A 57671-nucleotide genomic window follows, 5' to 3' on the forward strand; every position below is an offset into this window, starting at 1 on the left:
GGCCGACCTGATCCTGTCGGCCGGACGAACCGGCCCCGGCCCCGACGATGTGGCGGCGCCCGCCCTGGCCCGGGCCGGCAGCATCGGCCTGCACGGCATCGCCATGCGGCCGGGCGGCAGCGCCGGGCTGGGCGTCGTCGGCGCCGTGCCCATCCTGCTGCTGCCGGGGGAGCCGATGGCGGCGCTGGCGGCTTACGAACTGCTGGCCGGCCGCGCGGTGCGGCGTGCCGCCGGCTTGCCGGCCGACCTGCCCCATGCGACGGTCCGGGCGGTGACGGCGCGCAAGCTGGTGTCGGAAATCGGCTGCCTCGACCTGCACCGGGTCCGGTTGGACGGGGACGGCAGGGTGGAGCCGGTGGCCTCGCCCGGCTGGCCGGGACTGGCGGCGGCGGCGCGGGCCGACGGCTTCGTCCTGATCGGCGCGGACAGCGAAGGCGTGCCGGACGGCGTTCCCGTCACCATGTACAGGTTCGACTGAGAGGCGAGGACGTATCCCGCCGCTTTTATCCAGCAAGGGTTTGCCGCGTGCACAGTTCCGACCGCAGCCGCGAGGACATCCGCCGTTTCGTCGCCCAGGCCGCCCGCCAGGACCAGTTCCTGGAGGTGGTCAGCGGTGAGGAGGCGCGCGCCCGCTTCCACCGTCATCTCGACCTGTCGCCACGGGGGGAGGAGCGGGTGCCGCTGTCGGCAGCGTTGGGGCGCGTGCTGTCCGCCGACGTGACGGCCGATGTGGATGTCCCCGGTTTCGACCGCTCGGTGGTCGACGGCTTCGCGGTGCGCGCCGCCGATACCGTGGGTGCGGCGGAGGACCGGCCGGTCGCCCTGCGCCTGAACGACGAGGTTCTGGCCGCCGGCCATGCCCCCGAACTGACGGTGGAGCCCGGCACCGCCACGGTGATCGCCACCGGCGGCATGCTGCCACGCGGCGCCGACGCCGTGGTGATGGTGGAGACGACCGAGGCGGTCGAGCGGCCCGACGGCCTGTTCGTCACCCTGACCCGCCCGGCCACCCCTGGCGCCTTCGTCGCCGCCGCCGGCTCCGACATCGGCCGGGGCGAGGTGGTTCTGCGCAAGGGCCAGCTGCTGACCTCACGCGAGATCGGCGTGATCGCCGCCATCGGGCTCGGCGAGGTCGCGGTGGTGCGCCGGCCGCGCGTCGCCATTCTGTCCACTGGCGACGAGATCGTCGCACCCGGCCAGCCGATCCGCACCGGAGCGGTCTATGACAGCAACGGCGCCATCCTGGCCGCCGCCGTCGCCGAATTGGGCGGCGAGCCGGTGCCGCTGGGCATCGCCCCGGACGAGGACGAGGCGCTGGAGAGGCTGGTCGCCCGGGGGCTGGACTGCGATGCGCTGCTGCTGTCGGGCGGCACGTCGAAGGGGGCGGGCGACCGTTCCCACCGCATCGTGGCGCAGCTGTCGGACCCTGGCATCGTCGCCCATGGCGTGGCGCTGAAGCCGGGCAAGCCGCTGTGCCTCGCGGTGACCGGCGGCAAGCCGGTGGTGATCCTGCCGGGCTTCCCGACATCGGCCATGTTCACCTTCCACAGCTTCGTCGCCCCGGTGATCCGCGCCCTGGCCGGCCTGCCCCCGGCGCTGGCGGAGGAGGTGCCGGCCATCCTGCCCGTGCGGCTGGGGTCGGAGCGCGGGCGCACCGAATATGTCATGGTCTCACTGGTCCATAGCGCCGGTGCGGGTGCCAATGAGGGCGCAGGTGGGAGCGAACTGGCGGCCTACCCGCTGTCGAAGGGCTCGGGTGCGGTCACCGCCTTCAGCCACGCCGACGGCTTCCTCGCCATCGACGCCCAGGCCGAGGCGGTGGAAGCCGGCACGCCGGTGTCGGTCCAACTGCTCGGCCGTTCGCTGACGCCCGCCGACCTGATCGTCGTCGGCAGCCAGTGCATCGGCCTGAACGCCGTGCTCGGCCGCCTGATCGGCGATGGGATGACGGTCAAGGCGCTGAATGTCGGCTCGATGGGCGGGCTGGCGGCGGCACGGCGCGGGGAGTGCGACATCGCCCCCGTCCATCTGATGGACCCCGCCACCGGCACCTACAACACGCCGTTCCTGGCACCGGGTCTCGACCTCGTCACCGGCTACCGCCGCATGCAGGGCATCGTCTTCCGCCGCGGCGATCCGCGGTTCGAGGGGCGTACGGCGCAAGAGGCGGTTGCCGCGGTCGCCGGTCTGGCCGACTGCATCCTGATCAACCGCAATGCCGGCAGCGGCACCCGCATCCTGACCGACCGGCTGCTGGGGCCGGCGCGGCCGACCGGCTACTGGACGCAGGCCAAGTCGCACAACGCCGTCGCCGTCGCGGTGGCGCAGAACCGCGCCGACTGGGGTGTCGCCATCGAAACCGCGGCGACCCTCTATGGGCTGGGCTTCCTGCCGCTCCAGGAGGAGCATTACGACTTCGTCGTCCCCGCCGCCCGTCGCGACCGTCCGGCCGTCCGCCGCTTCGTCGAGGCGCTGGAGATGCCGGAGGTTGCCGAGGCCCTGTGCGCCATGGGGTTCATCAAATAGGGGCTGAAGAGAGGGTTTGGCCCAATCATCCGGCTAAACCGAACAAAATGCCGCAGGCCGGGTTTTTTCGTGATCCAACGGTCGGATGGTTGCGTACCGAAGGTCACGATGCGACATACAGCCCGGCGTGAAATGCCGCTCGATGCAGGGCAGAGTGCAGGATTGACGCAGAGGTCTTGAAAACGGGGCGGCTGCCGTGAATTCCGGGAATGGGTGCCATCCCCGGCTTGTGCGGAAGCCGATGTTCCCCTTGAATGGGACCATGCAGGACCAGCACATCCCCGCGGCCGACATGGCCCCCAGCCTGGAAGACCTGCTCGTTGCCGTAGGGCGCGAGCGGAACCGCCAGGCGTTCGGGGTTCTGTTCGGCCACTTCGCGCCACGGCTTAAAACCTATCTGCGCCGGTTGGGATGCGATTCCGGCGCGGCGGAAGAGCTTGTTCAGGAGGTCATGCTGTTGGTCTGGCGTCGTGCCGAAACCTACGATCCGATCCATGCCTCGGCCGGCACTTGGGTGTTCACCATCGCCCGCAACAAGCGGATCGATGTGTTGCGGCGCGAACAGCGGCCGGAGATCGACCCCGACGATCCCGCCCTGGTGCCCGAACCCGATGAGGCCGCCGACCGCCGGATCGAGGCGAAGGAGAGCAGCGGGCGCCTGCGCGCCGCGCTGAAGGATCTGCCGCCGGAACAGGCCGAGCTTCTGCGCATGGCTTATTTCGAGGACAAGCCGCACAGCGTCATTTCCGCGGAGCACGGCATCCCGCTCGGCACCGTCAAATCGCGCCTGCGTCTGGCGATGGAACGCCTGCGCCGGTCGCTGAAGGATGTCGGATGAGGCATTTCCGATGAACCGGCCGAGCCACCACCCCGGCGACACCCTGCTGATCGACTATGCCGGCGGCGCCCTGTGCGAGGGCGCGTCGCTGGCCGTCGCCACCCACATGGCCTTCTGCCCCGCCTGCCGCCACGCCGTGGCGGAGATGGAGGCGGTCGGCGGCGCCCTGCTGGAAGATCTGGACCCGGAACCGCTGTCCGACGGCTGCCTGGAAGCGCTGATGGCCCGCCTGGACCACGAGCGGCCGGCGCCATGCCGCCCGGCCGTTAAGCCGTCGGTGCAGCAGTCGCGCTATCCGGAACCCCTGTGCAGCTACCTGCGCGGACGGCTCGACCGCGAGGGGCGGCTGGGGGAGGGCGGCTGGCGGTTCCTCCAGCCGGGCATGCGCAGCATGGATCTGCTGTCCGGCCCGGACGGAACCACCAAGCTGATCCGCATGAAGGGCGGTGTCGGCGTGCCGGTGCACACCCATGGCGGCATCGAGCTGACCGTTGTGCTGGAGGGCGGCTTCTCCGACGAGTTCGGCGCCTTCCTGCCCGGCGACATCGCCGTCGGCGACCCGTCGCTGATCCACCGGCCGGTGTCGGACCCGGAAGGCTGCCTGTGCCTCGCCACCACCATCGGCGGTCTGCGGATGACCGGACCGCTGGGGCGGTTGTTCAACCGGTTCGTGAAGCGGTTCTGAAGGAGTGCGGGCTGCGATGCCCTCTCCCTAATCCTGTCCCGCTTGGCGGGAGGTGGGAGAGGGCATTCGCAGCCGGCCCTTTACGCTGCGACCGCCACACGCCCGTCGCGGGCGCGCATCAGCAGCCAGACCACCGAGACGCCCAGCAGCTTCGACGCGAAGCTGGCGGCCCAGACGGTCGGATCCCAGACGTCCAGCATGCCGAAGAAGATGGCGGTGTCGACCGGCACCGACAGGGCGGCGCTGATCCACAGCCGGTCGCGGAGCGGGCGGCGGGTGACGGTGAAGACCGCCCAGTCGATCATCTCCGACACGGCGAAGGCGACGACGCTGGCGGTGGCGACGAAGGGGTCGGTCAGCAGATAGGACAGCACGGTGCCGCTGAGCATGGCGGCGAGCGCCCAGTGGCCGAAGCGCACCTGAACCATGTCGCGCAGGATGAAGATCAGGCCGGCCCAGCAGGACCAGGCCAGATCCAGGTGCGGAAACAGGCTGAAGGCGAAGTTGATGGCAAGAATGCTGCCGATATAGGCGGCGAGCCAGAGCATGGCGATGATCCTCCGAGAGCGGACCCGCGGCAATACGGGCGCTGATGACCGGAGCCGGCCCCGCGTGAATGCGAGCGCCCCGAAACCGCTCTAGCTAACAGAACATCGCCATGCTGGGAAGGTGCCGCGTGGCCCTTGCACCGCCGGTACTTACACCGGCTTCGCGTCGCCCTTCATCAGGGCGTAGGTGTAGCTGTCCACCAGCGCCTCCATCGAGGCTTCGATGATGTTGGTGGACACCCCCAGCGTCGACCATTCGGTTCCGTCGGTGCGGGCGCTGCGGATCAGGACGCGCGGCATGGCGCCGGTGCCCTCCTTGGCGGCCAGGATGCGCACCCGGTAGTCGGACAGGCTGACCTTGGCGAGCGCCGGATAGGCGGGCTCGAGCGCCTTGCGCATGGCGACGTCCAGCGCATGCACCGGGCCGTTGCCGTCGGCAACCTCCATCCGCACGGCGTCGCCGACGCGCACGCGAACCACCGCTTCCGATTCCACCACCAGCTTGCCGACCGCGTTGTAGCGGCGCTCGTCGGTGACGTGGAAGCGCAGCAGTTCGAAGAAGCGCGGCACCTCGCCCAGCTCGCGCCGGACCAGCAGCTCGAAGCTGGCCTCCGCCGTGTCGTAGGCGTAGCCGTCGCTGTCGCGCTGCTTCACCAGATCGAGCAGGCCGGCAAGGCGCCCGTCCTTCGCATCCACCGCCATGCCGATGTCGCGCAGCCGCACGATCAGGTTGGAGCGGCCGGCCTGGTCGGACATGACGATCTGGCGGCGGTTGCCGACGGCCTCGGGCGCCACATGCTCGTAGGAGGACGGGTCCTTCTCCACCGCCGAGACATGCAGCCCGCCCTTGTGTGCGAAGGCGCTGGCGCCGACATACGGGGCGTGGCGGTTGGGCGCGCGGTTCAGCCGGTCGTCGAAGGCGCGGCTCAGCTGGGTCAGGAGAGGCAGATCCTCGCGGCGGATGCCGGTCTCGTAGCCCATCTTCAGCATCAGCGTCGGGATCAGCGAGACGAGATTGGCGTTGCCGCAGCGCTCGCCCAGCCCGTTGATGGTGCCCTGGATCATCCGCGCGCCGGCCCGCACCGCCGCCAGCGAGTTGGCGACCGCGTTCTCGGTGTCGTTGTGGCAGTGGATGCCGAGCCGGTCGCCGGGGATGCCGTGCGTCTCCACCACTTCGCGGACGATGGCGTCGACCTCGTGCGGCAGCGTGCCGCCGTTGGTGTCGCACAGCACGATCCAGCGCGCGCCGGCCTCGAACGCCGCCCTGATGCAGGACACGGCATAGGCCGGGTTGCGCTTGTAGCCGTCGAAGAAATGCTCCGCGTCGAACAGCGCCTCGCCCTTGGCGGCGTGCAGGGCTGCGATGCTGTCGCGGATGAGGTCGAGGTTTTCCTCGCGCGGGATGTTCAGCGCGACGTCGACGTGGAAGTCCCAGCTCTTGCCGACCATGCACACCGCCTTGGCGCGCGACTGGGCCAGCGCCGTCAGCTGCGGGTCGTTGGCGGCACTGCGGCCGGGGCGGCGGGTCATGCCGAAGGCGGTGAAGGTGGCGCGTGCCAGTTCCGGCGCCTCGGCAAAGAACTGGTCGTCGGTCGGGTTGGCGCCCGGCCAGCCGCCTTCGACATAGTCGATGCCCAGCCGGTCGAGATCCTTGGCAATCGCGATCTTGTCGGCGACCGAGAAATCGACATCCTGGGTCTGCGCCCCGTCACGCAGCGTGGTGTCGTAGAGATAGATGCGCTCGCCCGTCATCGCCGCCTGACCTGTGAAGATGTCCTGTTTAGACAAAAGAGCCGGCAGTGCTTTGCCACCCTGCGGAAAGCCGGGAGAATGGACGATGCGGCGCGTATCCTCAACCGTTTTGAGAAGAAACTTGCGGAAAGCGGGGCTTTGCCGCAACGGAGGGAATGGCAAGCCGGAGATCAGCGACCGGAGGGCGGAGCACCGCGCTCCACCCCCGGCCACCCGCCGGGATCAGCGGGCGAACAGACGGTAAAGAGCGGAATGGTCCAGCGCGCCGTCGCCCTGGTCCACCAGCATCTCGAACAGTTCCAGCGACAGGCCGAGCGTCGGCAGGTCGATGCCGGACTGCTGCGCCAGCTCCTCCGCTTGCCGCAGATCCTTCACCTGGGTGGTGACGCGGCCGCCGGGCGTGAAGTCGCCGCTGACCATGCGGCCGCCATGCAGGTCGAGGATGCGGGATTCGGCGAAGCCGCCGCGGATGGCGTCGCGCACCTTGGCCGGGTCGGCGCCGGCCGCCCGGGCGAGCGCCAGCGCCTCGGCCACCGCGCCGATGGTCAGGGCGACGATGACCTGATTGGCCGACTTGGCGATCTGGCCGGCGCCGCTGTCCCCGACATGGGTGATGCGGCGGCCCATCGCCTGCAACACCGGCAGGGCACGGGCGAAGGCAGCCTCTGACCCGCCGGCCATGATGGTGAGGATGGCGCCCTCCGCCGCCACGGTCCCGCCGGAGACCGGCGCGTCGAGCCATTCCGCCCCGACGGCGGCGACGCGCTGGGCCAGCGCGCGGGTGGCGGCGACGGCGGTGGTGCCCATGTCGATCACCAGATGGCCGGGGCGCAGGACCGGCAGCAGAGCCTCGGCCACTGTCTCCACCGCATTGGTGTCGGTCAGCATCAGGATGACGATCCCCGCCTGTCCGGCAACGGCGGCCGGGCCGGTGGCGGCGATCATCCCCTCCGCCGCCAGTTCGGCGACCGGGCCGGGGCTGCGGCTGCTCACCACCAGTTCCGCGCCGGCACGGGCGAGCGCTCTGGCCATCGGCTTGCCCATCAGGCCAAGCCCGATGACGCCGACGCGCTGGCCGGCGAGATCGGGGCGGATGGTTTCTTCGGTCATGTCGAGGCTTTCACTGTACGTGGATCAGGGTCACAGGCGCATGTGGCGGGCGCGGGCGCCGCGCTCGATGGCGGCGGCGCACAGCCGGTCGACCCCGAGCCGGTGGCGGATCAGCTCCAGCATGCGCAGTTCCTCCTGCGATGCCTTGGGGTCGGCGGCGGCGATGTCGCAGGCCACCGCATAGGCGGTCTCGCGCAGCTTGGACGGCAGCGCCTGCTCGATGATGGTCAGCACGGTGTCCAGCCCGTCATTGTCGGACAGCATGGCGGTGCATTCGCGGGTGGCGGCCATCACCTGATCGCCGCTGTAGTCCTTGAAGATCGGCAGATAGCGCACATTCTCGCCGATGGCTTCCAGTTCAAGGTCGGTCATGTCGCCGTCGCAGGCGGACACCAGGACCATGACGTAGATGAGTGCGCTGTGGTGGTCGATCATGGAATCGGTCGGCTTTCTCATGGGGCGGTCTCCCTTGGGGAGTGGTCGCGTGTAAGGTCGGCAATCTCGAACGCCGCTTCCGCGGCGTCAAGCATGGCGTCCGACGCCGCCTTCGCGGCGTCGTTTGAGTTCGACGCCGCTTCCGCGGCGTCAAGGGTGCCATGCCGGGAGTGGAGGGGTCGGCCGCTCGACGCGACGGTTGGCGTTGCCTATTGTCGCGCACCATGAACGTCGTCCTCAATGTCGCATTTCCCGTATTCGCCATCATCCTGGCCGGCTTCCTGTCCGGGAAGTCGAAGCTGCTCGGCGCCGCCTCGTCGGAGGCGCTGAACAAGTTCGTCTATTGGATGGCGCTGCCGCCGGTGCTGTTCCTGGGCACGGCACGGCGGTCGATCCCGGAGATCTTCAACGGTCCGTTCATCGGCGCCTTCCTGGGGTCGATGCTGCTGGTCTATGCGCTGGGTGCTGTGATCGGCCGCCTCGTCTACCGCGAGCGCACGCAGATCCAATGCATGCAGGGGCTGAACTCGGCCTTCTCCAACACCGGCTACATGGGCATTCCGCTGTTCCTGGCCGCCTTCGGGCCGGACCGTCTCGCCCCCACCATCCTGGCGACCGTCATCATGAGCGCCATCATGGTCGGCATCGCCGTGATCTGGATGGAGTTCGCCAACAGCCAGGGCAGTGGGCTGGGCAAGGCCCTGCGCGATGTCGGCCGGGCGCTGGCGAAGAACCCGCTGATCCTGTCCACCGCCGCCGGCCTCGCCTGGTCGGCGCTGCTGCCCGGCGTGGCGGTGCCCAAGCCGATCGCGACATTCTGCGAGTTGATGGGCTCCCCCGCCGGCCCCTGCGCGCTGTTCGCCATCGGCCTGTTCCTGGCCTCGCAACGCCTGACCGCCGGGCTGGCGGAGGCGGGCTGGATCAGCGCCCTGAAGCTGCTGGTCCACCCGGCGCTGGCCTGGGTGCTGACGCAGACGCTGTTCCCGATGGACCCGTTCTGGACCGGCAGCGCGGTGATCCTGGCGGCATTGCCGACCGGCGCCCTGACCTTTGTGGTGGCAAGCCAGTACCAGACCTATGTGGAGCGCACCTCCTCCGCAATCCTGGTGTCGACGGTGCTGAGTGTGGTGACGCTGTCTGCATTGCTGGCGGTGTATGCGCCGGCGGGATGATCGGCATCCGGACTTGAGTTGGCGATGTAATCTTATAGAGATTGCCGTTGTTCGCGGCTCGGTCCATTTATCTTTCGAACATTTTCTTACCGATTCTTTAAGGCATTCTTTACCCTGTGAACTTAGGTGAGTCTGGAATTGCTTTCGTCATGTCGGTCGAAGTCGACAGGGAAGCCGCTCTTTTCAGGGGTCAGCTGGGGTGTCGCTGTGAAACTTATCGAGAATCTCCGGATCGGCACGAAAATCTATGCGGTGGTGGCGCTTCTCAGCGTCATCACGCTGGGGCTGTCGATCTACATGAGCGACCGGATCGGTGAGATCGATGATCGCTACACCAAGCTGGTCGATGGAGATGTGACGTTTTCGCTGAAGCTGGAACGCATGCGTGGCGACCTCGCCAACCTCGGCCGTCAGGCCAACAACGTGCTGCTGCTTCAGGATCCTTCCGGACTTCCGGCTCTGGTCAAGGCGATGGACGACATCCAGGCGGCCATCGTCGAATCGAGCACGGTGATGAACCGTCTGGTCAGGCCCGAGAACAAGGACAAGCTGGCCCGGATCGTGGAACTGACGGCAATGGTGAAGTCCTCGCTGCCCAAGCTTTTCGCGGCGAAGGAGAAGGGCGATCACGCCGGGGCTGCCGCCATCTATGGAAAGGAAGGGCGCCCCCAGGTGGTGGAGGCCTTCAACATGGCGGCAAAGCTGTCGGATGAGGTGTCGGCCGGAGTGTACCGTTCGTCCGACGATCTGACCGTCAAGACCAACCAGACGGTGTTCAACTCCCTGTCGATTGCGGTCGCGCTGCTTGTCATCGGTGCCATCGGGTCCGTGCTGCTGGTCGTCTATGGCATTCGCCGTCCGATTGCGGCCCTGAATGCGGCGATGGTGCGTCTGGCGACCGGGGACACCACGACGGAGGTGGGTGGGGCCGGCCGTGGCGACGAGGTCGGCGAAATGGCGCGGACGGTGGAGGTGTTCAAGGAGAGCATGATCCGAACGCGCCAGCTGGAACAGGACGCCAAGGACGCCCAGGTCCAGGCGGCCGCGGAAAAGCGCCGGGGAACGCTGGACATGGCCCGGTCCTTCGAGGAGCGGGTCGGCTCCATCGTCGATGCGGTCGGCAGTTCCGCGACCGAGTTGCAGGCCACCTCGTCGCAGCTGGCCGCCGCCGTCGAAGAGGTCGGCGCCCAGTGCACCGCCGTCGCCGCCGCGTCGGAGCAGGCGAGCGCCAATGTGCAGACGGTCGCCGCCGCGTCGGAGGAACTGTCCGCCTCGATCGGCGAGCTGTCCGACCGGGTGGGGCGTGCCGCCGACCGCTCCCGCATGGCCGCTGAAGGGGCTGGCGAGGCCCAGCGCCAGCTCGATCTGCTGTCCGCCTCCATCGATCAGGTCGATCAGATCGTGGCGTCGATCAATGCGGTGGCCAGCCAGACCAATCTGCTGGCGTTGAACGCGACCATCGAAGCGGCCCGTGCCGGCGAGGCCGGCAAAGGCTTTGCCGTCGTCGCCAGCGAGGTGAAGAACCTTGCCAACCAGACCCACGCGATGACCGAGCAGATCACCAACCAGATCGGCGCGGTCAAGGCGGCGTCGGGCCGGACGGTCGGCGCCATGCGCAGCATCATCGGTCAGGTGGAGGAGATCAGCAATTCCACTGCCGACATGGCGCAATCGGTGAACCAGCAGAGCGGCGCCACGTCCGAAATCAGCCGCAACGCCCAGCAGGCCGCGGTCGGCACGACCGAGGTTTCGCGCAACGTCCTGGGAATTCAGCAGGCGGAGAACGAGACGGGGGCGGCCACCAACAACGTCAAGCATGCGTCGGACGATCTCGCCCGGCAGGCTGCGATGCTGAAGCAGGCGATGGACAGCTTCCTCAGCGAGCTGCGCGCCGCCTGACAGGCCACGGAACGGGAGGTGGTGAGGCGCCGGACCGGCCTCACCAGCCGCGCAGGAACTCCGCCGTCTCCTCCACCGCTTGTTTCAGTCCGACCCGCCGCATTTCCACGCCTTCGGGGAAGGCGCCGCCAAGCCGGCTCGGCATCATCGGGTCGAGCAGGACGAAGACCCCGGTGTCGTCGGCGCGGCGGACCAGCCGGCCGAAGGCCTGCTTCAGGCGCAGCCGGGTGATCATGTCCTCGTAGCGCCGGCGGCCGAAGGCCTCGCGCCGCGCGCGGTGCAGGATGTCCGGACGCGGCCACGGCACGCGGTCGAAGACGATCAGGCGCAAGCTGCGCCCCGGCACGTCCACCCCGTCGCGCACCGCGTCGGTGCCGAGCAGGCAGGCGTGCTCCTCGTTGCGGAAGATGTCGATCAGGGTCGAGACATCCAGCGGATCGACATGCTGGGCATAGAGCGGGATGTTCGCCTGATCCAGCGGCTCGGCGATGCGGTCGCGCACGGCGCGCAGCCGGCTGATCGCGGTGAACAGGCCGAGCCCGCCGCCGCCCGCCGCCATGAACAGCGATCTGTAGGCCGCCGAAACCTGCCCCAAATCGTCCTTGCGCACGTCGTTGACGACGAAGACGCGGGTGCGGTTCGGATAGTCGAAGGGGGAGGGGACCTGCGCCCGGATCGCTGGGGCCGGCAGGTGGCTGGCGCCGCAACGGTCCTCCGCGGCGCGCCAGTCCTGGCCGATGTCGCCGGTGCCGTCGGTCAGCGTGGCAGAGGTCACCACCAGCCCATGGGCGGGACCGGCCAGCGCCTCGGCGAAGGGTACCGTCGGATCGACCCAGTGGCGGTACAGCCCGACATCGACGTCGCGGCCGTCGATCCGCTCCACCGCGAACCAGTCGACGAAATGGGACGGCGTCTCGGTCGGCAGGGTGCGCAGCATGGCGCGCCACCCCTCGACCGTCAGGGTGCCGCGGCGGTGCAGGCTCCGCGACAGCGCGTCGATGCGGCGGCGCTGGTCGGAGTCGAGTTCGGCGCTCTCGTCCTCCAGCCGCAGCGCCAGCCGGCGGGCCAACGCCTCGACCGGCTCGGACAGGCGGACCAGAGACTGCTCCAGCTCCGCCGCGGCCTCCAGCAGGCCGTCCACCGGATAGGCCTTGTCGGCCTCCAGGCTGTAGGGGCCGCCCTGGCCGGCGGTGCGGGCATAGACCTGCTGGCGGGCCATCAGCAGGAAGCGCTCGGTCGGCCCCTGCGGGTTGTCGGCGGCCAGACGCGCCGACCAGCCGTCGGCGGGCAGGACGCGGGCGCCGATCAGGATGTCGTCGAGATGGCGCAGAGCCTCCTCGTCGCCGGCGACGATGTCCTCCAGCCGGCGCTTCAGGCCGCGGGCGCGGCTGCGGCCGGTCTCCTCGGCACCCAGCAGCCAGCGGCGCAGCTCCTGCGTCTCGCGGCAGGTCAGATGGCCGGCGAAAGCGCTGTCGGCGGCATCGAAGACATGGTGCCCCTCGTCGAAGACATAGCGGCTGGGCAGTGTCGGTTCCTCGCCGCCGCCGAGCGCCGCCTGCACCATCACCAGCGCATGGTTGGCGATGACGATGTCGGCGCGCCGCGCCCGGCGCACGCTCTTCTCGATGTAGCAGCGGGCATAATGGTCGCAGGCGGAATAGATGCATTCGCCGCGGCGGTCGGCCAGCCCCATGGTCGGGCCGCGCCCGGCGATGTCGACCAGCCAGCCGGGGAAGTCGCCGCCGGTCATGTCGCCGTCGCGCGTCGCCGCCGCCCAGCGCGCCATCAGCCCGACGCCGATGGCGTTGTGCGGCTGGAACGGCATGGCGCGCACCGCGTCTTCCAGGTTCAGCAGGCACAGGTAGTTCTCGCGCCCCTTGCGCAGCACCACCTTGCGCGCCTTGGTCGCCGGGTCGGCATAGAGCCGGTCAAGCTCGGCGTCGATCTGGTGCTGGAGGTTGCGGGTATAGGTGGAGATCCACACCGTCCCGCCATTCTTCTCCGCCCAGACCGTGGCCGGCGCCAGATAACCCAGCGTCTTGCCGACGCCGGTCCCGGCCTCGGCCAGCACCACATTGGGGGTGTCGGGAAGCTGGCGCGGGGCGAAGGCGGCGGACACCGCGCTGGAATAGTCGGCCTGCTGCGGCCGCGGCTCCGCCACCTTGCCCAGCACGTTGGCCGACAGCATGACGGCGAGGCGGCGGCGCGCCTCGTCGGGATCGACCGGATTCTGGGCGGGCGGCGGCGGCGGCGCGCCCTCCTCCCACTCCTTGATGCGGGTCCAGACGCGCAGGCCCGAGCGGGCGGCACCCTTCTCCGGCCCGTCGGGCTTGCCGAGCGCGGCCAGCACCGCCGCCGCCCAGGGCCAGCCGGCACGCCCCATCTCCCAGGCGAAGGCGACGGGATCGGAGGACTCCTCCCGTCCGGCTGCGCGCAAGTCACCCAGCAGACGGCGCACGGCGCGCTGGAGTGCCAGCGCCTCCGCCTCGTGACCCTCAGGCGTGGGCAGGTCGAGCGCCTCGGCGATGCCGCGCGGGGTGGGGACGCAGAAGCGGGCCGGGTGGACGAAGGCGAACAGTTCCAGCACGTCGAAGGCCGGGAAGGCGTCGATCCCCAATCGGCGGGCGAAGGCGCGGGCATGGCAGACCAGGGGCGGCTGGCGGCGCACCTTCGCCGCGGCGGCGGCCAGCGACAGCTCCTCGACCTCGCCGTCGAGGGTCAGCGACACGACACGGCGCGCACCGGCCACCATGGCGGGCGCGTCGTCAAGGCTGTGGAGCGGGGTGGGATCGGCTGTCAGGTCCATCGGCGGCACTATATGGCGGTGGCGTGCCGCAAAGCGAGCGCCGCATGTTGACGGCGCACCGCTTCACCCCCATTGAGGGAAGTCCGAAGGAACCGGGCGGAGACGGGGCTGTATGCGGAAACTGCTGCGCTGGGCGCTGATCGGGATTGCGGGGCTGATGGCCTTCACCATCCTGTGGGCGGCGCTCTATCGGGTCGTGCCGCCGCCGGCGACGCCGCTGATGCTGATCCGGGCGCTGGGCGGCTCCGGCCTGTCGCGCGGCTGGGAACCGCTGGAGCGCATCTCCCCCGCGCTGGTCGAGGCGGTGATCGCCTCGGAGGACACCGGTTTCTGCGGCCATGGCGGCTTCGACTGGGCGGCCATCGAGGGCGCTTTCGAGGAGAACGAGGAAGGCCGGCGGCTGCGCGGCGGCAGCACGATCAGCCAGCAGACTGCCAAGAACGCTTTTCTGTGGCCCGACCGCAGCTGGACCCGCAAGGGGGCGGAGGCCTGGTTCACCCTGCTGATCGAAAGCCTGTGGAGCAAGCGCCGCATCCTGGAGGTCTATCTGAACATCGTGGAGTGGGACGACGGCGTCTATGGCGCCGAGGCCGCGGCGCGGCACCACTTCAACAAATCGGCCGCGGCCCTGACCCGGCGCGAGGCGGCGCTGCTGGCGGTGGTGCTGCCCAGCCCGCGCAACTGGTCGCCCACCCGGCCCAGCGCCTATGTCGCCCGCCGCGTCGGGGTGATCGAGCGGCGGATGGCGGTGGTGCGGCGGGACGGGCTGGCCGACTGCGTGCGATGACCCTGGCGCCCCCCTCCACCGAATCTTAACACCCGACGCGCTACGCTCCACACTGCTCCCGCCCGGCCCGCAGGAGGCCGACCCCAAGAGGCCGCCCCCCAAGGAAGCCGACCCAGGAGGCCGATCATAGCCACGCACCGAACGCTGCACGGAAACCTGTTCTCCACCCCGCCGCCCGACCCGTTGCGGGACGAGCTGGCGCCGCACCATGAAACCCAGCCGGAACCGGGAAACCCCACCCGCCTGCTGATCGTCGTCCTGATCGCCCTGTTCACGCTGGCCGGACTGGCCTATGCCGGCGGCATCGCGCTGGACCGCATCCTGGAACAGCGGCGGGTCGAGGCGCGGATGGGGCCGAAGCCGCAACTGGCGCGGCTACCCGCCATCGAGGTGCCGCTGGGCAGTGTGCGGGCGGTGGAGATGCAGGTCTCGCTGGTGCTGGCGCCGAAGGTCGAGCCCGACCGCATCCTGCGCTATCAGGACCGCATCGCCGACCGGCTGTTCCAGACCATCGGCCGGATCGACAGCGAAACCCTGACCGGCCCCGGTTCCGCAGAAATCCTGAAGGCGCGCATCAAGGAGGCCGTGAATCGCGAGGCAGGAGCCGGCCTGTTCCGCGACATCTACATCGAACGCATGGTCGTCAAGTGAAGCACGCGGGGCTCGTTCTGCGATCAGCCTTGTTTTGTGCGGCGCAATAGCATATCTAGAGCGTCTTGATCGCTGGAGGCTCGCGCGTCTCTTGAGCGAGACGCGCTGTGATTGCGCAACGGCAGTCCCTTAGGGGGCGAACGTCCCGGGGTTCCAGGGACGCAATGGCCGCTGCATCGGATAGACGCCTCTCCCTCTATCGACCTCCTCCCGGCGAGTCCGCCGGTATATCCCACGCCCGCCATAGGGGCGCGCGGGGCTGTACCGTGTTGCTTTGAGAAGGTTGTTACAACTTGACGTTTTCCGAACTCGGTCTGCACCCGCTCGTCCTGAAGTCTCTCGAGGCTTTCGAATACACCGTCCCGACCCCGGTCCAGCTCGCCGCCATTCCGCCGGCGCTCCAGGGCCGCGACATCCTCGCCACCGCCGAGACCGGCACCGGCAAGACCGCCGCCTTCATGCTGCCGGCGCTGACCCGCACCGCCGAGCTGCCGCTGAACGGCGCCGCCACCCCGCGCGTGCTGGTGCTGGCTCCGACCCGCGAGCTGGCCAAGCAGGTCACCGACGCCGCCCGCAAATACGCGAAGTTCATGAAGCTGAACATCGTGGACGTGGTCGGCGGCATGCCCTACCGCGAGCAGCTGCGCCTGCTGTCGCGTCCGGTCGACGTTCTCGTCTGCACCCCGGGCCGCCTGCTGGACCACGTCGCCCGTCGCCGCATTTCGCTGGACGAGGTCGAGGTGCTGATCCTCGACGAGGCCGACCGCATGCTGGACATGGGCTTCCTCGACGATGTCGAGACCATCGCCAAGTGCTGCCCGCCGACGCGCCAGACCATGCTGTTCACCGCCACGCTGGATCGCCGCATGGCCCAGCTGGCCGGCAACCTGCTGCGCAACCCGGAGCGTGTGGCCGTCGAGAGCCAGGCGACCGCCATCAACGTCGAGCAGCGTCTGCACCATGCCGACGATCTCGACCACAAGCGCCGTCTGCTGCAGCATTTCGCCGCCCAGGAAGAGGTCGGCAAGGCGATCATCTTCGCCGCGACCAAGCGTGATGCCGACACGCTGGCCGAGGAGCTGAGCGCCGCCGGCCATGCCGCCGCCGCCCTGCACGGCGACATGGACCAGACCAAGCGCAACCGCACGCTCCAGCGTCTGCGCACCGGCCAGGTCCGCCTGCTGGTTGCCACCGACGTCGCCGCCCGCGGCATCGACGTGCGCGACATCACCCACGTCATCAACTTCGACCTGCCGCGTTCGGCGGAGGACTATGTCCACCGCATCGGCCGCACCGGCCGCGCCGGCGCCTCGGGCGTTGCGATCTCCTTCGCCGCCCGTGCCGATCGCGAGACGCTGGTCCGCATCGAGCGCTACACGAAGGTGACGCTTGAGGTGCATGTGGTGCCCGGCCTGGAGCCGACGCGTCCCTTCACCACCGGCGGCGCCGGCCGTCCGGCCGGTCGCAGCGGCCGTCCGGCTGGCGGTGCCGGCAAGCCGTGGCACCGCAACGGCGAGTCCAAGGGCCCGCACGCCCCGCGCGGCCCGCGTCCGGACTATGCCCGCAACGACAACCACCGCGGCGATGCCCGCCCGGACCATGCCCGTCGTGAATCCCACGGCAACGGCAAGCCGGCGGCCCGTGCGAAGAGCTGGTAAGCAGCGCCTCCCGCGCTTCTTAAGCCTTGAATGAAAAAGCCCTCCCTGCTGGCCTCGCGGTCGGCAGGGAGGGCTTTTTCATGTCGGGCCGGCATCTACAGCCGGCTTTCACCGAAATGCGGTTACTGGAACGCGATCTTGGCGTGGTCGCCCGGATCCGGCGACTGGCCGGTCAGCTTCGCCTTCACATAGCCATAGGCGTAGACCATGGTGCTCGACGGGCTGTCCCAATATTCGGCCTGATCGACCGACACCTTCAGCAGCGCCACCTCGGGATCGTCCGGACCCTGGGGGAACCAGGTGGTCATGATGTCGCGCCACAGGAAGCGGATCTTTTCGCGGTCGCGCACCACCTCGGCGACGCCGGAGGCGGACACGTAGTCCTGCTTGTCGGGATTGGCATAGGCGAGGTTGACGCGCCAGTGGCGGTCGATCTCGTCCACCTTCTCGGAATGGGCGCGGGTGAAGAACCACAGGGTGCCGTCTTCGAACCCCGCATGGGACAGCGTCGCCATCGGACGGGAGTTCATCCGGCCGTTGTCGTCCAGCGTGGTCATCATCGCGACCTGGACGCCCTTCATCATCTCCCAGAGCTTCTTGACATCGCCCTGGTCGGGGCTGTGGCCGTGGCCGGCGGTGGTGCTATGGACCATGGTCTGCCTCTCGTTCGGTAGCCCAACTGAGACTGGGGAACGCCCGCCGCGGTCAGAAAGTTCCGGCCTGCTGATTCACTCCCCCGACAGACCAGGATCCTGTCCCGGCGTGGTGGTAGTCGATCCGGCTCAGCGACCAGGGGTCGATCCGCAGCCGCAGAGCCGCCTCCGGCGTCAGATCCAGCGCCAGCGCCAGTGCGCCCCGGATGGTGCCGGCATGGATCACCGCAACCAGATCGCGTCCGGCATGGAGGTCGGTCAGCCGCAGCAGCGCGCCCGCCGTGCGGTCCATCACCGTGGCGAAGCTTTCGCCGCCGGGCGGGGCATGGCGGGCCGGGTCGCGCCAGAAGCGTGCCGCCGCCTCGGCATCGCGCCGGGCCGCGGTGTCGTGGCTGATGCCTTCCCAGTCGCCGAAATCCTGCTCGGCCAGCGCCGGCTCCACCACGGCGGTGCCGGCAAGGCGGGGGTTGCGGCTCCACAGGGCCTGGGCGGTCTGGCGGCTGCGGCGCAGCGGGCTGGTCAGCCACAGGGCGTCGGGGGGGAGGCCGGCCGCGAGCGCGGTGGCCGCGGCGCGGTTGCCGGTGTCGGCCTCGCGGTCGCTCGACCCGCAGATGACGTTGTCCGGGTTGCGGACCGGTGCATGGCGGATCAGCCACCAGCGGGTGACGGTCAGGGGGGTGAGGCTCAAGGCGGTCATGCCGCTGCTCCGATGGCCGCTGCTCCAATGAGGGCCGACAGGGTCAGCAGCACGGCGGCCTCCGCCGCCTGCTGCGCCGCGCCGAAAACGTCGCCGGTGTGCCCACCGATCTGCCGCCGGGCGAGCGCCGCCACCGCGGCCACGGCGAGCAGCGAGGCCGCCAGCGCCGCCAAGGCAAGTCCGCCAAGCGCCACGGCGGCGATTGCGACGCCGAAGAGGAGCGCCAGCAGCACCGTCGCCATCGCTGGCCGGCCTTGCGCCGCCGCCAGCCCGTCGCGCCGCGCTGCCGGCAAAACGCGCGCCATCGCCGCCAGCCCGCAGCGCGACAGGGCGCCGGCCGCCGCCAGAGCCGCGACCGCCGCCGGAACCGGCAGGGCGGCCAGGGCCGCGGCGCGGATACCGACCGAGAAGACCAGGGCCAGCACGCCATAGCTGCCGACGCGGCTGTCGCGCATGATCTCCAGCTTGCGCGCCGGATCGCGCCCACCGCCGAAGCCGTCGGCCACGTCGGCCGCCCCGTCCTCATGCAGCCCGCCGGTCAGCCGGACCGTCGCCATTAGGGCCAGCAGCGCACCGGCCAGCGGCGGCAGGTGCAGGGCGGCGGCGGCGGCGTACACCGCCCCGCCCGCCAGCCCGATCAGCGCGCCGACCGGCGGAAACCAGCCCATCGCCCGCGCCGACGCGCCGTCGGCCAGGGGGCCATTGAGCAGGCCATTCAGCGGGCCGATGGGGGGAAGGGGCAGCCGGGTCAGGAACACCAGCGCCAGGGCGGCGTCCTGTGTCCAACGCGGCGGCGGGGAGGGGGCGGTTGTGGCGTCCGGCATGATCGGCATCGACTACGCCCAACCGGCGCCGGGCGCAACCCCGCACGGCGGGCGGTTCTGCATCGTTCGCATAGGTCCGATTCCTTGACCGAAACGCTCGGTCCGCCTACTTTGTCCGTTTGAACTTTCCCTTACCAGCATCGAGCACCCATGGCCCGTCTTCCGATCCTCGTCGCCCCGCATCCGATCCTGAAGCGCAAGGCGCAACCCGTCGCCGAAGTGGATGCGCGCGTCGTCAAGCTGATGGACGACATGGTGGAGACCATGTACGACGCCAGCGGCATCGGTCTGGCCGCTCCGCAGGTCGGCGTGCTCGACCGCGTCATCGTCGTCGACGTCCATGAGAAGGGCGAGCCGCCGAACCCGATCCGCCTCGCCAACCCGGAAATCGTCTGGTCGTCGGACGAGAAGGCGGTGTGCGAGGAAGGCTGCCTGTCGGTGCCGGAGCAATATGCCGACGTCACCCGGCCCGTGCGCATCCGCGTCCGCTATCTGGATGAAAAGAACCAGCCGCAGGAGATCGAGGCCGACGGGATGCTCGCCACCTGCATCCAGCATGAGATCGACCATCTGAACGGCGTTCTGTTCGTCGACTACCTGTCGATTCTGAAGCGGAACATCCTGCTGAAGAAGGTCCAGAAGATGCAGAAGGCCACGGCCTGACCAGTCGCAAAAGACCGGCCGCAACACAGATCGGCGATAAACATCCGATGACCCCGCTCCGTCTCGTCTTCATGGGCACGCCGGATTTCGCCGTGCCCAGCCTTGCCGCGCTGATCGAGGCGGGGCATCAGGTCGTCTGCGCCTACAGCCAGCCGCCGCGCCCGGCCGGCCGCGGCCAGCAGGTGCAGAAATCGCCCGTCCATCGCTTCGCCGAGGAGCACGGCATCCCCGTGCGCACGCCCAAGAGCCTGCGCAATGCCGAGGCCCAGGCCGAGTTCGCCGATCTCAAGGCCGATGCCGCGGTGGTCGCCGCCTATGGCCTGATCCTGCCGCAGCCGATCCTCGACGCGCCGCGGCTGGGTTGCGTCAACGTCCATGGCTCGCTGCTGCCGCGCTGGCGCGGGGCGGCGCCGATCCAGCGCTCCATCCTGGCCGGCGACGCCGAGACCGGGATCACCATCATGCAGATGGACATCGGGCTCGACACCGGCGCCATGCTGTCCCGGGAAGCGGTGGCGATCACCCCCGCCACCACCGCCAGCAGCCTGCATGACGAGCTGGCCGCACTCGGCGCCCGCATGATCGTCCCGGCGCTGGACGGGCTTGCCGCCGGCACGCTGGCCGCCGTGCCGCAGCCGGAAGACGGCGTCACCTACGCCGCCAAGCTGACGCGCGAGGATGGCCGGCTCGACTGGAACCGGCCCGCCGCCGCTGTCGAGCGGCAGGTCCGGGCGCTGACCCCCTGGCCCGGCTGCTGGTTCGACGCTTCCAATGGTGAGCGCATCAAGGTTCTGGCCGCCGAGCCCGTATCCGGAACCGGCACGCCCGGCACATTGCTCGACGACCGGCTGACGGTCGCCTGCGCCGGCGGGGCCGTTCGGCTGACCAGGGTGCAGCGGCCGGGCAAGGCGCCTGTGGATGGTGCGGCTTTCCTGCGCGGCTTCGCGCTGGCGGTCGGGCAGCCGGTCTCCGCTCCCGAAGCCGCCGAACCCGTGGCGGATTGACCATCGTGCAGCGCTGGAAACTGACCGTCGAGTATGACGGCCGCCCCTTCGTCGGCTGGCAGCGCCAGGACAACGGCCCCTCGGTCCAGCAGAGCATGGAGGAGGCGGTGCAACGCCTGTCGGGCGAGGTGGTGCGGGTCCATGGCTCCGGCCGCACCGATGCCGGTGTGCATGCGCTGGGACAGGTCTGCCATTTCGACCTGGAGAAGCCCTTCACCGGCCTGAAGCTGCGCGACGCCCTGAACTTCCACCTGAAGCCGGCACCCATCGCGGTGCTGGAGGTGGAGGCGGTGACGGAGGATTTCCACGCCCGCCTGACCTCGACCGGGCGCGCCTATGTCTATCGCATCGTCAACCGCCGGGCGCCGCTGGCGCTCGATGCCGGCCGGGCCTGGCACGTCACCCGTCCGCTGAACGCCGAGGCGATGCATGAAGCGGCGCAGGTGCTGGTCGGCCAGCATGACTTCTCCAGCTTCCGCGCCGCGCTGTGTCAGGCCAAGTCGCCGGTGAAGACGCTGGACCGGCTGGCCGTGGAACGGCAGGGCGAGGAGATCCGCGTCCACGCCGCCGCGCGCTCGTTCCTGCACCATCAGGTCCGCAACATGGTCGGCACGCTGGAACTGGTCGGTGCCGGCAAATGGACGGTGGACGACGTCCGCCGCGCGCTGGACGCCCGCGACCGCGCCAAGGCCGGGCCGACCTGCCCGCCGGACGGGTTGTATTTCTTGGCGGCACGCTACTAAAGGCATAGCATCATCGCCCTATTTGGGCTGCGGAAAGTTGTTGCCGCGCTTGCTGTCGGGTTGTTTTCAAAAAGCATTATTTGTTGTATGAAATCTTGAAGACTGCGCCTTGGTAAATAAGGCGCAGATACTAAGGATTTTGTGGGAAATAAATACAAAGCCGCAGAAGTAATTTTTATAATTTAGACATAGCGAATAAATCTGCTTTTCGGTAGAGCGTCATCGGCGAGCGGATTTGGAAGGAAGGTCCGCGAGAATGTCATTCACCCGCCCTCGGTTCGATCCCTTCCTTTCTCGCCCCTCCCAATCCCACATAAGCAAGCTTCGGAATTCCGGATTTGGCTCCATGCGTGGCGACGGCGCAGGCCATGTCTGTTGCCCGGCAAGGATCGGTTGATGCGATCTCCGTCCAAGAGGAGGCATGAACACCGGTCACCGCAGTCTCGCAGCCTGCGCAGTTGGCTTGTTCTGCTGGTTACTGTCGTTGCCGTGCCGCTGGTCGTTTTTTCGGGCGTCCTGCTCGTCCGGACTGTGAACGTCCAGACCGAGACGGTCGAGCGGCTGGTGCGCGACAGGGCGCATCTGCTGGCCGAGGACGTGGACCGGGAGGTTGCGCGGCTGGTTGCCGCGGCCGAAGTCCTCGCCACCTCCGAAAGTCTGGCCGCAGGCGATTTCGCCACCTTTTACCGCCGGGCGGTCGAGGTGCGGGACCGTCTCGGCACCAACGTGGTCCTGCGCGATCTGAACAGCCAGCAGATCGTCAACAGCCGCGTGCCCTGGGGTACGGCCCTCCCCGTGAACACCGGCTTCACGGCGGATCAGCGGGCGATCGCGACGCGGAAACCGCAGGTCTCAGGCCTGATCATGGGCGGCGTGACCCAGGCGCCGCTTCTGATCGTCGTGACGCCGGTGATCCGCGACGGCGATGTCCGTTTCCTGTTGAGCCTGACCATCACCCAGGAACGGCTTCAGGCCATCGTGTCGCCGGACCGGCTGCCCGCCGGCTGGCGCGCGGGGGTGATCGACGAGGACGGAACCGTCATCGCCCGTTCGCATCTGGCCGAACAGTTCGTCGGCAAACGTCTTCCCACATCGCTGTGGGACGGCATGCGCGACCCGTCCGAGGGGGTCCATCGCGCCGTCAACCTGGAGGGCACGACCGCTTTCCAGGCCTTCAGCCGCTCCAGATCGTCCGGCTGGGTCGTCGCGACCAGCGTTCCCCAGTCGCTGATCGAGGAACCGGCGCGCGGGACGCTCCTGCTGTTCGCGGGGGGCGGGCTCGGCCTTTTCCTGATCGGCATCGGCGCCGCGGTCTGGCTCGGGCGTCGCCTGATACGGCCGGTCATGCGATTGGCCGAGGCCGCGAAAGCGCTGGGCGTCGGACATCCGCCCTCCGCCGATGCCGGTGGCGTTCTGGAGATCGATGCGGTCGGCAAGGCGATCCGGGATGCGGCCGGCCTGATCCAGCAGCGCGAGGCCGATCTCGCCACGAGCGAGGCCCGCTATCGCGCCATGGTGCAGACCGCCGCGGACGCCATGGTGGTCATCGACGGCGGCGGCATCATCCAGTCGCTCAACCCGGCGGCGGAGCGCATCTTTGGCTACCGGGCTGACGAGGCAATCGGGCGGTCCGTCCGCCTTCTGATGCCGGAGCCCTGTTCCTCCGCGAGTGACGCCGATGTGCTGACTTGTCTGTTCGGCGGCGACCGGCGCGGCAACGGTGTCGGACGGGACCACATGGGACAGCGCAAGGACGGCTCGGTCTTTCCGATAGAGCTGGCCATCGCGGAATGGACATCCGGAACGCAGCGTTACTTCTGCGGGATCATCCGCGACATCACCGAACGCAAGCTGTCCGAGGACGCCCTGCGGACATCGAAGGCCGAAGCCGACCGGGCCAACGTCGCCAAGTCGAAGTTCCTCGCCGCCGCCAGCCACGATCTGCGCCAGCCGGTGCAGGCGATGATGCTGTTCCAAAGTGCCCTGGAAAGTAAACTCGACGGACATCCCGCCTCCCGCCTGCTGAAGTCGCTGGGCGAGGCGATGGACGGCTTGCGGATGCTGCTCGACAGCCTGCTGGACGTCTCCAAGCTGGATGCCGGACTGATCGTTCCGGCGCCGGTGGACATGCCGGTCGGACCGCTTCTGGAGCGGCTGGCTACCGAGTACCAGCCGCGGGCCGCGGCCAAGGGGCTGCGCCTGAGGGTCTTGCGGAACGGCGCAACGGTTCGCAGCGATCCGGCTTTGCTGGAGCGCATCCTGCGCAACCTGATCGAAAACGCCCTGCGCTACACTGAGCGCGGCGGTGTGCTGGTCGGATGCCGGAGGCAGGGCGATCACCTGCACATCGACGTGATCGACACCGGCATCGGCATCGCGTCCGAAAAGCACGATGAGATCTTCGAGGAGTTCTTCCAGATCGGCAATCCGGAGCGTGACCGCAACAAGGGGCTGGGGCTGGGTTTGGCGGTGGTGCGGCGTCTCGGCCGCCTGCTCGGCCATCGGATCGATCTCCGGTCCGTGCCGGGGCGCGGGTCGGCCTTCCGGGTCGAGTTGCCGGTGGTGACCCCTCAGGCCTCGGGTTCCGGCAGGCCGGACGACGTGTCCGTGCTCGAAGGCCACCGTGGCCTGATCCTGGTGATCGATGACGAGGCCCTGGTGCGCATGGGGTTGCAGGCGATGCTGGAAGGCTGGGGCTACCGGGTGCTGACCGCCGGGTCCGTCGAGGATGCCGTCCGGCATGTCGAGAGCGGGGAATGGCCGACGGCCATCCTTGCCGATTACAGGCTGCGGGGCGGCGAGACGGGGCTGGATGCGATCAGTGCCGTGTGCGACCGGCTGAACATGCCGGTGCCGGCGACGGTCATCACCGGCGATACCGCTCCCGAACGTCTGGTCGAGGTCCGGGCGGGCGGGCATGCGCTGCTGCACAAGCCGGTTGCCGCCTACGAACTGCGGAACGCGGTCGCGGAGATGCTGTCGTTGGCGGATTGACCGGATCGGACCAAAGGGCGGGCATGGCCTTCCAGCCGTTCCCGCTCCGCGGTGAAGACGGTCACCAGATGCTCGATCACCGTGCGCACCCGCGGCACGTCGCGGCGGTCGCGGTGAACCAGCAGCCAAGCTTCGCGGCTCAGCGGCGGACCGGACTGCGGCTGCCGCACCAGCCCCTGCACGCCGTCCGCCAGCATGCAGGGCAGGAAGGCGGTGCCGAAGCCGGCGACCGCCGCCGCAAGCTGCCCCTGCACGCTGTTGGAGCGGAAGGCGACACGCCGGCCGCCGCCATGGCGGTCCAGCCATAAGGCCTCCGGCAACTCCGCCATCGACTCGTCATAGGCGATCAGCGTGTCGGGCGCGTCCGGTGCCGCGTACAGCCCATAGCCCAGCGTCGCCAGCCGCCGCCCGACCAGATCGCCGCGTTGCGGCCGGGCCAGCCGGACCGCCAGGTCGGCCTCCCGCCGGGCGAGGCTGAGGGCGCGGTTGTCGACGACGATTTCCAGGTCCAGGGCCGGGTTCGCCGCCCGCAGCGCTCCCAGCCGGGGGATCAGGAAGATGTCGGCCAGCGCCTGGGTCATGGTCAGCCGCACGGTGCCGGTCAGCCCGGCCGCGTCGCCCTCGCGGCGGCGGATCGCCTGTGCCCGCTCGTCCATCGCCTCGGCCAGGGTGCGGACGCTTTCACCGTCCTCGGTCAGGACATAGCCGTCGGGCCGGCGCTCCATCAGGCTGCGGCCGAGCATTGCCTCCAGCGCGGCCAGCCGGCGCCCGACCGTGGCGTGGCTCAGCCGCAGGCTGCGTGCCGCCGCCGACAGGCTGCCGGCGCGCGCCAGTTCCACGAAGACGCGCAAATCGTCCCAATCGAGCGGGCCTGTGAATTTCTGAACAGCCATCGTGCAAGCATAGCGAATGGCCGCGCATCGGTGAACAGGGCAGCATCGCCGTCATCGATTTTCAGCGATCATGGAGCATCTCCCGATGACGACTCTTCCTGCCCGGACCCTGCGCCAGATCGTCGGTGCGCCGGCCGCCCCCGCCCCCTTGGACAAGGCGGTGCTGGTGCTGATCGACCTTCAGCGTGAATACACCGACGGCGCCCTGCGGCTGTCGGGCGTCGATGCGGCGGTGGAGCGGGCCGCGGAGCTGCTGGCGCTGGCCCGTGCCAACGGCGTGCCGGTGATCCACATCGTCCACCACACCGCGGCGGGCGCCCCGGTGTTCGACCCCACCGGGCCGCTGGCGGAAATCGTCCCGGCCGTCGCCCCGCGCGACGGGGAACCGGTGATCGTCAAGAAGCTCGCCAACGCCTTCGCCGGGACGGAGTTGCAGACGATGGCACGCGACAGCGGGCGGACGGAGATGATCGTAGCCGGCTTCATGACCCACAACTGCGTCAGCAGCACGGCGCGGTCGGCGGTCGATCATGGCTGGCGGGTGACGGTCGTGGCATCGGCCACCGCCACCCGCGACCTGCCGGACGGCAAGGGCGGCGTGGTGCCGGCGGCCGACATCCAGCGCGGCGTGCTGACCGGCCTGTCCGACAGCCTCGCCGTGGTGGTCGAGGATGCGGGCGCCTGGGGGTGAGCCCATGGACGCAAGGGAGAGGGGGGCGGCGGGCGCCCCCCCTGGCATCCTTACTTCTTTTCGGCCTTCCAGTAGTAGTTGGTGTCGAAGCTCGGACCCCAGACGAGGCCGCTGACGCTCTTGCGCTCGGCGACCATCTCGGTCTGCTGGAACATGATGACGAAGGGCGAGTCGGCGAGGACCGAACGCTGAAGCTCCTCGTACATCTGGGCGCGCTTGGCGCCGTCGCGCTCCTCAATGGCGGCGGCGGTCTTCTTCGTCAGCTCCGGAATGTCCCAGGCGTTGCGCCAGGCCAGCGGCTTGGACTTGGCGTTGTCGCTGTTGTCCGGGTTGGAGGCGAAGGTGTCGGCGTTGGAGTTCGGGTCCTGATAGTCCGCACCCCACTGCTGGATCATCAGCTCGTGGTTGCGGGCGCGGTACTTGGTCAGCACCTGCTTGCCGTCGCCGGGGATGATCTCGATCTTCACGCCGGCCTTGGCGGCGCTGGCCTGGATCGCCTGGGCCATGTCCTGGGTCGGGTTGGTGTTGCGGACATCCATGCTGACGGTGAAGCCGTCGGGATAGCCGGCCTTCGCCAGCAGCTCCTTTGCCTTGGCCGGATCGTACTTGTAGGGGTTGTCGTTGACGGCCCCGAGGAAGCCCTTGGGCAGGAAGGCCTGATGGACGGCGCCGATGCCGTTCATGATGGTTCCGGCCATGCCGTCATAGTCGACCAGATACTTGAAGGCCTCGCGCACCTCGGGCTTGGCCAGGGTGGCGTTCTTCTGGTTCAGGCTGAGATACCACAGCGTGCCCTTCGGCGCCTGGACCAGACGGATGGCGTCGCTCGACTTCAGCGGCTCGAACTGCTCCGGCTTCAGGTTGCGCGCGACATCGACGTCGCCCTTCTCCAGCAGCAGGCGCTGGGTCGCCGGTTCCGGGATGTGGCGGATCAGCACGCGCTTCAGCTTCGGCGCACCGCGCCAGTATTTCGGGTTGGCGTCGAAGGTCAGCAACTCGCTGGCCTTCCACTGCTTCAGGATGAAGGGGCCGGAGCCGGCGGAGTTGGTCTTCAGCCAGCCGGCACCGAAATCGCCGTCCTTCTCCTTGCCCTTCACCAGCTTGGAATCGACGATGGAGGCCACGTCGGCGGTCAGGCAGTAGAGCACGAAGGTCGGCGCATAGACCTTGTCGGTGGTGAAGACCAGCGTCTTCGGATCGGTGGCGCGCACCATCTGGTCGACATTTTCGGGCGTCAGGCCGAACTGGGTGAGGATGAAGGCCGGCCCCTTGTTCATCTTCACCGCGCGGGAGAAGGACCACGCCACATCCTCGGCCGTCATCGGGTTGCCGGAATGGAAGGCGATGCCGTCGCGGATCTTGAAGGTGAAGGTCTTGCCGTCGGGCGACACGGTCCAGCTTTCGGCGGCCTCGCCTTCGATCTTGCTGACGTCGTTGACGTCGAAATGGATCAGCCGGTCATAGACCTGGGCGCTGTATTCCGCACCCGACAGCTCGAAGATCTCGCCGGGGTCGAGGCTGACGATGTCGTCGAACTGCCATGCCATCACCAGCGCGTCCTTCGGCGTGTCGGCGAGGGCGGGGGCGGCAAAACCGGCGAGGGCGAGAGCGGCGGCGCCAAGAACAGTCTGCGCAATAAGGCCGCGCTTGAAGCTGGTCATCCGTGAAGTCTCCCTGGAGGCCCGTTCGGGGCACTGTTGAGGGATGGAATCTTCCCGCCGCCTTCCATGGCATGTCAACCCGGCAGGTGGGCCGGCAGGAGGGCAGGTTTCGCGGCGGATGGGTTGCAATTCGCAGGGAAAGCGCCTAGCTCCTATCGCCCCCCGGCACCATTCTTGTCTTTGCGGACATTCGGCAGAAGGAAACCACCGTCATGGGCTATACCGTCGCGGTCATCGGCGCCACCGGCAATGTCGGGCGCGAGATCCTGCAAACGCTGGCCGAGCGGAAGTTCCCGGCCGACAAGGTCATCGCTCTGGCCTCCGAGAAGTCGATCGGCCAGGAGGTGTCCTATGGCGAGGACGAGATCCTCAAGGTCCAGGATCTCAACAAGTTCGACTTCCACGGCGTGGACATCGTGCTGTCGTCGTCCGGGGCCAAGGTGTCGGCCATCCATGTGCCGCGGGCGGCCGCCGCCGGGGCGATGGTGATCGACAACACGTCGCAGTTCCGCATGGATCCCGACGTGCCGCTGGTGGTGCCGGAGGTGAACCCGGAGACGCTGGTCGGCTATCGCAAGCGCGGCATCATCGCCAACCCCAACGGTGCCACCATACTGATGGCGGTGGCGCTGAAGCCCTTGCATGACCGCTTCAAGATCCGCCGCGTCGTGGTGTCGACCTACCAGTCGGTGTCGGGCGCCGGCAAGGAGGCGATGGACGAGCTGTTCACCCAGACCCGCGCCATCTTCGTCAACGATCCGGTCGCCAAGAGCGTCTTCCCCAAGCAGATCGCCTTCAACGTCATCCCCCAGATCGACAGCTTCATGGAGGACGGCTCCACCAGGGAAGAGTGGAAGATGACGGTGGAGACCAAGAAGATCCTCGATCCCAAGATCAAGGTCGCCGCCACCTGCGTCCGCGTGCCGACCTTTATCGGCCATGCCCTGTCGATCAACATCGAGACGGAGGAGCCGATCAGCGCCGAGGAGGCCCGCCTCGTCCTGCGCGCCGCCCCCGGCATCTCGGTGATCGACCAGCAGACAGGCGAAGGCTATGTCACCCCGGTGGAGATCGCCGGCGAGAACCCGGTCTTCGTCAGCCGCATCCGCGACGACATCACGGTCGAGAATGGCCTGTCCTTCTGGTGCGTCGCCGACAACCTGCGCAAGGGCGCCGCGCTGAACGCCGTTCAGATCGCCGAGCTGCTGGTGCGGGATCATATGGTGGAGTGAGCGGGCGGGGTGGGGGCGGATCGGCGGCGCTTCCCACCCTTCCAAATTGCCGGTAGGCTGAACCGTCCCACCTGACCGGGCGGTTCCGTGCTCCGCATCCTGCCGCTGTTGTGCCTCGTCCTGCTGATGCTTACCGGGTGCGGCGTCGATGCCGACCAGGATGTGCTGTGCCGGAAGCTGATCCCGGCCTTCGAACCCGGCCGCGTCACCGACCTGTCCACCCGCAGCTATACCGAGGACAAGCGGGTGCTGCGCGTCGATTACCGCAGCGGCAGCCAGTCCCATTGGATCGCCTGCCGTTTCGCCGGCACGGCGATGGAGGAAGGGCGGAGGACCCTGGTGGCGGTGGCGACCGACCGCAGCGGCTGGCTGACCGAGATGCGCTTCGCCATGCTCCAGCAATGGCTGCGCATCAAGCCGCCGCGCGACGCCATCGGCGGGGTCGTCGAGACTGAAAGGCCGCAGCCGACGCGCTGGACGCCCGCTCTGTTCCTGGCCCAGCAGATCATCAATGCCGCCACCGTCGCCTGTGTCTATGGGCTGCTCGCGCTTGGATACACGCTGGTCTACGCCATCCTCGGCCAGATCAATCTGGCGATGGGAGAACTGACCATGGTCGGCGCCATGGTGACGGCGATGGCGGCGGCCGGACTGGGCATGGCCGGTTGGGCGACATGGCCGCCGGCGCTGCTCGGCGTGCTGGTGCTGGTGATCGGCTTTACCGCTGTGCAGGGCTGGACGATGGACCGGCTGGTCTTTCGCCGCCTGCGCGGGGTGTGCAGCCACACGCCGCTGATCGTCGCGGTCGGGCTGTCCATCGCCTATCAGGAGGGGGTGCGGCTGCTGCATGGCGCGCGCGACTGGTGGCCGGCACCGGTGCTGACCGGTCGCTACGACCTGTTGAGCGACGGCGCCTTCACCGTCACCGCGCTGACCGCGCAGCTGGCGATCCTGGTGCTGACCGGCGGGCTTTATGCGGCGCTTTGGGGAATCATGCAGCGCACTGCCTTCGGCCGGGCGCATCGTGCCTGCACCGACGACATCGCGGCGGCGGAACTGGTGGGGGTGGATGTCAACCGCACGGTGGCGGCGACTTTTGCCATCGGCGGCGGGCTGGCCGCGGCGGCGGGGGCGGTGATCGCGCTCTATTACGGCGGTGTGAACTTCTTCACCGGCTACCTGATCGGCTTCAAGGCGCTGGCCGCGGCGGTGGTCGGCGGCATCGGCTCGGTGCCGGGGGCGATGCTCGGCGGTGCCCTGCTGGGGCTGGTGGAGACGTTCTGGTCAGCCTATTTCGCGCTCGCCTACAAGGACATCGTGGCGTTCGGGCTGCTGACGCTGTTCCTGATCTATCGGCCGCAGGGGCTGATGGGGCAGGCGAGGGGCAGGGGGGACTAGCAGGAAAGCTTTGGGGTGGCGGCCCCCTCCCTCCGCAGCCGGAGAGAGGGGGGCCGGAGAGAGGGGGCGAACAGCCCTTACAGCGTGCGGACGTCCGTCAGGTGGCCGGTCACCGCCGCCGCCACGGCCATCGCCGGGCTAACGAGGTGGGTGCGGCCGCCGCGGCCCTGACGGCCTTCGAAGTTGCGGTTCGAGGTCGAGGCGCTGCGCTCGCCCGGAGCCAGACGGTCGGCGTTCATCGCCAGGCACATGGAGCAGCCCGGCTCGCGCCACTCGAAGCCGGCCTCGGTGAAGATCTTGTCCAGACCCTCTTCCTCGGCCTGTTCCTTGACCAGACCCGAACCGGGAACCACCAGGGCGCGCACACCCTCGGCGACCTTGCGGCCCTTGGCGAGGTCGGCGGCGGCGCGCAGATCTTCGATGCGGCCGTTGGTGCAGGAGCCGATGAACACGGTGTCGACCTTGACGCTCGACAGCGGCTGGCCGGGGGTGAGGCCCATGTAGGCGAGCGAGCGCTCGACGGCGGCGCGCTTGCCCTCGTCGGCGATGTCGGCCGGGTTCGGCACGGTCGCGGTGATCGGCAGCACGTCTTCCGGGCTGGTGCCCCAGGTGACCTGCGGCGCGATGTCGGCGGCGTTCAGCACGACGGTGGCGTCATAGACCGCGCCCTCGTCCGACGGCAGCGTCTTCCAGTACTGAACGGCCTGCTCGAAGGCGCCGGCCTTCGGCGCCAGGGCGCGGCCCTGGACGTAGGCGAAGGTCTTCTCGTCCGGGGCGATCAGGCCGGCGCGGGCGCCGCCTTCGATCGCCATGTTGCAGACGGTCATGCGGCCTTCCATCGACAGCTCGCGGATGGCTTCGCCCGCGAACTCGATGACGTAGCCGGTGCCGCCGGCGGTGCCGATCCTGCCGATGATGGCCAGCACGATGTCCTTGGCGGTGACGCCCGGGTTCAGCGTGCCGTCCACGCGGATCAGCATGTTCTTGGCCGGCTTCTGCAGCAGGGTCTGGGTGGCCAGCACATGCTCCACCTCCGACGTGCCGATGCCGAAGGCCAGCGCACCGAAGGCACCGTGGGTGGCGGTGTGGCTGTCGCCGCAGACGATGGTGGCGCCGGGCAGGGTGAAGCCCTGTTCCGGGCCGACGATGTGGACGATGCCCTGGCGGACGTCGTCCATCGGGAAGTAGCGGACGCCGAAGTCGCGGGCGTTCTTGTCCAGCGTCTCGACCTGGATCCGGCTCTCCTCCTCGACGATGCCCTTGGAGCGGTCGGTGGTCGGGACGTTGTGGTCGGGGACGGCGAGAGTGGCTTCCGGACGCCGCACCTTGCGGCCGGCGACGCGCAGTCCTTCGAACGCCTGCGGGCTGGTCACTTCATGGACCAGATGGCGGTCGATATAGAGGATGCAGGTGCCGTCGTCCTGGCGATGCACGACGTGGCTGTCCCAGATCTTGTCGAACAGAGTGCGCGGCTTGGACATCGGAAAAACTCTCTCTCGCGGTACGACAGGCGCAGAAGAAATGGAGGCCGCACCATAGCCTTGTGTCGTGCCGGGGACAAGCATTGCGCTACGTCTGTCGTCGCAAGCCTGTCCCCCGCAATATTATGACACTGGAGGCCGATGAGGGGCGACCGGTGAGGGGGCGCTCAGGGCAGCATCTTGCCGGGGTTCAGCAGACCGTTGGGGTCGAGCGTTGCCTTGATGGCGCGCAGCATGTCGAACTCCACCGGACCCTTGATCGCCGGCATCTCGTCCTTCTTGAAGCGGCCGACGCCATGCTCGGCGGAGATCGAACCGTCGAGCTTGAAGATCACCTCGTTCACCACGTGGCAGATCTCGTCCCAGCGGTCGAGATAGGCCTTGGTGTCGGCACCCTCGGGCTGGCTGAGGTTGAAGTGGATGTTGCCGTCGCCGACATGGCCGAAGGGGGTCGGGCGGATGCCGGGGCAGGCCCGCTCAACCGCCGCTTCCGCCAGTTCGATGAACTCGGCGACGCGGGAGACCGGGATCGACACGTCGTTCTTGATCGAGCCGCCCTCGAACTTCTGCGCCTCGACGATGGCCTCGCGGATGAACCACAGCTGCTTGGCCTGGGCGTCCGACTGGGCCAGCGTGGCGTCGGTCGCCAGTTCGGCCTCGAACGCCTCGCCCAGCGCGGTCTCCACCGTCTCCTGGAAGGCGTCGGACTTGGTGCCGGCGGTCAGCTCGGTCAGGACGTACCAGGGCGACGGCTCCGACAGCGGGTCGATGGTGCCGGCGACATGGCGAAGCGCGAAGTCCAGGCAGCGGCGCGACATCAGTTCGAAGGCCGAGACGGCGTCGCCCGAGGCGGCGCGCAGGCGGGCCAGCAGTTCGATGGCCGCCGCCGGGCTGGGCACGGCGACGAAGGCGGTGATCGACTGGCGCGGGCGCGGGAACAGCTTCAGCACCGCGGCGGTGACGATGCCCAGCGTGCCCTCGGCGCCGATGAACAGGTTCTTCAGGTCGTAGCCGGTGTTGTTCTTGCGCAGGCGGCGCATGCCGTCCCAGACGCGGCCGTCGGCCAGCACCACCTCGAGACCCAGCACGAGGTCGCGGGTGTTGCCGTAGCGCAGGACGTTGATGCCGCCGGCGTTGGTGGAGATCAGCCCGCCGATCTGCGCGGTGCCTTCCGCCCCCAGGCTCAGCGGGAACAGGCGGTCGGCGTCGGCCGCGGCCTCCTGCACGCTGGTCAGCACCACGCCGGCCTCGACCGTCATGGTGTAGTTCAGCGTGTCGATGTCGCGGATGCGGTTCATGCGCGACAGGCTGAGGACGATCTCGCGCCCTTCCTCATAGGGGATCGAGCCGCCGACGAGGCTGGTGTTGCCGCCCTGGGGCACGATGGGGATGCCGGCCTCGGCGCAGATCTTCACGACCGCCGCCACCTCGGCGGTGTTGGCCGGGCGGACCACCGCCGGGCTGTTGCCCTTGAAGCGCCCGCGCCACTCCGCAAGGTAGGGGGCCATGTCGGCGGCGTCGGTCAGGATGCCGGACGGGCCGACGATGGCGCGGATCTGGTCGAGAGCGGCGGCGATGTTGGTCATGGCGCTTGAGGTCCGGCAGGTGGAGGTGTCGCGGTGAAACGCGACACTTCTACAATCTAGCCGTCCCCATTTCCATGCAACTGTTGCGCAGACCAGCCGCCACCCGGTTCGTTAGCTCCGCGGTGCCGCCGCCCGGCGCAGGCGGTCGTTGATCGCCAGACCCAAACCGACATCGGGGATCGGCATCACCGCGATGCGGCGGGCGCCGCTCTGGTCCAGGTTGCGCAGGTGGGAGAACAGGTTGGCCGCGGCCTCGTTGAGGTCGCCCTCCAGGCTCAGGTTCAGCCGCGTGGTGCCGCCGAAGACGAAGCGGTCGGGGCCGAAGGTCAGGAAGGCCTCGTCCTCTTCCGCCGACGACGCGTTCAGGCGCACCGCGGCGTTGGGGGCGTAGTGGCTTTCCAACTGGCCGGGCGATTTCGGCGCGGTCGGATCGCCGGCCGACAGGCGGACCGGGCCGATCAGCCGCTCCATCTCGTCGGGCAGCACGGCGCCGGGGCGCAGAAGCGCCGCGTCCGGACCGGTCAGGTCGATGACGGTGGACTCCAGCCCGACCATGCATTTTCCGCCGGTGACGATGGCATCGACCCGGTCGCCCAGGCTTTCCAGCACATGATGCGGCGTGGTCGGACTGACGGCGCCGGAGCGGTTGGCGCTGGGGGCGGCAATCGGCTTGCCGGCGGCGCGCAGGATCGCCTGGGCCACCGGGTGGTTGGGCACGCGGATGGCGATGCTGTCCAGCCCGGCGCTGACCAGCAGCGACAGGGCGGAGTTGGCCGGGCGCGGCACGACCATGGTCAGCGGGCCCGGCCAGAACTGCGTCGCCAGATCGTGGGCGCGGTCGTCGAACAGGCCCCAGGAGTGGGCGGCGACCAGATCGGGGACATGGACGATCAGCGGATTGAACTGCGGCCGACCCTTGGCGGCGAAGATCGCGGCGACGGCGCGGTCGTCGGTGGCGTCGGCGCCCAGCCCATAGACCGTCTCGGTCGGGAAGGCGACCAGACGGCCGCTGCGCAGCAGCTCGGCCGCGCGGGCGATGCCGGCGGCGGTGGCCGGGATCAGCGCCGGGCGCTTCTCACCGGTATCGGGTGCGGAATGGTCGGTCACGGCGTCTTTCTAGCCCGTGCAGCACCGGTGTCAATTCGCGCGGTTGCACCGGTGCCATGCCCAAGGTTATGAGGGGGGTGCGCAATCAACCAACACAACATGATGGGTGCGGGCATGACGGGCAAGGTCTTCACCGTGGCGCAGCAGAAAGGCGGCGCCGGCAAGACCACGCTGGCGGCCCATCTCGCCATCGCCTGGGCGCAGCTTGGATACAAGGTCGCCACCGTGGACATCGACCCGCAGGGCAGCCTGACCCGCTGGCATGCCGTGCGGTCGGAGGCCACCGGCGGCCAGCCGGGCTTCACCCATGTGCAGATCACCGGCTGGCGCACCCAGGCCGAGGTGGAGAAGCTGGCGCGCTCCCACGACATCGTGGTGATCGACAGCCCGCCCCATGCCCAGACCGAAGCGCGTATCGCCGTCCGTGCCGCCACGCTGGTGGTGGCGCCGGTACAGCCGAGCCCGATGGATTTGTGGGCGGTGCATCCGACCGTCGATCTGGCGGCTCAGGAGAAGCGCCGGCTGCTGCTGGTTCTGAACCGGGTGCCGCCCCGCGCCCGCATCGCCGACGAACTGGTCGGCAAGGTGCATGAGCTGGTGGCGCCGCCGGCGGTGGAACTGGCGACGGCGCAGGTCGGCAACCGCACCGCCTATGCCGGCACGCTGATGACCGGGCTTTCGGTGACGGAGGCCGCACGCAAGACCCAGGCGGCGGCCGAAATGCAGGCTCTGGCGGAAGAGATTTTGCAGCGGGCTTGAAAAGAGGCGGGGAGGGGACGCTCGAAGTCCCCTCTCCCGATCTCGATCAGTCCTTGAACTCGCCCATCGCCGACTGGATGTAGTTGGGCAGACCGATGTCGTCGATCAGGCTCAACTGGGTTTCCAGATAGTCGATGCGCTCTTCCGACTCTTCCAGCAGTTCGGACAGCTCGTCGCGCGACACGTAATCGGCCTTCTCCTCGCACACGGCGATGGCGTGGGCGATGCGGTCGCGGGCCTCGCGCTCGGCTCCGAGGTCGCTGGAGATAATCTCCGCCACGTCCTCGCCGATATGGAGCTTGCCCAGGTCCTGGAGGTTGGGGATCGCCTCGATGAACAGGATGCGTTCGATGATCTCGTCCGCGCTCTTCATCACTTCGATGGAGGCGTGATATTCCCACTTGCCCAGAGCCTTCACGCCCCAGTTCTTCAACATGCGGGCGTGCAGGAAATACTGGTTGATCTGCGTCAGCTGGTCCTTCAGGACGATCTGAAGCTGGGCGATGACGTCGCTGTTGCCCTTCATGAACCGTCCTCCGTTCAGGTGGGGAAGCCGCCCATGGCCGACTGCAGGTAATTCTGCAGGCCGAGCATGTCGATCAGGCCAAGCTGCTGTTCCAGCCAGTGGGCATGGTCTTCTTCGGTGTCGACCAGCAGTTCCAGCAGGATGCGGCGGGTGTCGTAATCCTTCACCTGCTCGCAATAGGCGATTGCCTCCTTGAGCGCGGCCACCACCTCATATTCGAGGTTCAGGTCGTTGCGCATCATCTCCGGCACGGTCTTGCCGATGTGAATCGGGTCGCGGCTGGCGACGTCGGCCGTGCCTTCCAGGAACAGGATGCGGCGGATCAGCTTGTCGGCATGCTCCAGCTCCTCCACCCGCTCGTGCGAGATGCGCTCGCTCAGCGCCTTGAGGCCCATGTCCTCCATGCTGCGGGCATGGGACAGATACTGGTCGGCCGCGCTCAGCTCACCGGTGAGCAGCTTGTTCAAACGGTCCAGGACCCCTTGATCGCCTTGCATGATGCGATACTCCGAAATAGACGATTTGTCGCACCTTGGCACAGCCGAAGGATTCGCACAATAAAAATCTCCCTTTGAAACAAAGATGTAGTTGATACTCACTATCAATTGGGGTGAGTCGACCTGCCCAAAATACAGACAGGGCCGGACTCCTGCTTTGCGAATCAATGTCAATTGCGATTGGCGAGGATTTCCGCGACATTCCCGGCCTGCGCTTAGGGTTTTGACTTACGGCGGTGCAGCGATGCTTGGGCGGGAGAACGGGCCGGCCCGCCTGCCGGCTCCAGCCGCGGCAAACGGGGCCGCCGCATTGAGGCAAGGGCCGTTCCGTGCTAACAGACCGCGGGATTTCTCCGCCCTTCATTCCAACGACAGCCGGATTGCGGCCATGACGACGACCACCCCCTCGGCTCCCGCCTCGGAGTTCCTGCGCACCCTTCAGGAGCGCGGGTTCATCCACCAGTGCACCGACTTCGCCACGCTGGACGAGCGTGCGACGAAGGGGCCGATCGTCGCCTATATCGGCTTCGACTGCACCGCCGACAGCCTGCATGTCGGCAGCCTGCTGCCGATCATGATGCTGCGCTGGCTGCAGAAGACCGGCCACAAGCCGATCGTCCTGATGGGCGGCGGCACCACCAAGATCGGCGACCCGTCGGGCAAGGACGAGGCGCGCCAGCTGCTGACCGACGAGGTCATCGCCGACAACATGGCGGGCATCAAGCGCATCTTCGGCCGTTACCTGACCTTCGGGGACGGTCCGACCGACGCGGTGATGGCGAACAACGCCGACTGGCTGGACGAGCTGAAATACATCCCGCTGCTGCGCGACATCGGCCGGCATTTCACCATCAACCGGATGATGAGCTTCGAGTCGGTCAAGCTGCGGCTGGACCGCGAGCAGCCGCTGACCTTCCTGGAATTCAACTACATGATTCTCCAGGCCTACGATTTCGTGGAGCTGAAGCGCCGCCATGGCTGCACCTTACAGATGGGCGGGTCGGACCAGTGGGGCAACATCGTCAACGGCGTCGAACTCGGCCGCCGCACCGACGGCGCCGACCTGTTCGGCCTGACGACGCCGCTGCTGACCACCTCGTCGGGCGCCAAGATGGGCAAGACGGCGGCCGGTGCGGTCTGGTTGACCGCCGATAAGCTCAGCAGCTACGATTTCTGGCAGTACTGGCGCAACACCGAGGACGCCGACGTCGGCCGCTTCCTGCGCCTCTACACCGAACTGCCGCTGGACGAGGTCGCCCGGCTGGAGAGCCTGCAGGGCGCGGAGATCAACGAGGCCAAGAAGATCCTCGCCAACGAGGTGACCAAGCTCGCCCATGGCGAGGAGGCCGCGCTGGAGGCTGCCGAGACCGCGCGCCGCGCCTTCGAGGAAGGGGCCGCGGCCGAGGGGCTGCCCAGCATCGAGGTCGCCCGTGCCGATCTGGAGGCCGGCCTGCCGGTGGTGGATTTGCTGGTGGCGGCCGGTCTGGCCGCGTCGAAGGGCGAGGCGCGCCGCCTGATCAAGGGCGGCGGGGCCAAGCTGAACGACGGGCCGATCGCCGACGAGACGGTGAAGGCGACCGCGGCGGACCTGAACGCCGACGGCGTGGTGAAGCTCAGCGCCGGCAAGAAGCGCCATGCGCTGGTGAAGGTGGGCTGACGGCTTTGCAGGGGAGGAGCGCCGGCAGGCGATTGCCGGCGCTCCTTTCCGTCAGCGTGTGTGCGCCTCCGGCGGCGGTCTGGTGTCCGGCGTCGGCGTGCCGTCGCCGCCCAGGAAGAACAGGTTGCGCAGGAAGCCCGGCGCAAGCACCGCCAGCGGGTTGACCGACACGTCCGGGTCGGACAGCGGTCCCTGGACATGCCAGGTGGCGGAGAAGATGCCCTGGCCCTCGCCGCCGCTCAGCACGTCGCCCAGCAGCGGGATCTGGCCGATCAGGCGGTTCAGGCCATAGACCGGGACGATGGTGCCCTGGAGGTTGGCGGTTTCCGTCTCCAGGTCGATCTGGCCCTCAAGCGTCAGGCCCAGTGCCGAGCCGGAGGTGCGCAGGTCCTTCAGGGTCAGGAGACGGCCCTCCTTGCGGAAATCCGCCGACATGCGGCCGAAAGCGACGCCCTTGCCGCCGCCCAGCAGCTCGGCGAAGCCGGACGGCGAGATGGCGTTCAGGATGCGCGCCAGGGCCGGCACGTCGATCAGGGTGTAGTCGCGGATTTCCGCCTTGCCGACGATGGCGGCATCGGCCCGCGCTTCCGCCGACCGGCCGGTCAGGGTCAGCCGCCCGCCGCGCATGCGGTCGTTCAGATCCATCGCCTGCAGGGCCGATCCCAGATCCTCGGCATTGATCGCGAGGTCGTAGACACCCTGCGGACCCGGCCGCCATTTCAGCGACACGCCGCCGCCTTCGCTGCGGCCGGTGAGGTCCAGCAGGGTCCAGGCGCTGGCGTCCCGTTTCATCGATCCCGCGACCTGCCGTAGCCGCCGGCCATCGCCGAACACCACCGAGTCGAACTTGATGGCAATGTCCAGCGGGGTCTTGCGGCCGTCGTCGGCGGGTGACGGCGGCTTCTTGGGCGGTGGCGTGACCGCGCCCTCGCCGGACGGCGTCTTGCCGGTCAGGCCGCGGGCGTCCAGGCTGGTGCCGGTGATGGTCCCGGCATAGCCTCCAGCTGGCCCGCCGGGCTTCAGCGGGGGCAGCACGGTCAGGTCGGCGCGCAGGTCGGTCTGGCCCAGCTTGAAGCTGGGGGTCTGCACCCGCGCCACCCGCTTGCCGCCGTCGGCCAGTTCCAGGTTGGTGACGGACTTCAGCCCGCCGGCATCGACGGTCAGGTTGCTGATGCGGGCCGGGCGGTCCTTGTCGAACTCCAGCGTCAGCTTGCCGGTGCCGGGCTTGCCGGGCGGCTTGGCCCAGCCGAGTTCCTCGATGGACAGCCGGGTCTTCTCCAGGTTCAGGGCGCCGGTCAGCAGCAGCTTGTGCTTGCGGTCCACCGTGAACAGGATGTCGGCGCCGAAGGAGCCCTGCACCCGGTCTTCCAGATCGATGCCGTGGGCGCGCAGATCGTCGGCGGTGGCGTCGCCCTTCACCGCGATGCGGGTGCGCGGGCCCTTGGCCGTGCTGTCGAAGGATTCGTTCCAGTCGATGCTGACCGGGATGCCGTCCAGTTTGGTGGTGCCCTTGATCTGCATCGCCTTCAGGTCGAGCGCCAGCGACAGCTCGCCGTCGGTGGCGTTCATCCCGGCCGCCACCTTCTCCACTCCCACCTTGCGCAGCTTGCCCGTCACGTCGAGGTCGAGCTGCTCCACCTTCAGGTCGGCCAGCAGCGGGAAGGCGAAATGCAGCTTCGCCTCGGCCATGCCCTGGGTGCGTGCCGGGTCCATCTCCAGCTTGGTGGGATAGCCCAGCGGCGGCATGTCGATCAGGGTCAGGATCGAGCGGACCGGTCCCTGCACCGGCAGGCGGATGTCCATCGTCTCCTTGCCGATGTCCAGCCCGCCGATCACCACCTTGCCGTCGCCGACCTCGATGTCGCCCGATTTCGCATCGGCGATCCGGCCGCCCTTGGTCAGGACGGTGAAGGTCTTGCCGTCGGTCGTCGCCTCCACGCTGGCGCCGGTGACCGGCGTCAGGTTATGGAAATAGCGGACGCTGATGTCCTCGCCGGCGATGGTGGCGAGGAAGCGCGTTTGTTCGGGCGGTCCGGATCCATCGAGCGGCACGGACAGCGCCGCCTCCGCCCGCGCCTGCGTCACCGTTCCGTGCGACAGGTTGCGGGTCACCCACTCGCGCGCATTGGGGCCGGCAATCTTCGGCCAATAGCGGCGAAGTTCGTCCAGCGCCACGCCGCTGGCGGTCGCCTGCGTATCCACCGCCATGCGGTTGCCCTCGCGCCGGGCGGTGGCGGTGGCCTCCACCCGCGGCTGCGGCCCGCCGGCCTCGCCCAGCACGGCCTCGAACCCGTCCAGCTCGATGCGGTCGCGGTCGCCATGCAGGCGCAGCCGGGCCCTGTCCACCGGCACCGGCCCTTCGAACAGGTCGGGCCGCAGCAGCCGGCCGCGGTCGGTTGTGATGTCGGCCTTGCCGGCGGTCGGCTGGAACGACGGATCGAAGGCCACCTCCACCGCGCCCGACAGCGGCAGGTCCGCTGCCTTCAGCGGCGCCAGCACCAGGGCGAGATCGGCGAAAGCGGCGGGGACGAAGCCGGTCAGCCGCGCGGTTGCCCGGCCGTCCTTGTCCACACCCTGCTGTCCCGACAGCTCCAGCCCGGCGGTGCGCCCACCGGCGGTCAGCGACAGGCGGGCCTGGAGGTCGCGGCCGCGGTCGGTTTCGGCCAGCTGGCCTTGCGCGCTCAGCGCCAGCGGTTCGCCGCCGTCCGGCGATCCTGCCTTCAGCGACAAATCCTCGACCCGCAAGCGTCGGCCCGGAACGTCCAGCTTGCCGCGCAAGGCGAAGCTCTGCACGTCGACCGGTTCCGGCCGCAGTGCGGGCAGGGCGACGATGCCGGCGCCACCGCGCAGGTTCAGGTCGACCGTCAGGGGCTCGAAGCGGCGGTCGAGCCGCGTTGTGACCGTGCCGGACACCGGCAGCTTCACCGCCGACAGCGGCGCCAGGGCCGGTCCGAACTCCGCCAACGCCGCCGGCTCCAGCCCATCGACCGACATGGTCAGGTCGCTGGTGGTGTCGGCGATGTTGTAGCGGCCGGCGGCGGAGACGGTCACGGCGCGCTGGGGGATCGTTCCGCCGGCATTGCCGAGGTCGAGCGTCACGCGGGCACGGCCCTGGGCGCCTTCGGCGTCACGGGTCAGGACCATGTCGGCGCGGGTGGCGTGCCAGGCCAGATCGAGCATGCGGTTCTCGACCCGCAGGTCGGCTCCCGTCACCGACAGCCGGCGCAGCAGCCCCAGCGGCCGGTCGATGTCGGGTGGCTGGCGCAGGCTTTCCAGAGCCTCGTCGATCAAATCGGGGCCACCGTCGTCGGCCTTGCGCGTGGACTGGGCATCCGACCGCACGTCGAAGGCGAGGCTGCCATCGGCCCGGCGCAGCACGGACAGGCGTGGCCGGACCAGATCGAGGCGCGTCGGCGACAGGGTGCCGCGGAACAGCGCCGGAATGGAGAAGCCGATGCCCATTTCCGGCACCGCGGCCAGCTCCGTCCCGTCGGCATTCAGCGCCTGCACCCGCCGGGCGCGCAGGTCGAGACGGCGGCCGCTGGTCTCAAGCCCGTCCTCTTCCTCCAGCGACAGCACCAGTTCACCGATGTCGACCTGGAACCGGCCGTCGCGGTCGCTCAGCGCCCGTTCGACATAGGGGATCAGCGGGTCGAGCGCGACCGGCCCCTGCGCCAGGCGCCAGGCGAACAGCCCGCCGGCCGCCAGCGCCACGGCGCCGATCCCGGTCAGCGTCAGGCCGAGAATCTTCGCGGTACGCCGGATCATCGGGCACCGTGAGGAAGAGACGGAGAATCGGCCCGATTGACCTTCCCGCCAGAGACGTGCAGCTTTCTGCACATGTTTTGAGCAGGAAAGACCGCCGTCATGCCGAGTTCCATCGCGTTCTCAAGCCCCTTGCCGAAGCCCTTCGACAGCGCGCAGGCGGCGCTGGGAATGGAGCGCTGGCGCCAGCAGGCCGCCGCGGCGGAGCCGGAGACCCGCGCCTGGGCGGAAGCCTTCGCCGATTCGGAGACCGGCCGGGCGCTGATCGGGGCGGTGTGCGGCAACAGCCCGTATTTGGGCCACAGCCTGACGCGGGAGTTGCCCTTCGTCGCCCGTACAATGCAGGACGGCTTCGACGACACCTTCGCCGCGCTGATCGCCTCCCTCCATGCCGGGCATGGCGAGGAGACCTCGATGGACCGGCTGATGGCCGGCCTGCGGGTGGCGAAGCGGCGGGCGGCGCTGCTGATCGCGCTGGCCGACATCGCCGGAGCGTGGCCGCTGTTCCGCGTCACCGGCGCCCTGTCGGAGCTGGCGGAGACGGGGGTCCAGCTGGCCGCGAATTTCCTGCTGCGCCGCGCCGGAGAGGCGGGGACGCTGACGCTGCCGGATCCGCAGCGACCGTGGGTCGGTTCGGGCCTGATCGTTTTGGGCATGGGTAAGCTTGGCGGGCGCGAACTCAACTATTCCAGCGACATCGACCTGATCGTCCTGTACGACGACGCTGTTGTGCAGACGCCCCAGCCGGACAACCTCGCGCGAACCTTCATCAGGCTCGCACGCGATCTTGTCCGCATTATGGATGAACGGACCAAGGACGGCTACGTCTTCCGCACCGACCTTCGGCTTAGGCCGGACCCCGGCGCGACGCCGCTGGCGGTTTCGGTCTCCGCGGCCGAAATTTATTACGGCAGCGTCGGCCAGAACTGGGAACGCGCGGCGATGATCAAGGCCCGTCCCATCGCCGGCGATCCCGAGGCCGGGGCGTCCTTCCTCCGCTTCCTGGAGCCCTTCGTCTGGCGCCGCAACCTGGATTTCGCCGCCATCCAGGACATCCATTCGATCAAGCGCCAGATCAACGCCCACAAGGGCCACCGCGAGGTGACGGTCAACGGCCACGACATCAAGGTCGGCCGCGGCGGCATCCGCGAGATCGAATTCTTCGCCCAGACCCAGCAGCTGATCTTCGGCGGGCGCGACCCGCGTGTGCGCATCGCCCCGACCCTGATGGCGAACGAGGCGCTGCGCGATGTCGGCCGCGTGCCGTCGCAGACGGTGGAGGATCTTGCCGGGGCCTATCATTTCCTGCGCCGTGTCGAACATCGCATCCAGATGATCGACGACCAGCAGACCCACCGTATTCCCGCCGACGATGCCGGGGTGGCGCATCTGGCCACCTTCCTCGGCTATGACGACCCCGCCGCCTTCCGGGCGGAACTGCTGGCGACGCTGGGGCAGGTGGAGGACCGTTATGCCGAGCTGTTCGAGGAGGCGCCGTCGCTCTCCGGTCCCGGCAATCTGGTCTTCACCGGCACCGACCCCGATCCGGGCACGGTGGAGACGCTGACGGGCATGGGCTTCGCCGACCCGGCCCGCGTCATCAGCGTGGTGTCGGCCTGGCATCGCGGCCGCTACCGTGCCACCCGGTCCGGCCGGGCGCGGGAGCTGCTGACGGAGTTGACGCCGGCCCTGCTGAGCGCGCTGACCAAGACCCCGGCCCCCGATTCGGCGCTGATGAACTTCGACGATTTCCTCGGCAAGCTGCCGGCTGGTGTCGGGCTGTTCTCGCTGTTCGTCGCCAATCCCTGGCTCCTGGAGCTGGTGGCGGAGATCATGGGCATCGCGCCGCAGATGGCGCAGACGCTGTCGCGCAACCCGTCGCTGCTCGACGCCGTGCTGTCGCCGGACTTCTTCGACCCGCTGCCGGGCAAGGAGGACGGGCTGGCCGACGACCATGCCCGCGTGATGGCGGCGGCCCGCGATTTCGAGGACGCGCTGACCCTGTCGCGGCGCTGGACCAACGACCAGCGCTTCCGCGCCGGGGTGCATATCCTGCGCGGCATCACCGACGGCGACCGCTGCGGCGCCTTCCTGGCCGATCTGGCCGACATCGTCGTCCCCGACCTTGCCCGCCGGGTCGAGGAGGAGTTCGCCCAGCGCCACGGCCATATTCCCGGCGGCGCCTGGGTGGTGGTGGCGATGGGCAAGCTGGGCAGCCGGCAGCTGACCATCACGTCCGACATCGACCTGATCGTCATCTACGACGTGGCGCCGGGCCAAGGGGGCGGTGGTGGTCCCCGCCTGTCGGATGGCGCCAAGCCGCTGTCGCCCAACGAGTATTACATCAAGCTGACCCAGCGGTTGACCAACGCCATCACTGCACCGATGGGCGACGGGCGGCTTTACGAGGTCGACATGCGGCTGCGCCCGTCGGGCAATGCCGGGCCGCTCGCCACCTCGCTGGACGCCTTCCTCAAATATCAGGCGACCGATGCCTGGACCTGGGAGCATATGGCCCTGACCCGCGCCAGGGTGATCGGCGGCGATGCGGAGCTGGCCCGGCGGGTGTCGGCGGCGATCCGCTCGGTGCTGACGGCGCCGCGCGACGCCGACCGGCTGCTGTGGGACGTGGCCGACATGCGGCGGCGGATCGAGAAGGAGTTCGGGACGACCAATGTCTGGAACGTCAAATACGCCCGCGGCGGCCTGATCGACATCGAGTTCATCGCCCAGTACCTGCAACTGCGCCATGGTCACGAGCGGCCGGACATCCTGCACATCGGCACCGCCAAGGCACTGGGCTGCGCCGCCCGGACGGGCGCGCTGGCACCGGATGTGGCGGAGGATCTGGAGACGACGCTGCGGCTGTGGCGACGGGTGCAGGGCTTCCTGCGGCTGACCACCGCCGGGGTGCTCGACCCCAACCAGGTGTCGCCCAGCCTGCTGGCCGGGCTGGTCCGCGCCGCCTTTCCTGACGACTTTCAGGGCGAGCGTGAGCGTGGCGCTGTTGACTTCCCCGAACTGGACCACAGAATCCGTGCCGTCGCCGCCCGCGCCCATGGTCACTTCAAGACCCTGGTCGAGGAACCGGCGAGCCGTCTGGCCCCACCCGCCACCACGCCTCCGGCCTGAGACCTCGTTTCCCGGCCGGCAAGAAGAAGGATAGTCAAGCAGCCATGACCGTAGACGTCGGATCGCCCGCCCCGGATTTCACCATGCCGACCGACGGCGGGGGCAGCGTCACGCTGTCGGCCCTACGCGGCAAGCCGGTGATTCTGTATTTCTACCCGAAGGACGACACGTCGGGCTGCACTTCGGAAGCCTGCGGCTTCCGTGACCAGCTGCCCGATTTTTCCGCCGTCGATGCGGTGGTGATCGGCGTGTCCAAGGACAGCGTCGCCAGCCACGACAAGTTCAAGGCGAAGCACGAGCTGACCTTCACGCTGGCGTCGGACACCGATGGCGCCGTCTGCGAGGCCTATGGCACCTGGGTCGAGAAGAGCATGTATGGCCGCAAGTACATGGGCATCGACCGCGCCACCTTCCTGATCGACAAGGACGGCGCGGTGCGCAACGTCTGGCGCAAGGTGAAGGTCACCGGCCATGTCGCGGCGGTTCTGAAGGCCGTGCAGGCGCTCTAACCGTAAGCGGGAGGGCGGGGCGCCTTTTTCTCCCGGTGTGGACCGTAGGGGAAGACGCTCCGCCGGCCCGGCTATTCCTCCGGCGTGTGGGCGTACGCCACAAGGGTATTTTTAGAATCGCCCCAAACCTGCCTACACTTCGTGCATTCCGGCACCAGAGGCCGCGCAACCCACCGCGGTTTTGGTCCTTCGGCTGCCCCCAGGGATGCACATGCCATGAACGTTGCGAACATTGCCCGGCGCCTCGTCGCCGGAGAGCTTCACTATGCGCTGGGCCGGTTCGAGTCGGTCCGGCGTGGGTACAGCGCCCTGCGCCGCCTGTCTCCCCGGTCGCGCCAGCGGGCGCCGGCCGGCCCGCCCATCGCACTGCCTCCGCTGCCGGCCACCCTGTTCGCTGGCCAGACGGTGGAGCGCGCGCTGGGCGATCTGCGCCGCGACTCGATCGCGTTCGGTTTCGACCTGCCCTGGTCGATGGTCGAGGAGATGGTGGAGTTCGCCACCCACTCCCCCCTGCAGCGGCGGCTGCGCGACGACCGCATGTTCTATCGCCACGACGTCCGCAAGGGCCGGCTGGAGGATGGGTCGCCCGCGGTGATGGGCATCGTCCCCGATCCGCTGGACTGCCCGGCGGTGCGCCGGGTCTGCCGCGATCCGCTGCTGATGGAGTGTGCCGGCAAGTTCCTCGGCTTCCCCGCCACCAAGATCATCCCGCGCCTGTTCTGGAGCTTCGTCACCGACGCCACCGACGACGAGCGCCGCCAGCTGGGCCAGACCATCGACTGGCATTTCGACGTCCACGATTTCCATTTCTGCTCGGCGCAGTTCTACCTGACCGATGTCGGGCCGGGCGCCGGAGAGCATGCGCTGGTCCGCGGCAGCCATCACGGCAAGTCGCTGCGCATGCTGATGGGCTCCGCCAACGTCCGCGACGAGCAGCTGTTCACCCACTTCGACCGCGACCGCATCCTTGTGGTGGAGGGGCCGGCCGGCACCGGCTTCCTGGAGGACACCTCCTGCTATCACCGGGCCACCCCGCCGGCCAGCCGCGAGCGGCTGATGCTGCAGCTCTGGCTCAGCTGAGTTAGAGTGCCCCGCATCGCCACAGGGGATGCGGAGCGGACGATGGAAGCGAAGGAGGGGCTGCGCACGGTCGTCGGCCTGATGAGCGGCACGTCGATGGATGGCATCGACGCCGCTCTGCTGCGCACCGATGGCCGCGACCGGGTGGAGGCGCTGGACTTCCTGACCATCCCCTATGATGACGGCTTCCGGACCCGGCTGCGCGGCTGTCTCGGCAAAAGCGATGTCAGCGGCGGGCCGGTGGCGGAGGTCGAGCGCGACCTGACCGACGCTCATGCCGACGCGGTGCGCCGCCTGCTCGACAAGGCGGGCGTCGCCGCGGCGGAGGTCGAGCTGATCGGCTTCCACGGCCACACCATCCACCATGAGCCCGACCGGCGCCTGACCTGCCAGATCGGCGACGGCGCCCGTCTGGCCGCGGCGACCGGCATCGCCGTGGTCAACGATTTGCGCAGCGCCGACGTCGCCGCGGGCGGGCAGGGCGCGCCGCTGGTTCCGCTGTTCCACCGGGCGCTGGCCCATGGGCTGCCGCGGCCGCTCGCCGTCCTCAACATCGGCGGCGTTGCCAATGTCAGCTGGATCGGTCCGGAACCGGTGGGCGGGGAGGCGGAGGTCGTCGCCTGCGATACCGGGCCGGGCAATGCCCTGATCGATGACTGGATGCTGCGCCATGGGCTTGGCCGTTTCGATGCCGGCGGCGCGCTGGCGGCGGCGGGACGGGTGGACGACGCGGCGCTGGCGGCGTTGATGGCCCATCCCTATTTTGGCCGCCCGGCACCCAAGTCGCTCGACCGTGACGCCTTCGACCCGGCGCCGGTGGCGGGATTGTCGCCGCAGGACGGTGCGGCCACCCTGACCGCCTTCACCGCCGCATCGGTCGCCTCCGTAGTGCCCCATTTGCCGGCGTCGCCGGTGCACTGGCTGGTCTGCGGCGGCGGGCGCCACAACGCCACGCTGATGGCGATGCTGGCCGACCGGCTGGGCGTGCCCGTCTTGCCAGCCGACACCGTCGGCTGGGACGGCGACGCGCTTGAGGCGCAGGCCTTCGGCTATCTCGCCGTGCGCAGCAGGCTGGGGCTGCCGCTCAGCCTGCCGGCGACCACCGGGGTGCCGGTGCCCATGCCCGGCGGCGTGTTCCACCCGGTCGGCTGACCAGAGCCGATGCGCCCCGTCTGGCTGGCGGGCAGGGGATCGCGGCTGCGGGCCGTCGCCAGCAGAACCAGGGCTGCGAAGGGCACGAGCCAGATCACGCGGTTCTGATAGCGGTCATGGACGGCCGACAGCCCGCCGGTGACGCCGGCGTTCAGCGTCAGCCCCAGCCCTATTACCAGAATCAGCATCCGCACCCGCCCGTCGACCCGCCGCCAGCGCCCCAGCCCCAGCGCGGCCAGCCCCAGCACGCCGAGCGACAGCGACAGATCCTGGACCAGCGCCAGCCCGTCGCGGGGAAAGCGCTGCTGCGTTTGCAGCGACCGGTCGAAAGCGGCATAGACCGGTGCCGGGAAACGGCTGAACAGGCGGCGGGTCAGCGGCTTGACCGGGTCGTCGAGGGTATCGTCGGGCTGGACCTCGACGAACTGGCCGGCGGCATTCGCCAGCCCATGCGTGGCGACCGCGGCCGGGCGGCTGGCGATGGTGTTGTGGGCGATCTCCGCCGCCTCAGCCACGAAGCGGGGCTGGTCGCCGAAGCGGCGGCGGGCACCGTCGGGATGCCAGAGGAAATAGTCGGAGGTGACGTAGCCGGGCGCACTGCGGGCCAGCGTATCGAGGCTGTTGCACAGCAGGTAATCGCGGTTGCGGCAGGCCTCGGCCAGATAGTCGCGCGCCGGACCGTCGCCGATCAGCCGGGCGAGCAGGAAGACGGGCGAGCTTTCGGACAGCACCGGCCGGCCGGCGGTCAGCAGGTTGGAGCCGGTCAGCAGCCCGACCGCCAGCACCATCGGCAGCAGCACCCCCCAGCCCAGCGACCGCAGCATCGCGCGATCCTGCCACAGCGCCCAGAGTGCGAGCAGGACGATCATCCCGCCCAGGATCGCCAGATGGCTGAGATGGGAGACGATCATGCCGGTGAGCGCCGCAACGGTCAGCAGCCGCCGAGCGGCGGTCAGGGCCGGCCATCGGACGACGACGACATAGACCAGCAGGATCACCAGCCCGGTCAGGAAGTCCGGCATGATCGTCGCGGCGTGCAGAGACAGGCTGGTGGTCAGCCCCAGCACCGCGGCAATGCCGAGGAACAGTCCCGGCCGGTCCGGCACTGCCGCCGCGGTCAGGGCCGCGCGCAGGACCGCCGCCGCCAGGATGCCCTGGGCCAGCGGGATCAGCCAGACGCCCCAGCCGCCGGCGAAGGGCAGCAGGAACAGCATGTAGCCGAAGGGCCGCAGGAAGAAGATGTTGGACGATGGAAGGCCGTGCGGCGACAGGTCCGGCGGCGGCGTCCAGGCGGGCTGGGCCGCCCGGTGCAGGATGTTGAAGGCCGGCTCCAGATAGCCCGGCGTGTCGTCGAAGGTCAGCGGAAAGCCGTTCAGCACCAGCAGCGGTGCGCCGATCAGCACGCCTGCCAGGATGATCGTCAGGCCGGCGATCAGGGCAGGTGAAATCCGGGATGCGTTCCAGAAGCGCATGGGCGCCTTCCAGCCATGGCGGTGGATGCGCGGAGGATGGCTGCCGCCGTTGTGGCGCACAACGGATCGGGCGTGGTAGGGCGGGGCTGTGTGACGGCGCTTCCGGGCATAACCCCCGGCAGCGGGATACCCGTTCAGCCGGGGGACGTTGCTGCCGACTCCAGCAGTTCGGCCAGCGCCGCCTGCTGGTCGACGCCGCGGAAGTCGGTCTTGCGCTCCATCGCCGCGGCAAGGCGGCGGCGGTACTCGTTGCGCGGGATCTCGACGGCGCCGAACCGGCTGAGATGCTCGGTCACGAACTGGGTGTCGAGCAGGGCGAAGCCGGCGGCGCGCAGCCGGGCGACCAGATGGACCAGTGCCACCTTGCTGGCCCCGGTCTCGCGGCTGAACATGCTCTCGCCGAAATAGGCGCCGCCGATCGCCACCCCGTACAGCCCGCCGACCAGCCGGCCGTCGCGCCAGCATTCCACGCTGTGGGCGAAGCCGGCGTCGAACAGATCGCCATAGAGCCGGACGATGTCGTCGTTGATCCAGGTCTTCGGCCGCTCGTCCGTCGCTTCGGCGCAACCCTCGATCACCGCGCGGAAGGCGCTGTCGAAGCGCAGGTCGAACGGACAGCGCCGCAGCGTCTTGCGCAGGCTGCGCGCGACATGGAAGCCGTCCAGCGGCAGGATGCCGCGGCGTTCCGGATCGAACCAGTGAAGCTCCCGCGATTCGGCGCTTTCGGCCATCGGGAAGATGCCGGCGGCATAGGCGCGCAGCAGAATCGGGGCGGACAGGGTGAACATGCCGGTCACTATACCCTCTGCTGGGACGGAACGCGCAAACGTTCGGCGAAGTGAGATTTGGCCGGGTGATGCCGGTGTCGAGACCCCGCGACAGAAACATCCTTCCATGGTATGCAACGCAAGGAAGCATAGCCCTGGGGGAAGACCGTCATGCGAAGCGCCGCCGCCGCCATCCTGTCCGTTCTGGTTGCCGGACTGTTCGCCGCAAGCCCCTCCTGGGCGCAGAGGCGGGCGGAGCCGGGGGCCTTCGATTACTACATCCTGTCGCTGTCCTGGACGCCGACCTACTGCGCCCGTGACAAGAATGGTCCCGATCCCGACCAGTGCGGCGACCGGAAATACGGCTTCGTCGTCCATGGCCTGTGGCCGCAGTACAATGACGGCAGCTATCCCGCCACCTGCACCCGCGACCGCAACCTGCCCAAGGCGGTGGTGGACCAGACCATGCCGGTGATGCCAAGCGTCGGCCTGATGATGCATGAATGGCGCAAGCACGGGACCTGCTCCGGCCTGACCGCGACCGACTATTTCGCCAAGCTGCGCGCCGCCGCGGCCAAGGTGGCGATCCCCGAGACGATCAAGGCGCCCGGCCCGACCGTGCCGGCGACCCAGGTGGAGCGGCTGTTCCTCGACGCCAATCCCGGCCTGACTGCGGAAGGGGTGGCGGTCGTCTGCTCCCGCCGAGACGTGTCGGAGGTGCGGGTCTGCCTGAACAAGGAATTGGGCTTCGTCGCCTGCGGCCAGAAGGTGGTCGACCGCTGCCGTGATCGCGATGCGGCCTTGTCGGCCGATGTGGCGCCGTCGCAGCCGCGCCGCAGTATGACACCCCCGGCCACCCCGGCCCTGCCGCCGGCTCCAGCACCGGCCCCTGCCAGCGTCGGCGCCCCGGTTCGGTAAGGCTCAGCGGCCGTCCGGGTCGCTCGCCAGCGCCGCCATCACCGCCGGGATTTCCGCCAGCAGTTCGCGGGCGAGGAAGCCCAGCGGGCCGATGCGGCGGGTCAGGCGGTTGCCGGCCTCGCCATGCAGGTAGACGCCCCAGATTGCGGCCTGCTCCGGGCTGGCGCCGCGGGCCAGCAGGCCGGTGACGATCCCGGCCAGGGTATCGCCGGACCCGGAGGTCGCCAGCCCCACCGTGCCGCCGCGGTAGGCCCAGGCGCGGCCGTCGGGGGCGACGATGCGGGTGCAGCTTCCCTTCAGCGCCACCACCGCCTTCAGCCGGTCCGCCGCCTGCCTCGCGCAGCCGAGCGGATCGGCATCCACCCGGTCACGGGAACAGCCGAGCAGCCCGGCCATCTCGCCGGCATGGGGGGTGATCACCACGCGGCCCTCGTGACGGTGCAGAGCCGCCGCGTTCCGGCGCAGCCCGGCCAGCGCCCCGGCATCCAGTACGAAGCGCGGCCCGTTCTCGCCCGCCTCAAGCCGGGTCAGCAGTTCCGCGGTCAGGTCGGCGACCGCCGCCTCGTTCATCATGCCCGGACCGATCAGCACCGTGTCGCAGCGCGAGGCCCGCTCGGACAGTGCCCCGGCCGAGTCGGGGGCGATTTCGCCGTCGGCGGTCTCGGGCAGCCCGGCGACCAGCGCTTCCGGCAGGGCAAGGCCCAGATGGGGCGCGATGCTGGCTGCGGTGGCGATCTGCAACTTGCCGGCCCCCGCCCGCAGCACGCCGATCCCGGCGAGCAGGGCGCCGCCCGGAACCGGAACGCTGCCGGCCACCACCAGCACCCGCCCGCGGGTTTCCTTGTCGCCGTGACCGTCCGGCTGGGGCAGGGGCATGCCACGCAGAAGCTCGGCGGTGACGGGGATCTCCTCGGTTGAGGCGTCCAATCGCTCCTCCTCGGCAGGTGGCAGGTGGCAGGTGGCAGGTGGTGGAAGGCGGCCTAGCGGGCGGCGATGGCGGCGTCCGGCTCGGCGGTGACCGGGGCGCCGGCCTCCTCCAGCGGGGCGACGAAGTTGTAGCGGTGCAGCAGCAGTCCGCCGCGAGGGCCCGCCTGAGCGTCGAATCGGTATTCGGTGACGGAACAGTTGGCGACGTCGCCGGCCGCGTCGATGGCCAGGATCTCCTCCTCCGTCAGGTTCTCCAGCAGATAGCGCAGGCACAGCACCACCACCTGATGCCCGACGATCAGCACCCGCCGGCCGCCGTGATGCAGGCTGACGGTGTCGAGCGCGCTGCGCAGCCGCAGGATCACGTCGCACCAGCTCTCGCCCCCCGGCGGCCGGTGATAGAATTTCCCGAGCAGGCGGCGGAATTCCGCCTGCTCGGGGAATTCCTGGCGGATGCCGGCGGTGGTCAGCCGGTCGAGCACGCCGAACTCCTTCTCGCGCAGCCGCTCGTCGACGACGAAGTCGTTGGGGTGGACCGGCAGCCCGCCCGACTGGTGCAGCCGTTCCGCCGTGCGCATCGCCCGCCGGTAGGGGGAGGTCAGAACCACGTCCGGCCGCTCCACCGCCGGCATGGCGGCGAACCAGTGGCCGAGCGCGTCGGACTGCCGCTCGCCCAGCGGGCTGAGCGGAACGTCCACGTCGCGCTCGGCGATGTCGATCCGGCTGAGTCCGGCGGCGTGCGCGGCGTCGCGGGCGACGTTCCCGGCGCTTTCGCCGTGACGGACGATCCAGAGGCGGTCGGGCCAGGGATGCTGCATCGGCGGTCCCGTTTCCTGTTGAGGGAATCTGCCGGGAATAACCGCCGGGGAGCCCGAAAGGTCCCGCCGCGGTGCCTGACCCGGTATGGCAGCCATGCCGCCCTTCCGGTTGCTGCGGTGCAGCGAAGCCTTGCCGGAGGCCGATGGCGCGCCACACTTTCCTGTCCAGTTTCCAATCAGCAGAATGGATCGGACATGACGGACAGCCAGGACGCGGCCCCCCTGTTCCAGCCGGTGACGATCGGGCGCTACACCCTGCCCAACCGCATCGCCATGGCGCCGCTGACCCGCAGCCGCACCGACAACGCCACCGGCGTGCCGACCGCGATGAACGCCGAATATTACGCCCAGCGCGCCACTGCCGGCCTGATCGTCGCGGAGGCGACCCAGATCTCGCCGCAGGGCAAGGGCTATGCTTACACCCCCGGCATCCACAGCGCCGAACAGGTGGCGGGCTGGACGCTGGTGACCGACGCCGTCCATGCCAAGGGCGGACACATCTGCCTGCAACTCTGGCATGTCGGTCGCATCTCCCACCCCGACCTGCAGCCGGGCGGTGCCCTGCCGGTGGCACCGTCGGCGGTCAAGCCGGAGATGAAGGCCTTCACCGTCGACGGCTTCAAGGACATCCCGACCCCGCGGGCGCTCGATGTGTCGGAACTGCCGGGGATCGTCGAGGATTACCGCCGCGCCACCCGCAATGCGCTGGCCGCCGGTTTCGACATGGTGGAGGTGCATGCCGCCAACGGCTATCTGATCGACCAGTTCCTGCGCGATGGCACCAACAAGCGCACCGACGCCTATGGCGGTTCCGTCGAGAATCGCGCCCGCTTCCTGTTCGAGGTGCTGGACGCCGTGGTGGCGGAGGCCGGGGCCGACCGCGTCGGCATCCGCCTGTCGCCGCTGAGCCCGGCCAACGACGCCCAGGAAAGCGACCCCGTCGGCACCTTCAGCCCGGTGATCCGCCGCCTGAACGGCTACGGTCTGGCCTATCTGCACATGATCGAGGGCGTGACCCGCGGCCCGCATCCCGGATTCGGCGGCGATCTCGCCGAACTGCGCGGGCTCTACACCGGCTGCTACATGGCCAACAACGTCTATGACCGCGCCATGGCGATCCAGGCGACGTCGAACGGTCATGCCGACATGATCGCCTTCGGCCGGCCCTTCATCTCCAACCCCGATTTGGTGGAGCGGCTGCGCATCGACGCCCCGCTGGCCGAACCGGACCAGAAGACCTTCTACGGCGGCGACAGCCACGGCTACACCGATTATCCCGCGCTCGCCCAGCCGGCCGGCTGATACCGCGGCGCACGGGGGGCGTGCATAAACCTTCCGAGTCGCTCTGCCGGTCGCGGTACGGGAGTGCCGGAGATGGGGGCGGAGCGGCACTTCGGTGCCGCTTTCGCCCGGCCGGCGAGCCGGCGGGTGGGGAAGCGTAAGCCTGGGGTGAGGCAATTAACGGCGATTCGGTCATCTTTCCTTTGGAAGGCTTGACCTGGGATCGGATACCTGTGACAACAGATTTTCGGCACACTCTATGAGCTTGAAGACACATGTTCGACCGCCCGCCCCGCCAGGGCTTCCGCGCTCCCGAGATCACCAAGTCCAACGTCACCGCCACCGTGAAGTGGTTCAACCCCACCAAGGGGTTCGGCTTCGTGTCGCCTGAGGACGGTTCGCCCGATGCCTTCCTGCACGTCTCTGCGGTTCAGGCCGCCGGCTACGACGCGCTGGACGAAGGCACCACCATCACCTGCGACCTGGCCCGTGGGCCGAAGGGTCCGCAGGTTGCCTCCATCCACACGGTCGATACGTCGACCGCTCAGCGTTCGGCCCGTCCGCGGACGACCGGTGGCTTCGACCGTGGCGGTTATGACCGCGGCGGCTACGATGCCGGCGGCAGCACCGGTGGCGAAGAAGTCGACGGCACCGTGAAGTGGTTCAATGCCGATAAGGGCTTTGGCTTCATCACGCCCAGCACCGGTGGCAAGGACGTCTTCGTCCACGTCAACGTGCTGCGCCGTTCGGGCATGCAGACCCTCCAGGAAGGCGATCAGGTGCGCGTCACCGTTCGCCAGGGCCAGAAGGGTCCGGAAGCGGGCAAGGTCGAGTACCTGTAAGGCTCCGGAATATCCGGGCCTCGGCCGTACGGCGTTCGTCCTCTCCGGACGCATGCCGCCTCGGCCGGCTCCGCTTGGCTGAAAAGCCTGACGAGGCCCCGAGCCGCTTTGGCTCCGGGCTTCCCGGTGAGAGTCCGGACTTTCAGCGCACGGTGCCTCCCTTTTTGGGGCGCGCCGTGCGTTCCTGTCTTTTATTCTGCTGCTTTTGCGGTCCTGGCTCGTGAGTGATCCGGCCGTGGCTCCAGTTCGGCCCGGCTGTTCGTTGCGTGTGTCTTCTCCGCTCCTTTCTGTTTCCTCCCGCCTGTTTTTTTGGCGCCGCCCTCCGGGGCGGCCGGCGCTGGTGAATCAGCCGGCTTGTCCAGGCTGGCTTGCCGGCCTCTCTTCTGCCGCCCCAAGCTGTCGAAGGCGCGATTCGGCATGAACGAGCTGCTGACCTCCCTGCTCCCAGCCGCAGAGGGCGGCGGATGGTCCCTGGCGCAGCTGGTGGGTTTTTGCGGCACGCTCGGCGGCATGCTCTGGCCCTTTTTCCGCAGCCGTACCGGCATGCTGCTGGTGCAATTGGTGCCCTGCCTGTGTTTTTCCCTGCATTTCGCCATGGTGGGCTCTCCGACGGCAGCGGCGCTGAACGGGCTTGCGGCGCTTCAGGTGGCGGCGGCGCTGGCGATCGGCGGCCGGTCGGCCTTCCGCATTGCCTATCTGCTGATTCTGCCGGTGATCGCCGCGGTGATGGCGTTCACCTGGTCCGGCCTGCCCTCCGCCTTCGCCGCGGCGGGAATGGCGCTGATCAGCCTCGCCCGGTATCAAACACAGGTTGCGCGCTTCCGCGGCACCATGCTGGTGGCTTTGCCCTGTTGGTTCGTGCACAACAGTCTGGTGGGATCGGTGCCGGGGATGATCTCGGACGTCACCGGCATCGTCGTCAATAGCTGGATGCTGCTGCGCGGCACCGGATTGGCGGCCTCATCGATACCAATGGCGACACCGATGGCGACACCGATGCCCCCACCAACACCAATTCCGTCGGCAAGCGGGGAGGGGAAGCTGCCATGACCGTGAACCATTCGAACCTGTCGGCGGAAGACACCGCGGCACTGCGCGCGATCCCGCTGTTCGCCAAGCTGACCGACCGTGCGGTGTCGCTTCTTGGCGGCGTCGCCATCGTGCGGCCGGTGTCGCGCGGCACCACCCTGTTCCTGCAGGACGAGACGGCCGACCGCTTCTTCGTCCTGCTCGACGGCTGGGTGAAGCTGTATCGCCTGACCCGCGACGGGACGGAGGCGGTGGTGCATGTCATCGGCCCGGCGGAAAGCTTCGCCGAGGCCGCCATGTTCGCCGACGGCAAATTCCCGGTCTGTGCGGAGGCGGTGACCGACGCCCGCGTCATGACCCTGACCGCCGACGGATTCGCCCGCTGCCTGCGCGAGGACGACCGCATCGCCTTCGGCATGCTGGGCTCGCTGTCGGTCCGGCTGCGCCATCTGGTGACGCAGATCGAACAACTCCAGGTTCAGCCGGCGCCGCAGCGTGTCGCCGCCTTCCTGATGCGTGTCTGTCCGCCGGGCGACGGGCCGGCACAGTTCCAGCTTCCCTTCGACAAGGCGTTGATCGCGCGCCGCCTGGGCATGCAGCCGGAAACCCTGTCGCGGGCGCTGGCCAAGCTGCGGGCCGTGGGGGTGGACACCCAGGGCCTGACCGTCAACGTTGCCGAGCGTGCCGCCCTGCGCGCCATGGCGGAGGCCGGCGAGGAGGAGTGACGGGAACGCGGTACCGGCGGCTGTGACAGCATCGGCTCCGCGGTTCAGACCGGATTGACGGCGCAGTCCCCCCGTGCGAGTTTGCACCCCTTCCGGTACCGCATTTGTTCAGGATTTCGAGGCAGCGATGGGCGACAGCAAGACGGTGGAGACGACATCGGATCCGGCGCAGGATCTGGTGGCCTTCGCCGGTGACCGGCGCTTCGCCACCGTGATGGCGGACCCGCCCTGGCGCTTCGTCAACCGCACCGGCAAGATGGCGCCGGAGCACCGCCGCCTGTCGCGCTACGGCACCATGACGGTGGAAGATATCTGCGCCCTGCCGGTCGCCGACATTGCCGCCCCGACCGCGCATCTTTATCTCTGGGTCCCCAACGCCCTGCTGCCGGAAGGCTTGCAGGTGATGCGCAGCTGGGGGTTCGAGTACAAGACCAACCTGATCTGGCACAAGGTGCGCAAGGATGGCGGGTCGGACGGGCGCGGCGTCGGCTTCTACTTCCGCAACGTGACCGAACTGATCCTGTTCGGTGTGCGCGGCAAGAAGGCCCGCACGCTGCCGCCCGGCCGCACCCAGGTCAATCTGATTGAAAGCCGCAAGCGGGAGCACAGCCGCAAGCCCGACGAGCAGTATGAACTGATCGAGGCGTGCAGCCCCGGCCCCTACCTGGAGATGTTCGCCCGCGGCGCCCGGCCCAACTGGTCGGTCTGGGGCAACCAGGCCGACGACGGCTATGAGCCGACCTGGAAGACCTACGCGTTCAACTCCGCCACCGACCGCGAGGCGGCAGCGGAGTAGGGGGACGCGTTACAGCAGCCCCAGCGCATCCAGATCGCGCCGCAGCGCCTCCGCACCCAGGAACAGGTGTGCCGACATGCCGACAGACTTGGCCGCCTCGACATTGTCGGGGTTGTCGTCGATGAAATAGCAGTCCTTGGGATCGAGACCGTAACGATCCATCAGCAACCGATAGATCGCCGGGTCGGGCTTCACCAGCCGTTCCTCACCCGAAACGATGATCCCGTCGAAGCCATTCAGGAAGTCGAAGCGCTTGCGCGTCAGTTCGAACTTCTCGACCGAGAAGTTGGTGATGGCATAAACGGGAACGCCGCGGGCCTTCAACTCCGCCAGGATGTCCGGGGTGCCGGGGATCGGGCCGGGCACCATGCGCTCCCACATGTCGTCATAGGCGCGGATCAGCTCGGCGCAGTCCGGATGCTCCTCGGTCAGCAGGGCGACCGCGTCCTTCCAGGGGCGGCCGCGGTCCTGCTCCAAATTCCAGGCGGGGGTGCAGACCCCGTCGAGGAAATCTTCCATCAGGTC

The 57671-nt window shown here is 68.9% G+C and carries 49 protein-coding genes (2 of these 49 running past the window's edge); 28 read left to right on the forward strand and 21 right to left on the reverse strand.

Features of this window, described 5'->3' with window-relative positions; all coding sequences use genetic code 11:
- The 4 genes from CRT60_RS24260 to CRT60_RS24275 form a co-directional block, all read left to right on the forward strand.
- A protein-coding gene (locus CRT60_RS24260; protein WP_098739133.1) for a molybdopterin-binding protein crosses the window boundary here: on the forward strand, positions 1-478 show its final stretch. It extends 695 nt beyond the left edge of the window; only the last 478 of its 1173 coding nucleotides appear in the window; its start codon lies beyond the left edge, outside the window; its stop codon occupies positions 476-478.
- A gap of 47 nt (positions 479-525) precedes the next feature.
- A complete protein-coding gene (locus CRT60_RS24265; RefSeq protein WP_098739134.1) occupies positions 526-2526 on the forward strand; it encodes a molybdopterin biosynthesis protein in 2001 nt (666 codons plus the stop codon).
- 262 nt (positions 2527-2788) lie between these two features.
- Positions 2789-3364 (forward strand): sigma-70 family RNA polymerase sigma factor, encoded by a 576-nt coding sequence (locus tag CRT60_RS24270; protein WP_098741001.1) that lies wholly within the window; start codon positions 2789-2791, stop codon positions 3362-3364.
- Between the two features lie 10 nt (positions 3365-3374).
- Positions 3375-4049: a ChrR family anti-sigma-E factor gene (locus CRT60_RS24275; RefSeq protein ID WP_167421809.1), complete on the forward strand. Its 675-nt coding sequence runs from the start codon at positions 3375-3377 to the stop codon at positions 4047-4049.
- An 80-nt stretch (positions 4050-4129) separates the two neighbouring features.
- Here the strand turns inward: CRT60_RS24275 and CRT60_RS24280 are convergent, their stop codons facing one another.
- The 4 genes from CRT60_RS24280 to CRT60_RS24295 all read right to left on the reverse strand — a co-directional run bounded on the left by CRT60_RS24280 (position 4130) and on the right by CRT60_RS24295 (position 7915).
- Positions 4130-4597 (reverse strand): preQ0 transporter, encoded by a 468-nt coding sequence (locus CRT60_RS24280; protein WP_098739136.1) that lies wholly within the window; start codon positions 4595-4597, stop codon positions 4130-4132.
- 150 nt (positions 4598-4747) lie between these two features.
- Positions 4748-6349: a citramalate synthase gene (gene cimA / locus CRT60_RS24285; RefSeq protein WP_098739137.1), complete on the reverse strand. Its 1602-nt coding sequence runs from the start codon at positions 6347-6349 to the stop codon at positions 4748-4750.
- 222 nt (positions 6350-6571) lie between these two features.
- Positions 6572-7459: an NAD(P)-dependent oxidoreductase gene (locus CRT60_RS24290; protein WP_098739138.1), complete on the reverse strand. Its 888-nt coding sequence runs from the start codon at positions 7457-7459 to the stop codon at positions 6572-6574.
- 30 nt (positions 7460-7489) lie between these two features.
- Positions 7490-7915, reverse strand: a complete 426-nt coding sequence (locus CRT60_RS24295; protein ID WP_098739139.1) for a tellurite resistance TerB family protein — start codon at positions 7913-7915, stop codon at positions 7490-7492.
- Between the two features lie 203 nt (positions 7916-8118).
- Between CRT60_RS24295 and CRT60_RS24300 the strand changes: the two genes are divergently transcribed.
- Both CRT60_RS24300 and CRT60_RS24305 read left to right on the forward strand, forming a co-directional pair.
- Positions 8119-9066 (forward strand): AEC family transporter, encoded by a 948-nt coding sequence (locus CRT60_RS24300; protein ID WP_098741002.1) that lies wholly within the window; start codon positions 8119-8121, stop codon positions 9064-9066.
- Between the two features lie 207 nt (positions 9067-9273).
- A complete protein-coding gene (locus CRT60_RS24305) occupies positions 9274-10965 on the forward strand; it encodes a methyl-accepting chemotaxis protein (protein WP_098739140.1) in 1692 nt (563 codons plus the stop codon).
- A 40-nt stretch (positions 10966-11005) separates the two neighbouring features.
- Here CRT60_RS24305 and CRT60_RS24310 read toward each other — a convergent pair whose 3' ends face one another.
- Positions 11006-13771, reverse strand: a complete 2766-nt coding sequence (locus CRT60_RS24310) for an ATP-dependent DNA helicase (protein ID WP_098739141.1) — start codon at positions 13769-13771, stop codon at positions 11006-11008.
- Positions 13772-13883: 112 nt separating this feature from the next.
- On the opposite strand from CRT60_RS24310, the gene mtgA reads away from it, so the two are divergent.
- From mtgA to CRT60_RS24325, 3 genes are all read left to right on the forward strand, one after another.
- A complete protein-coding gene (gene mtgA, locus CRT60_RS24315; protein ID WP_098739142.1) occupies positions 13884-14558 on the forward strand; it encodes a monofunctional biosynthetic peptidoglycan transglycosylase in 675 nt (224 codons plus the stop codon).
- 183 nt (positions 14559-14741) lie between these two features.
- Entirely contained in the window at positions 14742-15209 is a 468-nt protein-coding gene (locus CRT60_RS24320) for a flagellar basal body-associated FliL family protein (RefSeq protein ID WP_244592725.1), read from the forward strand.
- A 293-nt stretch (positions 15210-15502) separates the two neighbouring features.
- Entirely contained in the window at positions 15503-16867 is a 1365-nt protein-coding gene (locus CRT60_RS24325) for a DEAD/DEAH box helicase (protein ID WP_098739144.1), read from the forward strand.
- A 122-nt stretch (positions 16868-16989) separates the two neighbouring features.
- Here CRT60_RS24325 and CRT60_RS24330 read toward each other — a convergent pair whose 3' ends face one another.
- From CRT60_RS24330 to cobS, 3 genes are read right to left on the reverse strand one after another with little or no spacing between them, the layout of a single operon-like run.
- Positions 16990-17520: a pyridoxamine 5'-phosphate oxidase family protein gene (locus CRT60_RS24330; RefSeq protein WP_098739145.1), complete on the reverse strand. Its 531-nt coding sequence runs from the start codon at positions 17518-17520 to the stop codon at positions 16990-16992.
- Positions 17521-17572: 52 nt separating this feature from the next.
- Positions 17573-18217, reverse strand: a complete 645-nt coding sequence (locus CRT60_RS24335) for a histidine phosphatase family protein (protein WP_098739146.1) — start codon at positions 18215-18217, stop codon at positions 17573-17575.
- Positions 18214-19041 (reverse strand): adenosylcobinamide-GDP ribazoletransferase, encoded by an 828-nt coding sequence (gene cobS, locus CRT60_RS24340; RefSeq protein WP_342210683.1) that lies wholly within the window; start codon positions 19039-19041, stop codon positions 18214-18216. Before cobS ends, CRT60_RS24335 begins: the two co-directional genes overlap by 4 nt.
- A 150-nt stretch (positions 19042-19191) precedes the next feature.
- On the opposite strand from cobS, the gene def reads away from it, so the two are divergent.
- The 4 genes from def (at position 19192) to CRT60_RS24360 (ending at position 24445) form a co-directional block, all read left to right on the forward strand.
- A complete protein-coding gene (gene def, locus CRT60_RS24345; RefSeq protein ID WP_098739148.1) occupies positions 19192-19704 on the forward strand; it encodes a peptide deformylase in 513 nt (170 codons plus the stop codon).
- A gap of 47 nt (positions 19705-19751) precedes the next feature.
- Positions 19752-20708 carry a methionyl-tRNA formyltransferase gene (gene fmt, locus CRT60_RS24350; protein WP_098739149.1) on the forward strand — a complete coding sequence of 319 codons (957 nt, stop codon included), beginning with the start codon at positions 19752-19754 and terminating at the stop codon, positions 20706-20708.
- Between the two features lie 5 nt (positions 20709-20713).
- A complete protein-coding gene (gene truA / locus CRT60_RS24355; RefSeq protein ID WP_098741003.1) occupies positions 20714-21451 on the forward strand; it encodes a tRNA pseudouridine(38-40) synthase TruA in 738 nt (245 codons plus the stop codon).
- A 531-nt stretch (positions 21452-21982) separates the two neighbouring features.
- On the forward strand, positions 21983-24445 hold the full coding sequence (locus tag CRT60_RS24360) for a hybrid sensor histidine kinase/response regulator (protein ID WP_244592726.1): 2463 nt from the start codon (positions 21983-21985) through the stop codon (positions 24443-24445).
- Here the strand turns inward: CRT60_RS24360 and CRT60_RS24365 are convergent.
- Positions 24397-25338, reverse strand: a complete 942-nt coding sequence (locus tag CRT60_RS24365; RefSeq protein ID WP_244592727.1) for a LysR family transcriptional regulator — start codon at positions 25336-25338, stop codon at positions 24397-24399. The genes CRT60_RS24360 and CRT60_RS24365 overlap by 49 nt on opposite strands.
- An 85-nt stretch (positions 25339-25423) precedes the next feature.
- On the opposite strand from CRT60_RS24365, the gene CRT60_RS24370 reads away from it, so the two are divergent.
- The gene (locus CRT60_RS24370) at positions 25424-26029 is read left to right on the forward strand and encodes a cysteine hydrolase family protein (protein ID WP_098739151.1); all 606 of its coding nucleotides are present in this window, start codon (positions 25424-25426) and stop codon (positions 26027-26029) included.
- 50 nt (positions 26030-26079) lie between these two features.
- Here the strand turns inward: CRT60_RS24370 and CRT60_RS24375 are convergent, their stop codons facing one another.
- A complete protein-coding gene (locus CRT60_RS24375) occupies positions 26080-27690 on the reverse strand; it encodes an ABC transporter substrate-binding protein (RefSeq protein WP_098739152.1) in 1611 nt (536 codons plus the stop codon).
- Positions 27691-27902: 212 nt separating this feature from the next.
- On the opposite strand from CRT60_RS24375, the gene CRT60_RS24380 reads away from it, so the two are divergent.
- Both CRT60_RS24380 and CRT60_RS24385 read left to right on the forward strand, forming a co-directional pair.
- Entirely contained in the window at positions 27903-28922 is a 1020-nt protein-coding gene (locus CRT60_RS24380) for an aspartate-semialdehyde dehydrogenase (RefSeq protein ID WP_098739153.1), read from the forward strand.
- Positions 28923-29009: 87 nt separating this feature from the next.
- Positions 29010-30320, forward strand: coding sequence for a branched-chain amino acid ABC transporter permease (locus CRT60_RS24385; protein WP_098739154.1), 1311 nt, complete (start codon positions 29010-29012; stop codon positions 30318-30320).
- A 77-nt stretch (positions 30321-30397) separates the two neighbouring features.
- On the opposite strand, the gene leuC is transcribed toward CRT60_RS24385, so the two are convergent.
- From leuC to CRT60_RS24400, 3 genes are all read right to left on the reverse strand, one after another.
- Positions 30398-31801 (reverse strand): 3-isopropylmalate dehydratase large subunit, encoded by a 1404-nt coding sequence (gene leuC / locus CRT60_RS24390; RefSeq protein ID WP_098739155.1) that lies wholly within the window; start codon positions 31799-31801, stop codon positions 30398-30400.
- A 167-nt stretch (positions 31802-31968) separates the two neighbouring features.
- A complete protein-coding gene (locus CRT60_RS24395) occupies positions 31969-33387 on the reverse strand; it encodes an FAD-binding oxidoreductase (RefSeq protein ID WP_098739156.1) in 1419 nt (472 codons plus the stop codon).
- Positions 33388-33498: 111 nt separating this feature from the next.
- Complete coding sequence (locus tag CRT60_RS24400) at positions 33499-34494, reverse strand: L-threonylcarbamoyladenylate synthase (RefSeq protein WP_098739157.1); 996 nt, start codon at positions 34492-34494, stop codon at positions 33499-33501.
- A gap of 114 nt (positions 34495-34608) precedes the next feature.
- On the opposite strand from CRT60_RS24400, the gene parA reads away from it, so the two are divergent.
- Complete coding sequence (gene parA, locus CRT60_RS24405; RefSeq protein ID WP_098739158.1) at positions 34609-35253, forward strand: ParA family partition ATPase; 645 nt, start codon at positions 34609-34611, stop codon at positions 35251-35253.
- Positions 35254-35299: 46 nt separating this feature from the next.
- Here the strand turns inward: parA and bfr (CRT60_RS24410) are convergent, their stop codons facing one another.
- Both bfr (CRT60_RS24410) and bfr (CRT60_RS24415) read right to left on the reverse strand, forming a co-directional pair.
- Entirely contained in the window at positions 35300-35779 is a 480-nt protein-coding gene (bfr, locus tag CRT60_RS24410; RefSeq protein WP_098739159.1) for a bacterioferritin, read from the reverse strand.
- A 14-nt stretch (positions 35780-35793) separates the two neighbouring features.
- Positions 35794-36276, reverse strand: a complete 483-nt coding sequence (gene bfr / locus CRT60_RS24415) for a bacterioferritin (RefSeq protein ID WP_098739160.1) — start codon at positions 36274-36276, stop codon at positions 35794-35796.
- Positions 36277-36664: 388 nt separating this feature from the next.
- Here bfr (CRT60_RS24415) and tyrS point away from each other — a divergent pair, with 388 nt between their 5' ends.
- A complete protein-coding gene (gene tyrS / locus CRT60_RS24420; protein WP_098739161.1) occupies positions 36665-37933 on the forward strand; it encodes a tyrosine--tRNA ligase in 1269 nt (422 codons plus the stop codon).
- A 51-nt stretch (positions 37934-37984) separates the two neighbouring features.
- On the opposite strand, the gene CRT60_RS24425 is transcribed toward tyrS, so the two are convergent.
- Complete coding sequence (locus tag CRT60_RS24425) at positions 37985-41701, reverse strand: DUF3971 domain-containing protein (protein ID WP_098739162.1); 3717 nt, start codon at positions 41699-41701, stop codon at positions 37985-37987.
- Positions 41702-41800: 99 nt separating this feature from the next.
- On the opposite strand from CRT60_RS24425, the gene CRT60_RS24430 reads away from it, so the two are divergent.
- The 4 genes from CRT60_RS24430 (at position 41801) to CRT60_RS24445 (ending at position 47571) form a co-directional block, all read left to right on the forward strand.
- A complete protein-coding gene (locus tag CRT60_RS24430; protein ID WP_098739163.1) occupies positions 41801-44830 on the forward strand; it encodes a bifunctional [glutamine synthetase] adenylyltransferase/[glutamine synthetase]-adenylyl-L-tyrosine phosphorylase in 3030 nt (1009 codons plus the stop codon).
- A gap of 44 nt (positions 44831-44874) precedes the next feature.
- The gene (gene bcp / locus CRT60_RS24435) at positions 44875-45339 is read left to right on the forward strand and encodes a thioredoxin-dependent thiol peroxidase (RefSeq protein ID WP_098739164.1); all 465 of its coding nucleotides are present in this window, start codon (positions 44875-44877) and stop codon (positions 45337-45339) included.
- 216 nt (positions 45340-45555) lie between these two features.
- Entirely contained in the window at positions 45556-46419 is an 864-nt protein-coding gene (locus CRT60_RS24440) for a phytanoyl-CoA dioxygenase family protein (protein ID WP_098739165.1), read from the forward strand.
- A 42-nt stretch (positions 46420-46461) separates the two neighbouring features.
- Positions 46462-47571: an anhydro-N-acetylmuramic acid kinase gene (locus CRT60_RS24445; protein ID WP_098739166.1), complete on the forward strand. Its 1110-nt coding sequence runs from the start codon at positions 46462-46464 to the stop codon at positions 47569-47571.
- Here the strand turns inward: CRT60_RS24445 and CRT60_RS24450 are convergent.
- The gene (locus CRT60_RS24450) at positions 47469-49043 is read right to left on the reverse strand and encodes a hypothetical protein (RefSeq protein WP_098739167.1); all 1575 of its coding nucleotides are present in this window, start codon (positions 49041-49043) and stop codon (positions 47469-47471) included. The two genes, CRT60_RS24445 and CRT60_RS24450, sit on opposite strands and share 103 nt — an antisense overlap.
- A 134-nt stretch (positions 49044-49177) precedes the next feature.
- Positions 49178-49831 carry a leucyl/phenylalanyl-tRNA--protein transferase gene (gene aat, locus CRT60_RS24455; RefSeq protein ID WP_098741004.1) on the reverse strand — a complete coding sequence of 218 codons (654 nt, stop codon included), beginning with the start codon at positions 49829-49831 and terminating at the stop codon, positions 49178-49180.
- 150 nt (positions 49832-49981) lie between these two features.
- Here aat and CRT60_RS24460 point away from each other — a divergent pair, with 150 nt between their 5' ends.
- Positions 49982-50728, forward strand: a complete 747-nt coding sequence (locus CRT60_RS24460; RefSeq protein WP_098739168.1) for a ribonuclease T2 family protein — start codon at positions 49982-49984, stop codon at positions 50726-50728.
- A 3-nt stretch (positions 50729-50731) separates the two neighbouring features.
- Here the strand turns inward: CRT60_RS24460 and CRT60_RS24465 are convergent, their stop codons facing one another.
- Both CRT60_RS24465 and CRT60_RS24470 read right to left on the reverse strand, forming a co-directional pair.
- The gene (locus tag CRT60_RS24465; protein WP_244592728.1) at positions 50732-51655 is read right to left on the reverse strand and encodes an NAD(P)H-hydrate dehydratase; all 924 of its coding nucleotides are present in this window, start codon (positions 51653-51655) and stop codon (positions 50732-50734) included.
- A gap of 53 nt (positions 51656-51708) precedes the next feature.
- A complete protein-coding gene (locus tag CRT60_RS24470) occupies positions 51709-52473 on the reverse strand; it encodes a histidine phosphatase family protein (RefSeq protein ID WP_098739169.1) in 765 nt (254 codons plus the stop codon).
- Positions 52474-52668: 195 nt separating this feature from the next.
- Here CRT60_RS24470 and CRT60_RS24475 point away from each other — a divergent pair, with 195 nt between their 5' ends.
- The 5 genes from CRT60_RS24475 (at position 52669) to CRT60_RS24495 (ending at position 57146) form a co-directional block, all read left to right on the forward strand.
- Positions 52669-53775 carry an alkene reductase gene (locus CRT60_RS24475; RefSeq protein ID WP_098739170.1) on the forward strand — a complete coding sequence of 369 codons (1107 nt, stop codon included), beginning with the start codon at positions 52669-52671 and terminating at the stop codon, positions 53773-53775.
- Between the two features lie 254 nt (positions 53776-54029).
- Positions 54030-54596 carry a cold-shock protein gene (locus tag CRT60_RS37585; RefSeq protein WP_098739171.1) on the forward strand — a complete coding sequence of 189 codons (567 nt, stop codon included), beginning with the start codon at positions 54030-54032 and terminating at the stop codon, positions 54594-54596.
- Positions 54597-55013: 417 nt separating this feature from the next.
- On the forward strand, positions 55014-55646 hold the full coding sequence (locus CRT60_RS24485) for a YgjV family protein (RefSeq protein WP_098739172.1): 633 nt from the start codon (positions 55014-55016) through the stop codon (positions 55644-55646).
- Positions 55643-56350: a Crp/Fnr family transcriptional regulator gene (locus CRT60_RS24490; protein ID WP_244592729.1), complete on the forward strand. Its 708-nt coding sequence runs from the start codon at positions 55643-55645 to the stop codon at positions 56348-56350. The genes CRT60_RS24485 and CRT60_RS24490 overlap by 4 nt, the downstream gene beginning before the upstream one ends.
- 127 nt (positions 56351-56477) lie before the next feature.
- Complete coding sequence (locus CRT60_RS24495; RefSeq protein ID WP_098739173.1) at positions 56478-57146, forward strand: MT-A70 family methyltransferase; 669 nt, start codon at positions 56478-56480, stop codon at positions 57144-57146.
- Between the two features lie 9 nt (positions 57147-57155).
- Here the strand turns inward: CRT60_RS24495 and CRT60_RS24500 are convergent, their stop codons facing one another.
- A protein-coding gene (locus CRT60_RS24500; RefSeq protein ID WP_244592730.1) for an HAD family hydrolase crosses the window boundary here: on the reverse strand, positions 57156-57671 show its 3' portion. 114 nt of this gene lie beyond the right edge of the window; only the last 516 of its 630 coding nucleotides appear in the window; its start codon lies off the right edge, out of view; it ends in the stop codon at positions 57156-57158.

The sequence above is a fragment of the Azospirillum palustre genome, from assembly GCF_002573965.1.
In the GTDB taxonomy this organism is placed as follows: domain Bacteria; phylum Pseudomonadota; class Alphaproteobacteria; order Azospirillales; family Azospirillaceae; genus Azospirillum; species Azospirillum palustre.

Coding starts and splice junctions, on each gene's coding strand:
- CRT60_RS24270 (WP_098741001.1), top strand. CDS start 2,789: ATGCAGGACCAGCACATCCCCGCGGCCGACATGGCCCCCAGCCTGGAA.
- CRT60_RS24275 (WP_167421809.1), top strand. CDS start 3,375: ATGAACCGGCCGAGCCACCACCCCGGCGACACCCTGCTGATCGACTAT.
- CRT60_RS24280 (WP_098739136.1), bottom strand. CDS start 4,597: ATGCTCTGGCTCGCCGCCTATATCGGCAGCATTCTTGCCATCAACTTC.
- cimA (WP_098739137.1), bottom strand. CDS start 6,349: ATGACGGGCGAGCGCATCTATCTCTACGACACCACGCTGCGTGACGGG.
- CRT60_RS24290 (WP_098739138.1), bottom strand. CDS start 7,459: ATGACCGAAGAAACCATCCGCCCCGATCTCGCCGGCCAGCGCGTCGGC.
- CRT60_RS24295 (WP_098739139.1), bottom strand. CDS start 7,915: ATGAGAAAGCCGACCGATTCCATGATCGACCACCACAGCGCACTCATC.
- CRT60_RS24300 (WP_098741002.1), top strand. CDS start 8,119: ATGAACGTCGTCCTCAATGTCGCATTTCCCGTATTCGCCATCATCCTG.
- CRT60_RS24310 (WP_098739141.1), bottom strand. CDS start 13,771: ATGGACCTGACAGCCGATCCCACCCCGCTCCACAGCCTTGACGACGCG.
- mtgA (WP_098739142.1), top strand. CDS start 13,884: ATGCGGAAACTGCTGCGCTGGGCGCTGATCGGGATTGCGGGGCTGATG.
- CRT60_RS24330 (WP_098739145.1), bottom strand. CDS start 17,520: ATGGTCCATAGCACCACCGCCGGCCACGGCCACAGCCCCGACCAGGGC.
- CRT60_RS24335 (WP_098739146.1), bottom strand. CDS start 18,217: ATGACCGCCTTGAGCCTCACCCCCCTGACCGTCACCCGCTGGTGGCTG.
- cobS (WP_342210683.1), bottom strand. CDS start 19,041: ATGCCGGACGCCACAACCGCCCCCTCCCCGCCGCCGCGTTGGACACAG.
- def (WP_098739148.1), top strand. CDS start 19,192: ATGGCCCGTCTTCCGATCCTCGTCGCCCCGCATCCGATCCTGAAGCGC.
- fmt (WP_098739149.1), top strand. CDS start 19,752: ATGACCCCGCTCCGTCTCGTCTTCATGGGCACGCCGGATTTCGCCGTG.
- CRT60_RS24365 (WP_244592727.1), bottom strand. CDS start 25,338: ATGGCTGTTCAGAAATTCACAGGCCCGCTCGATTGGGACGATTTGCGC.
- CRT60_RS24370 (WP_098739151.1), top strand. CDS start 25,424: ATGACGACTCTTCCTGCCCGGACCCTGCGCCAGATCGTCGGTGCGCCG.
- CRT60_RS24375 (WP_098739152.1), bottom strand. CDS start 27,690: ATGACCAGCTTCAAGCGCGGCCTTATTGCGCAGACTGTTCTTGGCGCC.
- CRT60_RS24380 (WP_098739153.1), top strand. CDS start 27,903: ATGGGCTATACCGTCGCGGTCATCGGCGCCACCGGCAATGTCGGGCGC.
- leuC (WP_098739155.1), bottom strand. CDS start 31,801: ATGTCCAAGCCGCGCACTCTGTTCGACAAGATCTGGGACAGCCACGTC.
- CRT60_RS24395 (WP_098739156.1), bottom strand. CDS start 33,387: ATGACCAACATCGCCGCCGCTCTCGACCAGATCCGCGCCATCGTCGGC.
- parA (WP_098739158.1), top strand. CDS start 34,609: ATGACGGGCAAGGTCTTCACCGTGGCGCAGCAGAAAGGCGGCGCCGGC.
- bfr (WP_098739159.1), bottom strand. CDS start 35,779: ATGAAGGGCAACAGCGACGTCATCGCCCAGCTTCAGATCGTCCTGAAG.
- bfr (WP_098739160.1), bottom strand. CDS start 36,276: ATGCAAGGCGATCAAGGGGTCCTGGACCGTTTGAACAAGCTGCTCACC.
- tyrS (WP_098739161.1), top strand. CDS start 36,665: ATGACGACGACCACCCCCTCGGCTCCCGCCTCGGAGTTCCTGCGCACC.
- CRT60_RS24425 (WP_098739162.1), bottom strand. CDS start 41,701: ATGATCCGGCGTACCGCGAAGATTCTCGGCCTGACGCTGACCGGGATC.
- CRT60_RS24430 (WP_098739163.1), top strand. CDS start 41,801: ATGCCGAGTTCCATCGCGTTCTCAAGCCCCTTGCCGAAGCCCTTCGAC.
- bcp (WP_098739164.1), top strand. CDS start 44,875: ATGACCGTAGACGTCGGATCGCCCGCCCCGGATTTCACCATGCCGACC.
- CRT60_RS24440 (WP_098739165.1), top strand. CDS start 45,556: ATGAACGTTGCGAACATTGCCCGGCGCCTCGTCGCCGGAGAGCTTCAC.
- CRT60_RS24445 (WP_098739166.1), top strand. CDS start 46,462: ATGGAAGCGAAGGAGGGGCTGCGCACGGTCGTCGGCCTGATGAGCGGC.
- CRT60_RS24450 (WP_098739167.1), bottom strand. CDS start 49,043: ATGCGCTTCTGGAACGCATCCCGGATTTCACCTGCCCTGATCGCCGGC.
- aat (WP_098741004.1), bottom strand. CDS start 49,831: ATGTTCACCCTGTCCGCCCCGATTCTGCTGCGCGCCTATGCCGCCGGC.
- CRT60_RS24460 (WP_098739168.1), top strand. CDS start 49,982: ATGCGAAGCGCCGCCGCCGCCATCCTGTCCGTTCTGGTTGCCGGACTG.
- CRT60_RS24470 (WP_098739169.1), bottom strand. CDS start 52,473: ATGCAGCATCCCTGGCCCGACCGCCTCTGGATCGTCCGTCACGGCGAA.
- CRT60_RS24475 (WP_098739170.1), top strand. CDS start 52,669: ATGACGGACAGCCAGGACGCGGCCCCCCTGTTCCAGCCGGTGACGATC.
- CRT60_RS37585 (WP_098739171.1), top strand. CDS start 54,030: ATGTTCGACCGCCCGCCCCGCCAGGGCTTCCGCGCTCCCGAGATCACC.
- CRT60_RS24485 (WP_098739172.1), top strand. CDS start 55,014: ATGAACGAGCTGCTGACCTCCCTGCTCCCAGCCGCAGAGGGCGGCGGA.
- CRT60_RS24490 (WP_244592729.1), top strand. CDS start 55,643: ATGACCGTGAACCATTCGAACCTGTCGGCGGAAGACACCGCGGCACTG.
- CRT60_RS24495 (WP_098739173.1), top strand. CDS start 56,478: ATGGGCGACAGCAAGACGGTGGAGACGACATCGGATCCGGCGCAGGAT.